Source organism: Streptomyces sp. NPDC043867 (genome assembly GCF_056435845.1).
The window spans coordinates 165,499-222,888 of record NZ_JBWKDS010000001.1; the positions used below are offsets into that span (position 1 = coordinate 165,499).

38 protein-coding genes, 1 pseudogene and 1 riboswitch are annotated in these 57,390 nt (G+C 73.3%); of the genes and pseudogenes, 15 read left to right on the top strand and 24 right to left on the bottom strand.

Annotated features, from left to right (window positions below):
* Positions 1 to 116 precede the first annotated feature (116 nt).
* From sucD to AC069T_RS00920, 6 genes are all read right to left on the bottom strand, one after another.
* Positions 117 to 1,001 (bottom strand): succinate--CoA ligase subunit alpha, encoded by an 885-nt coding sequence (gene sucD, locus AC069T_RS00895; RefSeq protein WP_355794457.1) that lies wholly within the window; start codon positions 999 to 1,001, stop codon positions 117 to 119.
* Between the two features lie 21 nt (positions 1,002 to 1,022).
* Positions 1,023 to 2,201: an ADP-forming succinate--CoA ligase subunit beta gene (gene sucC, locus AC069T_RS00900; RefSeq protein WP_121405576.1), complete on the bottom strand. Its 1,179-nt coding sequence runs from the start codon at positions 2,199 to 2,201 to the stop codon at positions 1,023 to 1,025.
* Between the two features lie 719 nt (positions 2,202 to 2,920).
* Positions 2,921 to 4,285 carry a DNA polymerase III subunit gamma/tau domain-containing protein gene (locus AC069T_RS00905; protein ID WP_478780681.1) on the bottom strand — a complete coding sequence of 455 codons (1,365 nt, stop codon included), beginning with the start codon at positions 4,283 to 4,285 and terminating at the stop codon, positions 2,921 to 2,923.
* A 170-nt stretch (positions 4,286 to 4,455) separates the two neighbouring features.
* Positions 4,456 to 5,661: a VWA domain-containing protein gene (locus AC069T_RS00910; RefSeq protein ID WP_478780682.1), complete on the bottom strand. Its 1,206-nt coding sequence runs from the start codon at positions 5,659 to 5,661 to the stop codon at positions 4,456 to 4,458.
* Positions 5,661 to 8,213 (bottom strand): DUF5682 family protein, encoded by a 2,553-nt coding sequence (locus AC069T_RS00915; RefSeq protein WP_478780835.1) that lies wholly within the window; start codon positions 8,211 to 8,213, stop codon positions 5,661 to 5,663. The genes AC069T_RS00910 and AC069T_RS00915 overlap by 1 nt, the downstream gene beginning before the upstream one ends.
* A 92-nt stretch (positions 8,214 to 8,305) precedes the next feature.
* Complete coding sequence (locus AC069T_RS00920; protein ID WP_478780683.1) at positions 8,306 to 9,460, bottom strand: ATP-binding protein; 1,155 nt, start codon at positions 9,458 to 9,460, stop codon at positions 8,306 to 8,308.
* A 132-nt stretch (positions 9,461 to 9,592) separates the two neighbouring features.
* Between AC069T_RS00920 and AC069T_RS00925 the strand changes: the two genes are divergently transcribed.
* A complete protein-coding gene (locus AC069T_RS00925) occupies positions 9,593 to 10,945 on the top strand; it encodes an SWIM zinc finger family protein (protein ID WP_478780684.1) in 1,353 nt (450 codons plus the stop codon).
* Between the two features lie 49 nt (positions 10,946 to 10,994).
* Complete coding sequence (locus tag AC069T_RS00930; RefSeq protein WP_478780685.1) at positions 10,995 to 12,623, top strand: DUF5691 domain-containing protein; 1,629 nt, start codon at positions 10,995 to 10,997, stop codon at positions 12,621 to 12,623.
* A 169-nt stretch (positions 12,624 to 12,792) separates the two neighbouring features.
* On the opposite strand, the gene AC069T_RS00935 is transcribed toward AC069T_RS00930, so the two are convergent.
* On the bottom strand, positions 12,793 to 13,209 hold the full coding sequence (locus AC069T_RS00935; protein WP_478780686.1) for a cobalamin B12-binding domain-containing protein: 417 nt from the start codon (positions 13,207 to 13,209) through the stop codon (positions 12,793 to 12,795).
* A 377-nt stretch (positions 13,210 to 13,586) separates the two neighbouring features.
* Here AC069T_RS00935 and AC069T_RS00940 point away from each other — a divergent pair, with 377 nt between their 5' ends.
* Together AC069T_RS00940 and AC069T_RS00945 are read left to right on the top strand one after the other, a co-directional pair.
* On the top strand, positions 13,587 to 14,447 hold the full coding sequence (locus tag AC069T_RS00940) for an esterase/lipase family protein (protein WP_478780687.1): 861 nt from the start codon (positions 13,587 to 13,589) through the stop codon (positions 14,445 to 14,447).
* Positions 14,448 to 14,509: 62 nt separating this feature from the next.
* Positions 14,510 to 16,204 carry a M23 family metallopeptidase gene (locus AC069T_RS00945; RefSeq protein WP_478780688.1) on the top strand — a complete coding sequence of 565 codons (1,695 nt, stop codon included), beginning with the start codon at positions 14,510 to 14,512 and terminating at the stop codon, positions 16,202 to 16,204.
* Between the two features lie 168 nt (positions 16,205 to 16,372).
* Here AC069T_RS00945 and pcrA read toward each other — a convergent pair whose 3' ends face one another.
* Positions 16,373 to 18,883: a DNA helicase PcrA gene (pcrA, locus tag AC069T_RS00950; protein WP_478780689.1), complete on the bottom strand. Its 2,511-nt coding sequence runs from the start codon at positions 18,881 to 18,883 to the stop codon at positions 16,373 to 16,375.
* Between the two features lie 399 nt (positions 18,884 to 19,282).
* A riboswitch (cyclic di-AMP (ydaO/yuaA leader) is annotated at positions 19,283 to 19,454 on the top strand.
* Positions 19,455 to 19,462: 8 nt separating this feature from the next.
* On the opposite strand from pcrA, the gene AC069T_RS00955 reads away from it, so the two are divergent.
* Complete coding sequence (locus tag AC069T_RS00955; RefSeq protein WP_478780690.1) at positions 19,463 to 20,635, top strand: C40 family peptidase; 1,173 nt, start codon at positions 19,463 to 19,465, stop codon at positions 20,633 to 20,635.
* Between the two features lie 93 nt (positions 20,636 to 20,728).
* Here the strand turns inward: AC069T_RS00955 and AC069T_RS00960 are convergent, their stop codons facing one another.
* Positions 20,729 to 21,082 (bottom strand): hypothetical protein, encoded by a 354-nt coding sequence (locus tag AC069T_RS00960; RefSeq protein WP_478780691.1) that lies wholly within the window; start codon positions 21,080 to 21,082, stop codon positions 20,729 to 20,731.
* 514 nt (positions 21,083 to 21,596) lie between these two features.
* Here AC069T_RS00960 and AC069T_RS00965 point away from each other — a divergent pair.
* A complete protein-coding gene (locus AC069T_RS00965) occupies positions 21,597 to 22,673 on the top strand; it encodes a C40 family peptidase (RefSeq protein WP_478780692.1) in 1,077 nt (358 codons plus the stop codon).
* A gap of 151 nt (positions 22,674 to 22,824) precedes the next feature.
* Entirely contained in the window at positions 22,825 to 23,451 is a 627-nt protein-coding gene (locus AC069T_RS00970; RefSeq protein ID WP_478780693.1) for a hypothetical protein, read from the top strand.
* Between the two features lie 10 nt (positions 23,452 to 23,461).
* Here the strand turns inward: AC069T_RS00970 and AC069T_RS00975 are convergent, their stop codons facing one another.
* Together AC069T_RS00975 and AC069T_RS00980 are read right to left on the bottom strand one after the other, a co-directional pair.
* Complete coding sequence (locus tag AC069T_RS00975) at positions 23,462 to 24,235, bottom strand: LuxR C-terminal-related transcriptional regulator (protein ID WP_478780836.1); 774 nt, start codon at positions 24,233 to 24,235, stop codon at positions 23,462 to 23,464.
* Positions 24,236 to 24,240: 5 nt separating this feature from the next.
* Positions 24,241 to 25,566: an ATP-binding protein gene (locus AC069T_RS00980; protein ID WP_478780694.1), complete on the bottom strand. Its 1,326-nt coding sequence runs from the start codon at positions 25,564 to 25,566 to the stop codon at positions 24,241 to 24,243.
* Positions 25,567 to 25,708: 142 nt separating this feature from the next.
* Between AC069T_RS00980 and AC069T_RS00985 the strand changes: the two genes are divergently transcribed.
* Together AC069T_RS00985 and AC069T_RS00990 are read left to right on the top strand one after the other, a co-directional pair.
* On the top strand, positions 25,709 to 27,124 hold the full coding sequence (locus AC069T_RS00985; RefSeq protein WP_478780695.1) for a PspC domain-containing protein: 1,416 nt from the start codon (positions 25,709 to 25,711) through the stop codon (positions 27,122 to 27,124).
* A complete protein-coding gene (locus AC069T_RS00990) occupies positions 27,111 to 27,350 on the top strand; it encodes a hypothetical protein (RefSeq protein WP_478780696.1) in 240 nt (79 codons plus the stop codon). Before AC069T_RS00985 ends, AC069T_RS00990 begins: the two co-directional genes overlap by 14 nt.
* A 7-nt stretch (positions 27,351 to 27,357) precedes the next feature.
* On the opposite strand, the gene AC069T_RS00995 is transcribed toward AC069T_RS00990, so the two are convergent.
* The 3 genes and pseudogenes from AC069T_RS00995 to AC069T_RS01005 all read right to left on the bottom strand — a co-directional run bounded on the left by AC069T_RS00995 (position 27,358) and on the right by AC069T_RS01005 (position 31,021).
* Positions 27,358 to 27,879, bottom strand: coding sequence for a DoxX family membrane protein (locus AC069T_RS00995; RefSeq protein ID WP_478780697.1), 522 nt, complete (start codon positions 27,877 to 27,879; stop codon positions 27,358 to 27,360).
* A 543-nt stretch (positions 27,880 to 28,422) separates the two neighbouring features.
* A pseudogene (locus AC069T_RS01000) lies at positions 28,423 to 29,664 on the bottom strand (hypothetical protein); the annotation flags it as partial.
* A 562-nt stretch (positions 29,665 to 30,226) separates the two neighbouring features.
* Positions 30,227 to 31,021 carry a class II aldolase/adducin family protein gene (locus tag AC069T_RS01005; RefSeq protein WP_478780698.1) on the bottom strand — a complete coding sequence of 265 codons (795 nt, stop codon included), beginning with the start codon at positions 31,019 to 31,021 and terminating at the stop codon, positions 30,227 to 30,229.
* Between the two features lie 183 nt (positions 31,022 to 31,204).
* Here AC069T_RS01005 and AC069T_RS01010 point away from each other — a divergent pair, with 183 nt between their 5' ends.
* Positions 31,205 to 31,693: a pyridoxamine 5'-phosphate oxidase family protein gene (locus AC069T_RS01010; RefSeq protein ID WP_478780699.1), complete on the top strand. Its 489-nt coding sequence runs from the start codon at positions 31,205 to 31,207 to the stop codon at positions 31,691 to 31,693.
* A gap of 176 nt (positions 31,694 to 31,869) precedes the next feature.
* On the opposite strand, the gene guaA is transcribed toward AC069T_RS01010, so the two are convergent.
* Positions 31,870 to 33,456 carry a glutamine-hydrolyzing GMP synthase gene (gene guaA, locus AC069T_RS01015; protein WP_478780700.1) on the bottom strand — a complete coding sequence of 529 codons (1,587 nt, stop codon included), beginning with the start codon at positions 33,454 to 33,456 and terminating at the stop codon, positions 31,870 to 31,872.
* 479 nt (positions 33,457 to 33,935) lie between these two features.
* Here guaA and AC069T_RS01020 point away from each other — a divergent pair, with 479 nt between their 5' ends.
* A complete protein-coding gene (locus AC069T_RS01020; protein WP_476753412.1) occupies positions 33,936 to 34,220 on the top strand; it encodes a chorismate mutase in 285 nt (94 codons plus the stop codon).
* A 532-nt stretch (positions 34,221 to 34,752) separates the two neighbouring features.
* Here the strand turns inward: AC069T_RS01020 and AC069T_RS01025 are convergent.
* Entirely contained in the window at positions 34,753 to 35,547 is a 795-nt protein-coding gene (locus AC069T_RS01025) for a hypothetical protein (RefSeq protein WP_478780701.1), read from the bottom strand.
* A gap of 315 nt (positions 35,548 to 35,862) precedes the next feature.
* On the opposite strand from AC069T_RS01025, the gene AC069T_RS01030 reads away from it, so the two are divergent.
* Entirely contained in the window at positions 35,863 to 36,864 is a 1,002-nt protein-coding gene (locus AC069T_RS01030; RefSeq protein WP_478780702.1) for an LAETG motif-containing sortase-dependent surface protein, read from the top strand.
* A gap of 98 nt (positions 36,865 to 36,962) precedes the next feature.
* Here AC069T_RS01030 and AC069T_RS01035 read toward each other — a convergent pair whose 3' ends face one another.
* The 7 genes from AC069T_RS01035 to AC069T_RS01065 form a co-directional block, all read right to left on the bottom strand.
* Positions 36,963 to 38,828, bottom strand: a complete 1,866-nt coding sequence (locus AC069T_RS01035; RefSeq protein ID WP_478780703.1) for a GMC family oxidoreductase N-terminal domain-containing protein — start codon at positions 38,826 to 38,828, stop codon at positions 36,963 to 36,965.
* Positions 38,829 to 38,875: 47 nt separating this feature from the next.
* Positions 38,876 to 40,537 carry a succinic semialdehyde dehydrogenase gene (locus AC069T_RS01040; protein WP_478780704.1) on the bottom strand — a complete coding sequence of 554 codons (1,662 nt, stop codon included), beginning with the start codon at positions 40,535 to 40,537 and terminating at the stop codon, positions 38,876 to 38,878.
* A gap of 152 nt (positions 40,538 to 40,689) precedes the next feature.
* Positions 40,690 to 42,408: a serine/threonine-protein kinase gene (locus AC069T_RS01045; RefSeq protein WP_478780705.1), complete on the bottom strand. Its 1,719-nt coding sequence runs from the start codon at positions 42,406 to 42,408 to the stop codon at positions 40,690 to 40,692.
* Positions 42,409 to 42,575: 167 nt separating this feature from the next.
* Positions 42,576 to 44,240, bottom strand: coding sequence for a serine/threonine-protein kinase (locus AC069T_RS01050; RefSeq protein ID WP_478780706.1), 1,665 nt, complete (start codon positions 44,238 to 44,240; stop codon positions 42,576 to 42,578).
* A gap of 177 nt (positions 44,241 to 44,417) precedes the next feature.
* Positions 44,418 to 46,109, bottom strand: coding sequence for a serine/threonine-protein kinase (locus AC069T_RS01055; protein WP_478780837.1), 1,692 nt, complete (start codon positions 46,107 to 46,109; stop codon positions 44,418 to 44,420).
* A 243-nt stretch (positions 46,110 to 46,352) separates the two neighbouring features.
* On the bottom strand, positions 46,353 to 49,430 hold the full coding sequence (locus tag AC069T_RS01060) for a protein kinase (RefSeq protein ID WP_478780707.1): 3,078 nt from the start codon (positions 49,428 to 49,430) through the stop codon (positions 46,353 to 46,355).
* A 206-nt stretch (positions 49,431 to 49,636) separates the two neighbouring features.
* The gene (locus AC069T_RS01065) at positions 49,637 to 51,847 is read right to left on the bottom strand and encodes a serine/threonine-protein kinase (RefSeq protein WP_478780708.1); all 2,211 of its coding nucleotides are present in this window, start codon (positions 51,845 to 51,847) and stop codon (positions 49,637 to 49,639) included.
* Between the two features lie 182 nt (positions 51,848 to 52,029).
* Here AC069T_RS01065 and AC069T_RS01070 point away from each other — a divergent pair, with 182 nt between their 5' ends.
* Complete coding sequence (locus AC069T_RS01070; RefSeq protein ID WP_478780709.1) at positions 52,030 to 53,241, top strand: serine hydrolase domain-containing protein; 1,212 nt, start codon at positions 52,030 to 52,032, stop codon at positions 53,239 to 53,241.
* 126 nt (positions 53,242 to 53,367) lie between these two features.
* On the opposite strand, the gene AC069T_RS01075 is transcribed toward AC069T_RS01070, so the two are convergent.
* On the bottom strand, positions 53,368 to 55,074 hold the full coding sequence (locus AC069T_RS01075) for a glycerol-3-phosphate dehydrogenase/oxidase (protein ID WP_478780710.1): 1,707 nt from the start codon (positions 55,072 to 55,074) through the stop codon (positions 53,368 to 53,370).
* A 270-nt stretch (positions 55,075 to 55,344) separates the two neighbouring features.
* On the opposite strand from AC069T_RS01075, the gene AC069T_RS01080 reads away from it, so the two are divergent.
* Both AC069T_RS01080 and AC069T_RS01085 read left to right on the top strand, forming a co-directional pair.
* A complete protein-coding gene (locus AC069T_RS01080; protein WP_478780711.1) occupies positions 55,345 to 56,553 on the top strand; it encodes a nucleotide sugar dehydrogenase in 1,209 nt (402 codons plus the stop codon).
* 120 nt (positions 56,554 to 56,673) lie between these two features.
* Positions 56,674 to 57,279, top strand: coding sequence for a hypothetical protein (locus tag AC069T_RS01085; protein WP_478780712.1), 606 nt, complete (start codon positions 56,674 to 56,676; stop codon positions 57,277 to 57,279).
* Positions 57,280 to 57,390: the final 111 nt, after the last annotated feature.

A 57,390-nucleotide genomic window follows, 5' to 3' on the forward strand; every position in this document is an offset into this window, starting at 1 on the left:
GGGGGGGAGGGGTGGCAGGGGGGGAGGGGGACGAACCCCCCGGGTGCGTCCGGGGACAACGGGGGCCCCCCCCCCCCGTGTGGGGCAGCTTCCCCCCTCGGTGCCGAGCCGGGACGTCAGCCCGCGAGGATCTCGCGCGCCAGCTTCGCCGTCTCGGTCGGCGTCTTGCCGACCTTGACGCCGGCGGCCTCGAGGGCCTCCTTCTTCGCGGCGGCCGTGCCGGAGGAACCGGAGACGATGGCGCCGGCGTGGCCCATCGTCTTGCCCTCGGGCGCGGTGAAGCCCGCGACGTAGCCGACGACCGGCTTCGAGACGTTGGCCTTGATGAAGTCGGCCGCACGCTCCTCGGCGTCGCCGCCGATCTCACCGATCATCACGATCAGGTCGGTGTCGGGGTCTGCCTCGAACGCGGCGAGCGCGTCGATGTGCGTCGTGCCGATGACCGGGTCGCCACCGATGCCGACGGCGGACGAGAAGCCGATGTCACGCAGCTCGTACATCATCTGGTACGTCAGCGTGCCGGACTTCGAGACCAGACCGATGCGGCCCGGCTTCGTGATGTCGCCCGGGATGATGCCGGCGTTGGACTGGCCCGGCGTGATGAGTCCGGGGCAGTTCGGGCCGATGATGCGGGTCTTGTTGCCCTTGGCCTTCGCGTACGCCCAGAAGGCGGCGGAGTCGTGGACCGCGATGCCCTCGGTGATGACGACCGCGAGGGGGATCTCCGCGTCGATCGCCTCGACGACGGCGGCCTTGGCGAAGGCCGGCGGCACGAAGAGGACGGACACGTTGGCGCCGGTCTTCTCCATCGCCTCGGCGACCGTGCCGAAGACCGGGATCTCGGTGCCGTCGATGTCGACGGACGTGCCGGCCTTGCGCGGGTTCACGCCGCCGACGATGTTCGTGCCGTCGGCCAGCATGAGCTTGGTGTGCTTCATGCCCGTGGCACCGGTCATGCCCTGGACGATGACCTTGCTGTCCTTGTTGAGGAAGATAGCCATGGTGGTCTGGTCCTCTATCCCTTACTTCGCGGCCGCGAGCTCGGCGGCCTTGTCGGCCGCGCCGTCCATGGTGTCCACGCGCTGGACCAGCGGGTGGTTGGCGTCCGACAGGATCTTGCGACCCAGCTCCGCGTTGTTGCCGTCGAGACGGACGACCAGCGGCTTGGTGACTTCCTCGCCCTTGTCGGCGAGCAGCTGCAGCGCCTGGACGATGCCGTTGGCGACCTCGTCGCACGCGGTGATGCCGCCGAAGACGTTGACGAACACGGACTTGACGTCCGGGTCGCCGAGGATGATCTCCAGGCCGTTCGCCATGACCTGCGCGGAGGCGCCGCCGCCGATGTCGAGGAAGTTGGCGGGCTTCACGCCGCCGTGGGCCTCACCGGCGTACGCGACGACGTCGAGGGTCGACATGACCAGACCCGCGCCGTTGCCGATGATGCCGACCTCGCCGTCGAGCTTGACGTAGTTGAGGTTCTTGGCCTTGGCCGCGGCCTCGAGCGGGTCGGCCGCGTCCTTGTCCTCGAGCGCCTCGTGCTCCGGCTGGCGGAACTCGGCGTTGGCGTCCAGGGACACCTTGCCGTCGAGGGCCAGGATGTCGCCGGAGGCGACCTTGGCCAGCGGGTTCACCTCGACGAGGAGGGCGTCCTCGGCGACGAAGGTGTCCCAGAGGGTCACGAGGACCTCGGCGACCTTCTCGGCGACCTCGGCCGGGAACTTGGCCTGGGCGACGATCTCGCGGGCCTTCTCGATCGAGACGCCCTCGTTGGAGTCGACCGGGACCTTCGCGAGGGCCTCGGGGGTCTTCTCCGCGACCTCCTCGATGTCCATGCCGCCCTGCACCGAGGCCATGGCCAGGAAGGTGCGGTTGGTGCGGTCGAGGAGGTACGAGACGTAGTACTCCTCGAGGATCTCGGGGGCCGTCTCGGCGATCATCACCTTGTGGACCGTGTGGCCCTTGATGTCCATCCCGAGGATGTCCGTCGCCCGGGCGACGGCCTCGTCCGGGGTGGCGGCCAGCTTCACGCCACCGGCCTTGCCGCGGCCTCCCACCTTCACCTGGGCCTTGACGACGGACTTGCCGCCAAGACGCTCGGTCGCCTCGCGGGCTGCCTCAGGCGTGTCAATGACTTCACCGGCCAGCACCGGTACACCGTGCTTGGCGAAGAGGTCCCTCGCCTGGTACTCGAACAGGTCCACGCGCGTCCGTCCCTATCAGTGATCTCGCGGTTCGTTGTCTGCGTGGGCGTGCCGCGAAGGGCAACGTGACGTCCGCTGTCACAAGGGTGGCGCACACGGTGTCCGAGCGCGCGGCATGTCCGTCCCGCAGGTTATCGCCGCACGCCGTGGGTCCCTAAATCGCAGATCACACCTGAGCGGTGATACCTGTCACAGATCCCCTAGAAAGCGGGACCTCACCGGGCTGGGGTTGGCCCGGTGAGGTCCCTGGGAGGGCCTCCACCGGATGTGGAGGCCCCGGCCTCTCGACGGTGCCGAGAGGCCCGGCTCGCAGGTCCCCACCCCAATGGGGACCGTGCGGGCCTGGCCGCGGGGGTCTCGGTGGACGGACCGACGGTTTTCGGCCGTCCGGGGCTTACGCCCCCGCGGAGTCGGTGGAACGCCTGACGACTGCCTGACTGCCCTGCCCCGGCGTTCTGCCACGGGGCGGGCGTCGCTGTCGGACGTGGCGCTTCGGCTTCGGTTCGGATCGGCCCGGCCCGGCCTCTTACGGGACCGGCGTGCCGAGGCATCCGAATGAGTCCTGGGCGCCTTGGGCGTCTTGGGGGTGTCCCGCGGAGGGTTCGGCGCGGGGCTCAAGGCCTCGTGCGGGTACGGGTACGGGTACGGAGGGACGCCCGGAGGGCGGGCAGGCCCGTTCCGTCCCCGCGCGGTCGGCCGCCGCGGAGAGAAGTGCCGCCCTAGCCGGGGAACTCGCGGATGTCCCGGTGCCTGTCCCGGGTTCCGGCCGCCGTGACGGTCGCGGCGGCGCCGGGCACGAGCCGCAGCGGTGCCCGGTGGTCCGGGGTGACGGCGGCGTGCGGGTCGCCGTGGCGCGGCGCGCCGCTGTCGGCCGCCGACCGGTCGGCCAGCGCGTCGGCCGGGTCGCCGCCGGGCGCCTGATGCGAAGGCCGCGTCTGCGCGGTCCGCACGCCGACGGCGTGCGGACGCTGCCGGTGCTGCCCGTGCGCGCCCTCGGCCGCCGCCCCGGTCCACGCGGGCCTCGGCCCGTACGCGAGAGCCGGCCCGGCGTTCGTAGCGCCGGCTCGGTGCCCCGCCGTGTCCGGCCGGGGCGTGGCGGTGGTGTCCGGCTCCTGCGGGGAGGCGGGGGCCGGCAGGACCTGGCCCGCGCTCGGCAGCCCGGGCGACTCCGGCGACTCCGGTGACTCGGGGACCCCGGGGACCGACGGCAGAGAGGGCGCGGACGGGACCGACGGGAGAGAGGGGAGAGACGGAAGGGAGGGAACGGACGGGAGGGAGGGGAGCGGCGGCTGCGCGGGCCACTGCGGGAGCTGCACCGGGGCCTCGCCCAGCCCCTCGACGACCGCCCCGACCACGGTCCCCACGAGGTCACCCAAGGGCCGCACTGTCTGCGCGACCGGCCGCACAGCGGTGTGGGTGACGGGGCGCAGGACGTGGTCCGTGACGGGGCGTACGAGTACGTCGGTCGCCGGGCGTACGCGTGCGTCGGTCGCGGGGCGTACGCGTGCGTCGGTCGCCGGGTGCGCGAGCGGGTCGGTCACGGGGCGGAGGCCCCTGCCCGTGACCGTGGGTCCGGGCCGGCCGATGGGTGCCGAGGGCACAGGCCGCCCGGCGGTCGCGTAGGGCAACGTCCTTGGCTCGATGCGTGCGGCGTCGGGCTGCCGGGTGCCGGTCCAGGGGCCGGCGCCCGTGACGGCCGAGGCCGACGGGCCGGCGCCCGGGACTCCCGTGACCGGGAGGGCGGTGGCCTCACCGGAGTGCGCGCCCTGGTCCGAACGCCCGGCCGCCTCCCTCAGGGAGCTCCTGACGGCGTGTTCGACCCGGCTCCCGGCCGAGTCGGCGCCCTCACGCAGGGACTCGACCGTTGCGTGGACCGGCCGCATGACACCCACGGGGGCCGGCCGTACGACACCCACGGGGGCCGGCGAGGCCGCGTCCGCCGCCTGCGCCTGCTGCCCGCCGAGCGCCCCCAGCGCGAACAACCCGCTCACCAGCAGGCCCAGTTGCAACGCACGCCGCCCGGCCGCCGTGCGCATCACGCGCAGAGCGGCACCGGGGAAGGGCGGTGCGACTGACAGGGCCAAGACGGCGAGCGCTCCCGTGCGGCGGAACTGGGCAGAATCCGGCGGCACTGTGCAGGACATGAAGCACACACCACTGAATTCGAAGAAGGTGCCGATACTCGCACGGGACCGCGGAGGTTGCGCAAGCCCCCTGTTACCGATGGGTATACATGACCGGTATCAGGCTCTCCTCACGTGTTGTCCGGTATCGGCAACGGCCGTTTCTCGATCGCCGCCGCCATCACGTCGGGGAACAGGTCGGGCGTGCAGGCGAACGCCGGTGCTCCGAGGGCCGCGAGCGCGGCCGCGTGCTCCCGGTCGTACGCGGGCGCCCCCTCGTCGGACAGCGCCAGCAGCGTCACGAACTGCACGCCCGACGCCTTCATCGCGGCGACCCGCTTCAGCATCTCGTCCCGTATGCCTCCCTCGTACAGGTCGCTGATCAGCACGACCACCGTGTCCGCCGGCCGGGTGATCTGCGACTGGCAGTACGCCAGCGCCCTGTTGATGTCCGTACCGCCGCCGAGCTGGGTGCCGAAGAGGACGTCCACCGGGTCGTCCAACTGGTCGGTGAGGTCGACGACGGCCGTGTCGAACACGACGAGCCGGGTGGCGATGGACCGCATGGACGCGAGAACGGCCCCGAACACGGACGCGTAGACGACGGACGCCGCCATCGACCCCGACTGGTCGATGCAGAGGACGACCTCCTTCTTCACGGACTGGGACGCCCGCCCGTAGCCGATCAGCCGCTCGGGCACGATCGTGCGGTACTCGGGCAGGTAGTGCTTGAGATTGGCCGCGATGGTGCGGTTCCAGTCGATGTCGTGGTGGCGGGGCCTGCTGATCCGGGCGCTGCGGTCGAGCGCGCCGCTGAGCGTGGCCCGGGTGCGGGTGGCGAGCCGCTTCTCCAGATCCTCGACGACCTTGCGTACGACGGCCCTCGCCGTCTCCTTCGTCGTCTCGGGCATGGCCTTGTTCAGCGAGAGCAGGGTGCCCACGAGGTGGACGTCGGCCTCCACCGCCTCCAGCATCTCCGGTTCGAGGAGCAGCGTGGCCAGCCCGAGCCGGTCGATGGCGTCCCGCTGCATGACCTGGACGACGGAGGAGGGGAAGTACGTCCGGATGTCCCCGAGCCACCGCGCGACGGACGGCGCCGACGCTCCGAGCCCCGCCCCGCGCTCCCGCCCCGACCGCGCGCTGTCCCCTTTCCCGTACAGCGCGGCGAGCGCTCCGTCCATCGCCGCGTCCTGACCGGTGAGCGTGCAGCCGGTGCCGTCCGCGGCTTCCCCTCCCAGGACGAGCCGCCACCGCCGCAGCCGTTCGTCGGCGCCGGTCCCCGCGCCGGCCCCGGAACGGCCGCCCGCGTCCGCGCCGTTCGTCACTCCCGCGGCCATCAGGCCACCCCCCTGAGGTCGTCGTCATCGCCGCCGGAGCCACCGGCGGAGCCGGCGCCCTCGCATGAGGTACCGGCGTCGATCGAACCGCCGGTGCCCGGCGGACCGTCGGCTTCCCCGAAGCCCAGCAGCAGGCGCAGCACCGGCAGTACGGCGTCCGCGCGCTCCGCGTCGAGGCCGGCCGCGAACCCGGGTACCGCCGAGGCGGTCGCGGAGACCCGCGCCCCCGGTCCTGGCCCGCGCCGCACCAGTTCGCCGAGCGTCCGGCGCACGCCCGTCTCGTACGCCGAGAACGTGCGCCGCAGCAGCGGCAGTACGTCCGTGAACGCGTCGGCCGGTACCCCCGTCAGCCACGCGTCCACCAGCCCCAGGAGCCGTTCGTCGTGCACGAGCAGCATTCCGCCGCCCGAGCCGCCGCCGACGAACCCCTCGATCCACGCCGCCGCGTCGCCCGGCGGCGTCCCCGGGGACAGCACCAGCCCCATGAGCCGGGCGGCCTCGTCCTGCTCCAGTTCCCCGCCGTCCAGCAGCAGCCGGACGGCGCGGCCCCGGATCACCCCCGGCACGGTGTCCCGCCCCGAGAGCACCCGCAGCACCGAGTGCCAGCGGTCCCGGACGCGGCCCTGGTCCCGTGTCCCTCCCGGTTCCGCCGCCTCGCGCGCCGCGGCCTGTGCCTCCGCCAGCAGACCCACGGCTCCGTGGACCGCGTCCACATGGCGCCGCATCTCCTCGGCGGCGTCGGTGTCGAGTGCCGCGCAGGCAGGGGGCAGCCCGACGAAGATGCGCTCGGCGAGCCCCGCCGCGACGTCGGTGAGGGCCTGGGTGCCCGTGCCGCGCACATCGCCGTAGCGCAGGGAACGGACCAGGGCGGGGAGTGCCTGGGCCAGATGACCGACGTCCGCGTCGAGGGCGGCACGGTCGGCGAGGACGCGCATCACCGCGGGCAGCGCGTCCGGCAGCTCGGCGAGCAGGCAACGTTCGGCGAGTGCCGTGACGTCGGCCAGGGAACCCGCGGCGACGGCGTCCGATGCGGCCCTGGCGGTCGCCGCGGACAGGACGGTCGTGCCCCACCCCCCGGCCTCGGCCACCCGCACGGACAGCTCCGGCTCCCACCGCAGCCGCCAGGTCTCCCGGAAGGTGCCCGTACTCCCCCGCGACACGGCGGGCTCGCCCCAGCCGACGCCGAGGAGCCGCAGCCGGTGCAGCAGCCGGCTGCGCGCGGCGTCGGTCTCCTTGCGCAGGTCGAGCTCCAGCTCCCGCTCCAGCGGCTCCGGCTTGATCCGCAGCCGCCGCTGGAGCCGGGTGAGGTCGCGCTGCAGCGGCACCGCGGGCGCGGACTCCGGCACCTCCCCGAGGACGTCCCCGACGACCAGGCGGTCGTGCACGAGCGCGAGCGGCACGTCCGAGCCCTCGCACATCACGGCGCGCACGGCGTCGGTGGTCTCGGTCAGCCCCGGCAGCGGTCGGCCACGCATCGCGGCGAGCGTGTCCGCCAGTCGCACGGCCTCGATGACGTGCGCGGAGGACACCATGCGGTCCTCGTCGCGCAGCAGGCCGGCCACCTTCGTCATCCAGCGCTCGACCGGGCGGTCCCGGACGCGGAAGAGGTGCCCGTACCAGCCGGGCGAGTTGATGCCCGCTCCGTACCCGCCGGCCCGGGACAGCCGGCGGTGCGTCCACGGCACCCACGTCATGTCGGCCTTGACCTTGGGCAGCCCCTTCAGCAGGGCGCGGTCGGCGGTGACGGTGTGCTTCTCACGCAGGGCCGGCACGTGCCACGCCCCGCACACCACGGCCACGTCGTCCCCGAACTCCCGCTGTGCGGACCGCAGCTGGAGCCGCATGTGCGCCTCCCGCACCGGGTCCCGGTCGTGACCGCCGATCCCGTACGCCTCGCGCAGTGCGGTCATGGCCTCGGCCAGCACGGCGAAGGGCGCGTACACGTCGGTTCCGGCTCCGCCCCGGTGCTCCACCACGTCCTCCCACCAACGCTCGGGGTCGTCGTAGCCGGCGGTCTCCGCGAGCACGGCCAGGGGGTCGACGCGCAGGGCGTCGGTGCCGGACCCGGCCTCGGCCTCAGCCTCGGCAGCCGCGTCGTCCGGCTCCCTGTCCTGCCTCCCCCACGCCAGCGTGTGTGCCGCCGGGAGGTCGATGAAACGGGCCGGGACCCCGTGCTCCACGGCCCAGCGGATCGCCACCCACTCCGGTGAGAACTCGGCGAGCGGCCAGAACGCCGACCGTCCGGGCTCGTCCACGGCGTGGGCGAGGAGCGCGACGGGCGGTCGCAGGTCCGCGTCGGCGGCGAACGGGATCAGCGCGTCGGCCTCCGGCGGCCCCTCGATCAGCACCGTCCGGGGCCGGGCCTCGTCCAGCACGGCCCGCACCGCCCGCGCCGACCCCGGCCCGTGATGCCGCACCCCCAGCAGCAGCGGCCCCCGCCCCCGGCCCGAGAGCCCACCACCTCGCCCACCCGCCGGCCCACCACCCCGCGATCCCGCCGGCCCGCCTCCCCCTCCTGCGGAGGCACCTGTCTCCGGGATCACGGAGGCCATGCCGTCCGGCGCCACGGAGGCGCCCGCTCCGGCCGAGGCACCCGCGTCCGGCTCGTCCTCCCCGGCCCCCCTCGGCGGCCCGCCCGGCACGCTCACGCGCTCACCTCCCGGCACGCCCGGTAGAAGTCCTTCCAGCCGTCCCGCTCACGGACGACCGCTTCGAGGTACTCCTGCCAGATGACCCGGTCGGCGGCCGGATCGCGGACGACGGCGCCGAGGATGCCGGCGGCCACGTCGCTCGGGCGCAGGACGCCGTCGCCGAAGTGGGCCGCGAGGGCCAGACCGTTGGTGACGACGGAGATCGCCTCGGCGGTGGACAGCGTGCCGCTCGGGGACTTCAGCTTCGTCCGCCCGTCCGCCGTGACGCCGTCGCGCAGCTCACGGAAGACCGTGACGACGCGGCGGATCTCGTCGATGCCCTCGGGCGCGGCCGGCAGGTCGAGGGAGCGGCCGATCTGGTCGACGCGCCGCGACACGATGTCGACCTCGGCGTCGGCGCTCTCCGGCAGCGGCAGCACCACCGTGTTGAAACGGCGGCGCAGGGCACTGGACAGCTCGTTCACCCCGCGGTCCCGGTCGTTGGCCGTGGCGATCAGGTTGAAGCCGCGGACGGCCTGCACCTCCTGCCCCAGCTCCGGTATCGGCAGGATCTTCTCCGACAGGATCGTGATCAGCGTGTCCTGGACGTCGGCCGGGATCCGGGTCAGCTCCTCGACACGGGCCGTCATGCCCTCGGCCATGGCCCGCATCACGGGGCTCGGCACCAGTGCGTCGCGGCTGGGGCCGTGCGCGAGCAGCTGCGCGTAGTTCCAGCCGTAGCGGATGGCTTCTTCCGGGGTCCCCGCCGTGCCCTGGACGAGCAGCGTCGAGTCGCCGCTGACGGCCGCGGCGAGGTGCTCGGACACCCACGTCTTGGCGGTGCCCGGCACGCCGAGCAGGAGCAGGGCCCGGTCGGTGGCGAGCGTGGTGACGGCGACCTCGACGATGCGGCGCGGGCCCACGTACTTGGGTGTGACGACCGTGCCGTCCGGCAGGGTGCCGCCCAGCAGATACGTCGCGACGGCCCACGGTGACATCCGCCAGCGGGCGGGCCGCGGCCGGTCGTCCTGCGCGGCCAGCGCGGCGAGTTCGGCGGCGAAGGCGGTCTCGGCATGCGGCCGCAGCACCTCGCCCGCCTCCTCCGCGGGCCGCCCCGCGAGCTTCCCCGCGGGCGGATTGATGGACGACGGGTCAACGGACACGGACATGGCTCGGTCCCCCTCCAGCTCGGCCGGTTCGATCTGGTTCCACCGTGCACCACGCCACTGACAATGCGCTCTGACCTGCGCGGATACCGTCGGCAGGATCGATTGTCAGTGGCGGGATCTACCGTCGTTGTCATGACTCAGCAGGGGGTGCGCTGGACGGCGGATCAGGTGCTGGCACTGGCACCTGACCTCGCGTCACGCAAGGCGGGGAGCAGGCTCGGGACGGCCGGACCGTGGTCGGAGGCGGGCAGGTCGGGCGAGGGGGCGGTGTGGGGACTGTGCAAGGGCAGTGGCAGCAGGCCGTATCAGACGGTCGTCGACCTCGCGGGCTCCATCGGGCCCGCGTACAGATGCAGTTGCCCGAGCCGGAAGTTCCCGTGCAAGCACGCGCTGGGGCTGCTGCTGCTCTGGGCCGCCGAGGACGGCGCGGTGCCGCCGGGGCAGGCACCGGACTGGGCGGAGCAGTGGCTGGAGGGGAGGAGAAGGCGCGCGGACGAGAAGCGGGCGGAGGGGACGTCCGGTTCCCCGGCCGCGGGGGATCCGGAGGCGGCGCGGCGCCGCGCGGAGCGCCGGGCAGAGCGGATCACCGCGGGGGCGGCGGAGCTGGAGCAGCGGCTGACCGATCTGCTGCGCGGCGGCCTGGCCCGGGCCGAGCAGGCGGGGTACGGGATGTGGGAGGAGACGGCGGCCCGCATGGTCGACGCGCAGGCGCCCGGGCTGGCGGCGCGGGTGCGGGAGTTGGGGGCGATCCCGGCGTCCGGCCCGGGGTGGCCGGTGCGGCTGCTGGAGGAGTGCGCGCTGCTCCATCTGCTGGACCAGGGGTGGCTGCGCCGCGAGCGGCTGCCGGACGGGCTTGCGGCCACGGTCCGTTTTCGGGTGGGGCTGCCGGGCTCCGCCGACGGTCCGCCGGTGCGGGACCACTGGCTGGTCCTCGCCCAGTACGACACGGCTGACAGCACCCTCACCACCCGCCGCATCTGGCTGCACGGCGCCGGGTCCGGCCGCACCGCGCTGCTCCTCTCCTACGGGCCGGCGGGCCGCGCACCCGAGCTGGCGCTGCCGGTGGGGCTGGCCTTCGAGGCGGAGCTCTCGGCGTACACGGGTGACGGCCGGCTGCGGGCGGCGCTGGGTGAGCGGTTCACGGCCCCCGCGCCCACGGACATACGCCCGTCGGGCATGACCACGCCCGAGGCCACCGCCCGTTACGGCGAGGCCCTGCGGTCCGACCCCTGGCTGGACTCCTACCCGGTGACGCTGGGCCGGGTCGTACCGACCCCGGCCGGTGATTCCTGGCAACTGGCCGACGCCGAGGGCGATCTGGCGCTGCCGGTGGCGCCGTCCGCCGTTTCCCGCCCGGGGCTGTGGCGCCTGGCCGCGCTCTCCGGCGGCGCACCGGTCACCGTCTTCGGCGAGTGCGGCCACCGCGGCTTCACGCCCCTGACGGCCTGGCCTCAGGGCCGGGGAGAGGCGGTGCCCCTGTGCTGACGACATATCTCTCCCCGCCCGCGACGGACCGGCCACCGAAAGGACGCTCATGAACAGCACGGCCGCTTCTTCCGGCGCGCCCGCCGGTGACGCCTGGGAGGAGCTCGTCACCTCGGCGCTGCTCGGGACCGACCGGCGTATGCCCCCGGGGTGGGCGCCGGGACGGGAGGCACCGGCGGCCCTGCTGGACGCGGCGGCCGTGGAGACCGTGCGGCGCCGGGCCGGGCTGCGCCCCGCGCGAGCTGCCGCCCGGCCCGAACCGGCGGCGCGGGACCCCCGTCCGCCCCTGCCGCCCGCCGCGGCGCGACGGCTCGCGATGCTGCTGGCGGACCGGTCCGGTGCGGGGTCGGGCGGTCGCCGTGGTTCGGCGCCCGACCTGATGGAGCTGCTGCCGCAGTGGCTGGCTCTGGCGAACGCACGCGGTTTCGCCCCGCCGCCGCAGGCGCTGCCCGCGCTGCTGGACGCCGCCCGGGGCCGTACCGACCTGCGGCCCGCCGCGCTGGCCTTCGCGGGTCCGCGCGCGCTGTGGCTGGCGCGGCTCAACCCGGACTGGCGGTTCGCGCTGCGCGCCGCGCCCGGCGGCGGTGCGTCACTGCCGGGGCCCGGGGAGCCGGAGCGGATACGGGAGTTGTGGGAGGAGGGGCTGTTCGCCGAGCGGGTCGCGCTCCTGTCGGCGATCCGGGCGCAGGACGCGGCGACGGCCCGCGAGTTGCTGGCGACGACGTGGGCGACGGAGCGGGCGGAGGACCGTCTGATGTTCCTCGACTCGCTGCGGACGGGCCTGGGCGCCGCGGACGAGCCGTTCCTGGAGCGGGCGCTGGCCGACCGGAGCCGCAACGTGCGGGCCACGGCGGCGGAGCTGCTGTCCGCGCTGCCCGCGTCGGCGCTCGCCGCGCGGATGGCGGACCGCGCCGGTTCCTGCGTCGCGCTGGACCGTACGCGGAGTGTGCCGGCGATCGTGGTGGAGGCACCCCACCAGTGCGACGCGGGCATGGAGCGCGACGGAGTGGTGCCCAAACCGCCGGCGGGCCGGGGGGAACGGTCCTGGTGGTTCGGCCAGTTGGTGGAGGCCGCGCCGCTCGGGACGTGGCCCCGCCGCCTCGGGGGGCGTACGCCGGAGGAGATCGTGGCGCTGCCGGTGACGGACGACTGGCAGGCGGAGCTGCACGGGGCGTGGTGCCGGGCGGCCGTGCGGCAGCGGGACCCCGACTGGTCGCGGGCGCTTCTCGGCGCGCCGTCCGCCCCGGAGGCCGGCGGTCCGGGCGCGGTGTCGCTGGCGGAGCGGGCGAAACTGCTCGCGACGCTGGGCGCCGCCGAGCGGGCCGGGTGGGTGGCGCGGTTCATCGCCACCCACGGGCTGTCCGAGGCGTTTCAGCTGCTCGGTGTGTGCGCGGTGCCGTGGAGCGAGCCGCTCGGACGGGCCGTCGTGGACGCGCTGAACATCGCGCGGGACGCGGGCAGCTATCCGTGGAGTTTCAGCGGGGTGATGGGGCTGGCCGAGCGGTGCCTGGATCCGGGGGAGGCGGGGCGTCTGGAGGGCCTCACCGCGATCCCGGACGAGCCGGAGGACGCCTCCCCGGGGGCAGGTGGTTACTGGGCCGAGGCCTTCCAGCGCCTCACCACCACCCTGCGGCTGCGAGCCACCCTGGCGGCCGAGCTCACGGAGCCGCTCCCCTGACCGGGCACCCCGCGGCCGGCTCCGGGCACCCGCACCCGGCACCGGCGCCCGGCGCACCCCAGCGGAGCCCGCGCCCGGCGCCAGGGACGCGACGGTGCGTCCAGGGCTCGCGCAGGTTGTCGAAGACGGCACTCCGCACCCGGGCATCCGCCATCCCGCCCGGGAAGCGCTACGCCCCCGCGGGCTGCCGCACGTTGGCCCGTACCCAGTTCACGATCGACGCCGTCGTCGCGCCCGGCGTGAAGATCTCCGCGACACCCTTCTCCTTGAGGGGCGCGATGTCCGCCTCGGGGATGATGCCGCCGCCGAAGACCTTGATGTCCTCGGCCTCACGCTCCTTGAGCAGGGAGATCACGGCCGCGAAGAGCGTGTTGTGGGCGCCGGACAGGATGGAGAGACCGATCGCGTCGGCATCCTCCTGGATCGCCGTGTCCACGATCTGCTCCGGGGTCTGGTGCAGTCCCGTGTAGATGACCTCCATACCGGCGTCGCGCAGCGCACGCGCGATCACCTTGGCCCCGCGATCGTGGCCGTCGAGCCCCGGCTTGGCCACCACCACGCGGATCGGACCGGCTGCCACACCCATCACTGCCTCCATGAACCGACTACACAACCCGGTGCCCCGCGCCGCACGGACCGGGGAAGTGAACGAACGTTATCGCCAGCATCCCGCACCCGGCAGTTTCACGGTGGAGACCGAGGGGGAAATCACACGTGGGACACGTTCGCCGCGCTCGTCTCGGATTTCCGCGGCACACGCGCCGCGGGGACCTCCGGGGACCTGCGGCACACGCCGCGGAGGGGTGCGCGCGACAGGAGAGCCGGCTCGAGTCGCCGCACCACGGCGCCGCGAGCGGGGCGCGGCGGGGGCCACAGGCCACCACCGGCTCACCGCACCACGGCTTTCCACGAGGGCACACGGGGGACAGAGGCGTCCTCCGGCGTGCCGACGGGAGGTCGGCCATGAAGGCCACCTGGGCAGTGCAACCCCTTCTTCCTCTCTGCCGGCGCATCCTCCCCGGCAGGCTGGCCGGACTCTCGACGGCTCTCCTCAAGGCGACGGCCCTGGAGATCACGATCCTCGCCGGACATCTGCTCCTCTATCCGTCCGGCATCGCCCAGGAGCGCCGGGCCGCCCCGCCGCTCCCGCCGCCGGACACCGCCACGCTGCCGGGCGACACCAAGCCCCCGGTGGTGCTGCTGCACGGGTTCATCGACAACCGCTCGGTCTTCGTGCTGCTGCGGCGCAGCCTCGCCCAGCACGGCAGGCAGCGTGTCGAGTCGCTCAACTACTCCCCGCTCACGTGTGACATCCGCACCGCCGCCGAGCTGCTGGGGCGGCACGTGGAGGAGATCTGCGAGCGCACGGGCCACGCGCGGGTGGACATCGTCGGGCACAGCCTCGGCGGCCTGATCGCGCGCTACTACGTGCAGCGCCTCGGCGGGGACCACCGTGTGCGCACACTCGTCACGCTCGGCACGCCGCATTCGGGCACCCGGGTCGCTCCGCTGATGAACGCCCACCCGATCGTCCGCCAGATGCGCCCCGACTCGCCCGTGATCGGCGAACTGCGGCTGCCCGCGCCGGGCTGCCGTACGCGTTTCGTGGGCTTCTGGAGCGATCTCGACCAGCTGATGGACCCGCTGGAGACGGCCTGCGTCGACCATCCGGACCTGCTCGGGCAGAACGTGCGGGTGAGCGGCGTCGGACATCTCGCACTTCCCGTCCACCCCGCGGTCGCGGCCGGGATACGCCAGGCGCTCGACATCGAGGAGACGGAAGCTCCCGCGGCGGGCCGGGCCGAGGGCCTGACAGTCGCCTGATATCGAACGTTCATCGAACGCCAGGCCAAGCTCGTGCCCGCAGTCCCCCGAAACACGGCCGAATGCCCGTTTCCCGCCAGCACGAAACCTGCCGAAGATTGTCGCGCCCGCGTACCGCCGGGTACAGTCGCCGCACTGCTCTGCCAGCCCCTGTTGTCGAGGCGAAAGAGAAGTTGGTGAACGACCGTCACCCGTCGGGGACCGTTAACCCCCCGGCTCCGGCTCCCGATGCCGCCGAGGCGCACCATGCGCCGTACGGCCACCAGGACGCCCCGTACGGCGACTTCACCATGTACGACGGGTACCCCGCCACCGGATTTCAATCAGGGGGCGGCAGTTACGAGACCGCGAGTTTCGCGACCGACCCGCTCTTCGGTGACATGCCGGGCTCCGACCCGGGCGCGTCCACCGGTTCGTACGACACCACGCAGTGGTCCGCCGAGGGCGATTCCTCCCCCCTCACGGGCGCACACCAGGCGACACCGGGCCTCGACCCGTACGCGGCGCAGCACCAGGCCACGTACGACACCGGCGGTTACGACACCACCGACTGGGCCGGCGGCTACCAGCAACTCGGCGGTATTCCCGCGCAGTCGCAGGGTCAGGACGCCACCGGCCGGTGGGACGCGGCCGCCTGGAACCAGGCCGAGCCCGCCCACCCCCTCGACCAGGGTGACCACACCCAGCAGTGGGGCACGCAGCCGCTCGACACGGGTGCGTACGACGCCACCCAATGGAACAGTGACGGCGGCCAGGACGCGTACGAGACGTACGACCGGGCCGCTTCGTCCTCGCAGGCGTACGACCAGCCGCAGGCCGTGCCCTTCGACCAGCAGGCGACCGCCACCTTCGAGCAGGTGCCGTACGACCAAGCAGGCCGCCCTGCCGACGAGTTCGACGCGGGCGACGGCGAGGACGGCCAGGAACCGCAGTCGCTGCTTCTCGACGGTGTCGAGGAGACCGCCCAGGAAGCGGCCGGGCCCGTTCCCGGTTCGCGTTCGGCATCACGCGCCGGGAGCCGTTCGCGGCGCCGCGCACCGGCCAGGCGTTCCGCCCTGCTGACGGTGGCCGTGCCCTCGGCGTGCGTGATGGGCGTCGCGGGGATCGCCGCCGCCTCCGTCGTGAGCGTGAGCGCGGACGACAACACCGAGACGACGGCCGCCGCTCCGGAGAAGACGTCCGTGAAGCCGTCCGCCGCGAACAACCAGCTGGACACCCAGCTCGCGAACCTCTCCGCCGACGCCGACGACTTCGCCGACCGGGCGAGCCGGACGCAGGAACGTATCGACCTGAAGGCCGAGCAGGAGGCGAAGAGGAAGAAGGCGGCGGAGGACGCGGCCCGCAAGGAGCGGCTGCGCCCCAAGTTCTCGCTGCCGGTCGCACAGAAGGGGCTCAGCGCCTACTACGGGCAGTCGGGCATCAACTGGATGTCCGTGCACACGGGCATCGACTTCCCGGTCTCCTACGGCACGACGGTGATGGCCGCGACCGACGGCACCGTACGGACGCAGTGGAACAGCGCGTACGGGAACATGGCGATCGTGACCGCCAAGGACGGTACGGAGACCTGGTACTGCCACCTCTCCACGTACAAGGTCCCGTCGGGGACCGTCGTGAAGGCCGGTGACCCGATCGCGTTCTCCGGGAACTCCGGCAACTCGACCGGGCCGCACCTGCACTTCGAGGTCCGTCCGGCGGGCGGCTCGGCGATCGACCCGCTGTCGTGGCTGCGCAGCCACAGCATCGACCCCACCTGAGCCCCGCCCGCTCCGCGTCCCCCGAGCCCCAACCTCCCGCGTCCGCTGAAGCGCACCCTTCGGGCACCCCTCTGCGCCGCACCGATCCCGCGCGGCCGCCCCCCGTCCGGCGGGCCCGGGCGGTGAGGCCCGGGCCGGACCCGTGGACGCCGGGCGCGCCAGGTTTCCCTACAGCTTCTCGACAGGCGCGTACCGCAGCAGCAGCCGCTTCGGCTTCGGTTCGCCGAAGTCGACCGTGGCCTCGGCGTTGGCGCCGGTGCCCTTCACGCCGACGACCGTGCCGAGGCCGAACTGGTCGTGGGTGACCCGGTCGCCGACGGCCAGGGAGACCACCGGCTTCTCGGCGACACCGCGGCGCGTCGCGAAGCCGGACGCGCCTGAGGCCGCGGACCGCGAACGCGACGAGGAGAGCGAGGCCGCCACACCCGAGACGGGACCCGCGGCCACCGGGCCCATGCCTCCCGTGCGCTTCCAGTCCAGATGCGCGTCCGGGATCTCCTCCAGGAAGCGGGACGGCGGGTTGTACGAAGGCTGGCCCCAGGCGCTGCGCATGGAGGAACGCGTCAGGTACAGCCGCTCCCGCGCGCGCGTGATGCCGACGTACGCGAGGCGCCGCTCCTCCTCCAGCTCCTTGGTCTCGCCGAGCGCGCGCATGTGCGGGAAGACGCCGTCCTCCATGCCGGTGAGGAAGACGACCGGGAACTCCAGGCCCTTGGCGGTGTGCAGGGTCATCAGGGTGATGACGCCGTTGCCGTCCTCCTCGTCGGGGATCTGGTCGGAGTCGGCGACGAGGGCGACACGCTCCAGGAACTCGGCGAGGGTGCCGGCGGTCTCGACCTCACCGGCCTCCTGCTCGAACTCCAGTGCCACGGCGGCGAGTTCCTGGAGGTTCTCGATCCGGGTCTCGTCCTGCGGGTCCGTCGAGGCCTGCAACTCGGCGAGATAGCCGGTGCGTTCGAGGACGGCCTCCAGGACCGTCGCCGGGCCGGCGCCGGACTCGACGACCGTCCGCAGGTCCTCCATCAGCGTGTTGAACCGCTTGACGGCGTTCGTCGAGCGGGCCGCCATGCCGTATGCCTCGTCGACACGGCGCAGTGCCTGCGGGAAGCTGATCTTCTCCCGCTGGGCGAGGGCGTCGATCATGGCTTCCGCCCGGTCCCCGATGCCGCGCTTGGGCACGTTCATGATGCGGCGCAGCGGGACCGAGTCCTCCGGGTTCGACAGCACGCGCAGGTACGCGAGGACGTCGCGGACCTCCTTGCGCTCGTAGAAGCGGACGCCGCCGACGACCTTGTACGGCAGGCCGACGCGGATGAAGACCTCTTCGAACACACGGGACTGGGCGTTCGTACGGTAGAAGACGGCCATGTCTCCCGCCTTGGCCTCGCCCGCGTCCGTGAGGCGGTCTATCTCGTCGGCGACGAACTGGGCCTCGTCGTGCTCGGTGTCGGCGACGTAGCCGGTGATCCGCGCGCCCGCGCCCGCGTTGGTCCACAGGTTCTTGGGGCGGCGGGACTCGTTGCGCTCGATGACCGCGTTCGCGGCGCTCAGGATCGTCTGGGTGGAGCGGTAGTTCTGCTCCAGCAGGATCGTCGTCGCGTCCGGGTAGTCCTCCTCGAACTGGAGGATGTTGCGGATCGTCGCGCCTCGGAAGGCGTAGATCGACTGGTCGGCGTCACCCACGACGCACAGCTCGGCCGGCGGCAGGTCGTCCTCGCCCGGCGGCACGTCCACCGGGTGCTCGCCGGTGCCGACGAGCTCGCGGACGAGGGCGTACTGCGCGTGGTTGGTGTCCTGGTACTCGTCGACGAGGACATGCCGGAAGCGGCGGCGGTAGTGCTCGGCCACGTCCGGGAAGGCGCGCAGCAGATTGACCGTCGTCATGATCAGGTCGTCGAAGTCGAGCGCGTTGGCCTCGCGCAGCCGCGACTGGTAGAGCGCGTAGGCCTGAGCGAGGGTCTCCTCGAAACCTCCCCCCGACTCCGTCCGGGAGGTGCCTCCGGCGGCCTGGGCGGCGAAGTCCTCCTCGTCGATCAGCTCGTTCTTCAGGTTCGAGACCTTGGCGCTGAACGACTTGGGCGGGTAGCGCTTCGGGTCGAGGTCCAGGTCGCGGCAGACCAGGGCCATGAGGCGCTTGGAGTCTGCGGCGTCGTAGATCGAGAACGAGGACGTGAAGCCGAGCCGCTTCGACTCGCGGCGCAGGATGCGGACGCACGCACTGTGGAAGGTCATCACCCACATCGCGTTCGCGCGCGGGCCGACCAGCTGCTCGACGCGTTCCTTCATCTCGCCCGCGGCCTTGTTCGTGAAGGTGATCGCGAGGATCTGGCCGGGGTGCACGTGCCGCTCGCCCAGCAGATACGCGATGCGGTGCGTGAGCACGCGGGTCTTGCCCGACCCGGCGCCGGCCACGATGAGCAGCGGGGAACCGGCGTGCGCCACGGCCGCGCGCTGGTTCTCGTTCAGCCCGTCCAGCAGCGCCGCCGGGTCCACGGCGGGGCGCGCCGCACCGTCGCGGTAGTACGCGTCCCGGCTCGGGGGCACGTCGAAACGGCCGCCGAACAGGTCGTCCGGAAGCTGCTCCGGCGTCCCGTCCTCGGGCGGCGGCGGGGGCTCTTCCCCGTGGGCCCCGGAGGGCTTGAGGTCCGCCAGGAAGCTGTCGTCAAAGAGGCTGCTCATCGCCTTCCGAGTCTAGGCCGCCCCACTGACAGCCCGTGGCCACGTCGGGAACTCCACCGGTCCCCCGGAAGCGGACGGACCGCCTCCGGTGCCGTGCCGGAGGCCGCCCGCCGGACGCGTTCCCCCTGCCTGGAGCCCGCCGCCCGGCCCCGCCTCGCCCTCCGGATCCGTGCCGTCACCTCGGGTGACCGGCGCGGACGAGACGCACGCCACGTCACGCGGACCGCGGACCGCGGAGACCGTCCGGACACCGAGTCGGCCGGTGGCGCGGAGCGGCCCCCGAAAAGAAGGTCACGAAAACGTATCGGGCATATCGGCCATCAACCTTCACAGAAGCCACACGAGTTGGCTAACGTGCCGGTCAGGCCGCCCGACCCAACCGGCGAACGACGCCGGGCCGCGCGGCCTCCGCCGAATCCGGCGCGCCCGCACGGCGGCCGGAACCGGGGACCCACCGATCTTCGGGGTGAATCGGTCCGACCGCCTGTCCGGGCGAGGACCGTAGGGCAACCCTTCCGAACCACCCGCCCGAACCCGACAGCTAACCCGGTAGGCGGATCATGGAAGGAGTCGCCTCTCTTGGCGTCGCAACGCACAACGCGTCCCGCAGTGACGCGCGTAGCGGGCGCACGGGTCCCGGGTCTCGCCACGGCGGCCCTCACCTCCGTGGCCCTGCTCTCGCAGACCGCGAACGCCGCGCCCTCGGCCGATTCGAAGCCGAGCCGCGAGGAAGTCCAGAAGAAGGTGGACGACCTCTATCACCAGGCCGGGACGGCCACCCAGCGGTACAACGCGGCCAGGGAGAAGAGCTCCAAGCAGCGCACACGGGACGACGCCCCCCGCGACGGCGTGGCCGGCCGCACCGAGAGGCCCGACACCGCGCGTACGGAACCGGTTCCGTACGCCGTCACCCTGTCCCGCACCGGAGCCGCCGTCTCCGGCACCGCGCCCCTCCCGCCGGCCGGCCACACCGCCGAGCAGGCGGCGACGGTGCTGAAGGGGACCGAGGCCGCCGGGGGGCTGGCGAAACCGGCCGTCCCGCAGCGGACGCTGAAGTCGGCCAAGGCGCAGGTGCAGCGGAAACTCGCCGTCGCCCGCGGACTGCTCGCGCAGTTCACCGCCGCGGAGCAAGCGCGGCTCACGGCGGTCGAGGAGCGGCAGCGGGAGGCCGCGGAGCGCAGGACCGAGGAGCCGGCCCGGCAGCAGACCGCACAGGAGAAGCAGCGCCCGGAGGTGCCCGCCCGGCAGGACCCGGGCTCCCCGGCCGACGGCCCGGGCGGCACGGCGGACGCCCCCTCGTACGCCACCGCGGCCGGCACGGTGCTCGCCACGGACGACCCCTCGTACGCCACCACGGCCGGCACGGTGCTCGCCACGGACGACCCGTCCTGCGTCACCACGGCCGGCAAGGTGCTCGCCTACGCCCGGGCGCAGATCGGCAAGCCGTACGTCTGGGGCGCCATGGGCCCGGACTCGTACGACTGCTCGGGTCTCACGCGGGCCGCGTGGATGGCCGCCGGCGTCTTTCTGCCCCGCACCACCCGGGACCAGGCCGGCGCGGGCACCAGTGTCCCGCTCTCCGAGATCGCCCCCGGTGACCTGGTGTTCCTCGACGACGGCAGCAGCCACGTCGGGCTCTACGCCGGCCACGGGATGATGATCCACGCCCCGAGGCCGGGCGCCTACGTCCGCGAGGAGCCGCTCCACCACGGCGGCGAGTCGCCGATCCACAGCGTGGTGCGCCCGGCGTGAGGGCGGGACCGCGTCAGGCGTGACGCGGTGTCCGGCGTGATCCCCCGGTCACGCCGGGCACCGGCCGACGGCGGTCCGAGAAGGCTCACGGCCTCAGGTCCAGAGCACCGCGATGAAGATGTTCGCCATGGTCAGCAGGCCGACCGCGGCGAAGGCGCCCTTCTCGACCTTCTCCTCGTCGCGCTTCACGTAGACGAGACCGAGGATCACGATCAGCAGGGCCAGCTTCACGCCGAGCTTGATGTTGTCGAGCGCGTTGTCGTCGGCCTGGTTGAGGCCGACCAGTACGACGCCGGTGACCAGCATGGTGAGCGCGCCGTGCAGCATCGCGGGGACGAACCGGGCGGTGCCCCGGCCCATCGCCTTCAGCTGGGTGAGGAAGCCGCCGAGCAGAGCGGCGATCCCGATGATGTGCAGGCCGACGAAGAGATGGATGAGTACGTCCATGGGGCCGGAGCCTAATCGGGCGCCCCGGCGTCCCCCCGCACCGGCCTCCCCCGACCGGCCTGCCCCGGCCCCGGCCCCCTGCCCACCCGGGCCCAGCCTGCCCATCCGGGGCGCCTGGGGCATCCGGGGCCACCGGAGCCACCGGAGCCACCGGAGCCACCGGGTGGGCTCATAGCACCCGGGCCTCCCCCGCCACCCGGACAACCGCCGCATCGGTCAGTACTCGGCGTCGAGCCGACGCCCGCGGCCCGAAATCGCGGTCGCATACGGTCACCCGGCGGTCCACTCCCGCCACTTCCGCACATGCCGTCACGGCCCCCGCCCGCCCGCGTTTAGCGTCCTCCCCCAGGTGACCGGCTCTCCACCGCCGCCCGGGCCAGGGGCGGCACCGGCCACTTCCGCCGAAAGGTCCGGCGGCGGCCCGATCCCCGGTGCGGGCCGCCGCCGGACGCGTCACCGCCTCCCGCTCGGGCGGTCGTGCGGCCCGAGTCTTCGCGAAAGGACGTGTGCCCTCGTGGCATCGCACCGCAAGCCCGGACACCGTTCGTTCGGCGGCCGGACGGCCCGCACCGCCGCCACCATCGCCCTCGCGGGCGCGGCGACGGCCACGGCGTTCGAGGGCACGGGGTACGCCGAACCGCAGCTCACCCCGGCGCAGGTCAAGGCCAAGGTCGACAAGCTGTACCAGGAGGCGGAGGCGGCCACCGAGAAGTACAACGGGGCGAAGGAGAAGGCCGACAGGGGGCAGCAGCGGCTGGAGATGCTGCAGGACGAGGCGGCACGCCGGACGGACCGCCTCAACTCGGCCCGCGACACGCTCGGTTCCATCGCCACCGCGCAGTACCGCAGCGGTGGCCTCGACCCCGCGCTGCAACTCGCGCTCTCCGACGACCCCGACCGGTATCTGGACGGGGCCGCGCTCGCCGAACGCGCCGGGAGCCGGCAGGCCTCGGCGGTGGAAGACGTACGCAAGCAGCTGCGGGAGATCAGGCAGCTGCGCGGCGCCGCCCACGTCCAGCTCGCCTCCCTCACGTCACGGCAGGCGGAGCTGAAACGCCAGAAGAAGAAGATCAACGAGAAGCTGGCGAAGGCACGGGAACTGCTGTCCCGGCTCACGGACGAGCAGCGGGCGCGGCTCGGGGCGGCCGGCGGCACCGGACACGCGTCCCGCTCGTCCACGCGGGCCCCGGACGTCCTTCCGTCCGGCGGCGGTACGGAGGCCGCCCCGGCCACGGCGCCCGACTCCCGCGCGGGGGCCGCGGTCGCGTACGCCTACCAGAAGATCGGCCGCCCCTATGTGTGGGGCGCAACCGGCCCCGACGCCTTCGACTGCTCGGGGCTCACGCAGGCCGCGTACCGCGCCGCGGGCGTCGCACTGCCGCGTACGACCTACGCGCAGATCGGCACGGGACGACGGGTCTCCCGCGCCGAACTCCGCCCGGGCGACCTGGTCTTCTTCTACTCCGGAATCAGCCATGTGGGCATCTACGTGGGGCAGGGCAGGATGATCCACGCCCCCAACCCGTCGGCGCCGGTGCGGCTGGCCCCGATCGACCAGATGCCGTTCGCGGGGGCTACGCGGGTGGTGTGAGGACCCCGTACGGCAAGTGAAGGATTCCGGCCGGACGCGGGTACGCGCTGATGGCATGGGCACGTTCGCGCGGTAGCGTCGACCACAGTCGTGTACCGCCGCCCGTCGTCGCCCCGCATCATCGACGCCCGTCGCCGCTCGAGAGGTCCCGATGCCGCACTCCCTGCTGCCACCGCTTCCGCCGCCGTGGCACCCGCGGACCTGGCCGGACCGGTCGGCGCTGCTTGCCGACCGGGGGCGGGCCCTGGAGGAGCTGCGCGCGCGGAGCCTCGGGGTGCACCGGGTGCTGCTGCTCTGGCTGCTGTCGCTCGCGGCGATCATCGGATGGGCGCTGCTGGTGCTCCCGCTCCAGCAGTTCGAGCAGGGCGATCCCACCGGCTTCGTCCTCGGGCCGATCTTCGCGATCCTCGGCCTGGCCTCGCTCGCCCCGCCCGTCGTCGCGATCGCCGTCGGCGTGCGCCGCGACCGCCAGATCCAGCAACTCCTGGACGCCTGGCTGGTGCTGGACAGCCACCCGCCGACGGACGCCCGTCTGCGCTCACCCGGTCTCAGCCTCTTCTGGCTGCTCTCCTCGGCCGGCATGTGCGCGATCGGCCTGTGGGCGTCCCTCGCGGCGGTCGCGGGGGCCGAACCGAACGCGCACAGCGACGTCGCCCTCGGGACGGGCACCGGTCTGATCCTGTGGCTGACCGGCCTGATCGGGATCGCGAAGGCCGTACGTCACTACCGGTGGGCGCTGCGCATGCTCGGACCGGCGGCGGCCGGAACACCCCGCTGAGCACGGCCGCTCACACCAGCCGGCGCGCCGTCGCCCAGCGGGTCAGCTCGTGGCGGTTCGACAGCTGGAGCTTTCTCAGCACCGCCGAGACGTGGGACTCGACCGTCTTGACGGAGATGAACAGCTGCTTGGCGATCTCCTTGTACGCATAGCCGCGGGCGATGAGGCGCAGAACCTCGCGCTCCCGCTGGGTGAGCCGGTCGAGGTCCTCGTCGACGGGCGGGGCGTCGGTCGAGGCGAAGGCGTCGAGGACGAACCCGGCCAGGCGGGGCGAGAAGACCGCGTCGCCGTCCTGGACCCGGAAGATGGAGTTGACGAGGTCACTGCCGGTGATCGTCTTGGTGACATAGCCACGGGCGCCGCCGCGGATGACACCGATCACGTCCTCGGCCGCGTCCGAGACGGACAGCGCGAGGAAACGCACCGGCTGCTCGGGGTCGGCCATCAACGGAGCGCAGCGGCGCAGCACTTCGACGCCGCCCCCGCCCGGCAGGTGGACGTCGAGGAGCACCACCTCGGGTCGGGTCGCCGTGATCACCGTGACCGCCTGGTCGACGTCGGCGGCCTCACCGACCACCTCCACGCCGGTCCGCTCGGTCTCCCCGATCTCGGCCTGCACCCCCGTACGGAACATGCGGTGGTCGTCGACGAGGACGACCCGCGCCCGGCGCCCGTCCGTGGCGGCCGCTCCGGCCGCCCCCGTGGACTCGCCGGCCGCCGAGGCGCCCGCTCCGGCTGAACTTCCGGGCCCTGCGGACCCCTTGGCCTCGTCCGGCCCGCTCACGTCGCTCATGACGTACTCTCCGCCCTCTCCATCTCCAGCTCGACCTCCGTGCCGCCGTCCGGCACCGCGCGCAACCGCGCCGTGCCGCCGTTGCGCTCCATGCGGCCGATGATCGATTCTCTGACGCCCATGCGGTCGGCGGGTATCGCGTCGAGGTCGAAGCCGGGACCGCGGTCCCGGACGGACACGAAGACCGTCCTGCCCTCGACTTCGGCGAAGACCTGCACCGCGCCGCCCTCGCCACCGTACTTGGCGGCGTTCACCATGGCTTCCCGCGCGGCCTGCATCTGTGCGCCGAGCCCGTCGTCGAGCGGGCAGTCCCCGACGACGACCACCTCTATGGGGACGCCGTGCTTGTCCTCGACCTCCGCGGCATTGCGCCGGACCGCCTCGGCGAGGGTGTCCGGCTCCTCCGCCTCGTCCTTGCCGGTGCCCTCCGGTTTGTAGAGCCAGGCGCGCAGGTCGCGCTCCTGGGCGCGGGCCAGGCGCCGCACCTCGCCCGCGCTCTCCGCGTTGCGCTGGATCAGGGTCAGGGTGTGCAGCACCGAGTCGTGGACGTGGGCGGCGACCTCCGCCCGCTCCTGGGCGCGGATGCGCATCAGCCGCTCCTCGGAGAGGTCCTGGGTCATGCGGACCAGGTAGGGGCCGGCGAGGAGCGCTATGCCGACCAGGACCGCGAGCGCCGCCTGGAGGACCGAGCCGAGATGAGCCGCGGAGCCCTGGAGCACGAAGATGCCCGACACGCCCGCGGTGACCAGCAGGACGCCGGCGGCGGAGCGCAGCAGGGTGAGCGTGCGTCTGCGGCGGCCCACCTCCATCCAGCGGGCCCGCCGCGCGTTGTCCGCCTGGCGCCAGACCAGGGCGACGCCCGCGCCGACGAGCACGGTCGGCCACAGATAGGCCTTGGCTCCCCCGCCGAGATTCACATTGCCCACGAAGACCATGGCCACGACGACCATGAGCAGCAGCGCGACGATCTGGCCCCGGTCGGGCTTGCGGGCCACGAGTCTGCGCCGGCCGTCGGGCGCGGACTCGGTGGTCACGGACGGCGGCCGCCCGGCATCGACGCCGCCGACTCCCAGCGGCACGAAGAACCAGAACGCCGCATACAGCAGCGCGCCCAGCCCGTCCGCCATGAACAGGCCGACGAACACCAGCCGCACCCACACGACGGGCAGCCCGAGGTGCCCGGCGAGCCCCCGCGCCACGCCCCCGAGCCAGCGGCCGTCGCTGCTGCGGTAGAGCTTGCGCGGGGGCCACGGAACGTCGAGGGGCAGTGCTGCGGCTTCCGGCATGCCATCGATGTTCACACGAGCGGCGGGCCGGAGCATCAGGGTCGGCCCCCGAGACTCCCCTGATCTTCGGGAGCCCGGCGTCCGAACGGTTCCCCCCGGCCTCGTCAGGGACGATCTCAGGGTCGGGCCAGGGTCATCCCGGCTCCCCTCACGGCCCCTCGCCCGTCACCATGGACCCATGACAGATCAGCAGCACGCGGCAGCGGAGCAGGAGCCCGGCCCGGGCGCCCGGCCGGCCGGCCCCGGCCCGCGGGCCGCCGCGGCGGGCCCGGCGGCCGGTGACGAGCCGCGCGCGCACGGAGTGGACGGGGGCGCGGCCGAGCCCGCCGCCTCCGGAGCTCCGCACAAGTTCCGGCGCGACCCGCGGCACAAGATGCTGGGCGGGGTCTGTGCCGGGCTGGGCCGGCAGTGCGAGATGGACCCGGTGATCTTCCGGATCGTGCTGGCGGTGCTTGCCGCGACCGGCGGCCTCGGCCTCATCTTCTACGGCTTCGTCTGGCTGTTCGTCCCACCCGACGACGACGAGGAGAACGAGGTACGCAAGCTGCTGACGGGCCGCGTCGACGGCCAGGCGCTGGCGGCGGTCCTCTTCGCCCTGGTCGGCTGCGGGGTCTTCCTCTCCATGCTGAACAACGGCGGAGTGCTCGCCTTCGCCGTCATACTCGCCATCCTCCTGGCGGGCGCCGGGTACTGGTCGCAGCAGCGCGGCGCCCCCGACCCCGACCCGCTCGCCGCGCAGGCCGCGGCCGACGCCCCTCCCGAGGCCAAGGCGCCGCCCGTGCCCTACTCCTCCCCGTCCTGGTGGCGCGACCCGATAGTCAAGGACGGCACGCACGTCGGCGGCACGGGCTATCTCTGGGGTCCCCCGACGCCCCGGGACCGGGATGTCGCGGCAGCAAAGAACATCGCCCGCGGCACGGCACGCAGCCACCTGCGCGCCACCAGCGAGCCCCAGCCCCGCGGCCCTCGCTGGATAGGCGGCTGGGTCTTCCTGACCGCCCTGCTCGCGGGCGCCCTGGGCACGGGCCTGACCTGGGACGACCACGCGTTCGGCACCAGCGTGCAGACCGGGCTCGCGTGCGCGCTCGTCGTCTTCGGAACCGGCATCGCGATCAGCTCCTTCCTCGGGCGTACGGGCGCGGGCACGGTCCTGCTGGCGGTCCTCACCGCCGGGCTGCTCGCCTGCGCCGCGGCCCTGCCCGGCGACATCAGCACCCACTGGGTCCGCACCGAATGGACCCCCGCGGCCGTCTCCGACGTGGAGCGGACCTACGACCTCGGTACCGGCGTCGGCACCCTGGACCTGAGCCGCCTCGACCTCGCGAAGGGGCAGACGGTGAGCACGCACGCGGAGGTCGGTGCGGGCCGGCTCAGGGTGGTGGTCCCCGAGGACGTGACCGTGCGGCTCGACGTCGAAGTGGGCGTCGGGGACATCCAGTTGCCGGGCGACGACAGCAAGGACGTGGACGTGCAGCCGGGAAGGACCAAGCATCTGACGCTTCCGCCGACAACCGGCGGCAGGAGCGGGGGCACGCTCGACCTCCAGCTGGAAGTCGGCGTCGGACAGGCGGAGGTGGCTCGTGCCACGTCATGAGTTCCAGCCGGGGAAGCTGGTCGCGGGCTGTTTCCTCATCCTCGCGGGCATCGTGTACGCGGGTGACGCGGGCGGCCTCTGGGAGACCCCGTGGTTCGCGGTGATCCCGATCGTCGCGGGCGGCCTGTGCCTGGCGGGGGCGGTGGCGTCGGTCTCCCATGCGATACGCCGGCGCCGGTCGGCCCGGGCGGACCGGACGTCCGGGGACGGGATGGTGTCCCGCTAGCGAAGGTTCAGCGACGACCGCCCGCGCGTCGGATGCGCCGCGCGCGCAGGGCTGCGTCCACGGACAGGACCGAGGCACCGGCGAGGACGAGAGGCAGCCAGGCCATCAGGTACGCGAGATCGTTTCCGTAGTAGTAGGGATCGGAGGCCCAGCTCACTGTCAGCCACAGACTGAGGGAGATCAGTGCGCCACCGAGGGCGGCCAGGCGGGCCAGCAGCCCGAGGAGGGTGCCGATGCCGACGGCCAGCTCGCCGAGGGCGATGGCGTAGCCGAAGCCGACGGGGTTCCTGAGGGCCAGGTCGACGAGGGCCGGGATCGCCGAGCTGCCGCGAGCGGAGTTCATCAGGTCGCCGATGGAGCCCGCTCCGGCGTCCTTCATGAAGGCGCTGTCGGTGAGTTTGTCCAGGCCGGCGTAGATGAAGGTGACGCCCAGGAAGAGGCGCAGGGGGAGCAGGGCGTACCGGGTGGCGGTGTCCCGCCAGCCCCGGTCTCCTTCGAAGTACGTGTCCGGACGCATGCCGTGAGTCATCGTGCCGCCGCCTCTCGCCCCGCCGAGCCGTTGCCCCCACCAGACCATACGTACGCCGTCCCCCCGACGCTCACGCTTCCCCCGCACGCTCAACGCGACGCTGCGAACCCGGGGGGGTGGGTCCCCCCTTCCCGCCGACACCCGGTGCCGCAGCTGAGACCGGACGCGACGGCGAACCCAGCGCCGACAGACTCGACTCCGCTCGACCGGGGGGACCCCCATCGCCCCCGAACGGCACGCGTGCCCGCAGCTGGTGGCAACAGGCCCGCACCCGCGCTCCCACCGAAGGGGCCGTGCCGGTACATCAGATGCCCGTTGCAGGTCGGGCAGAAGGCTCCGGTCCACTCCCGTGTCCAAGGTGCACGTCCGACATGCAACGGGCGGATGTACCGGCGACCGCAGCGTGGGCGACCCACCCACCAACCCGTGGGCGACCCACCCGCCGGCCCGAAGACACCCCGCGCGCCCAGGCAGCCGGAGCCCAGGCACGCACCCGGGCACAAGCCGGCCAGCCGCTCAGTCCGTCAGTAGTCCGTCAGTCCGTCAGTCCGTCACGTCGATCGTGCACCGGTTCGTCTCCACGCCTGCCGCGGTGACCACCTGCACCTCCACCCGCCCCGGCTCCACATCCACCGGAACCGGCACGGTCAGCACCGCATCCGTGGGGTTGCTGAACCCCCCGGGTACCGGCACGAGCGGCACGTGCACGTGGACCGGCCCGATCCGGACGACCATCCGGGACAACCGGTCCGCCGTCCCCGCCCCCGGCGGCACGAACCCGGCCCCCCGGATCTCGATGTCGTCCCCCGTACGGATCGGCGCGTCGAGGTCACCCGCCTCCCGCGCCCGGACGACGGACAGAATCACCGGACGCCCGCCCTCCGCGTACTTCCCGGCGACATAGGTCGCCGCGGAGACGAGCACCAGCACCGCAAGCCCCCACGGCAGATCGGGCAGCTGCTCCGGCCGCCGGGCCAGCCGCACCACCGCGAAGAGCAGCGCGACGGCGCCGACCACCACGTACTGGATGTCGGCGAAGCTGCCCCGGCCCGAGTCGTCGGTCAGCAGATCGGCGGCCCGGGGCCGGTCCGCCCGCACCTTCTGCAGGCGCTGCCCGAGCACCCGCAGCCCCACCACCCGTCGCACCAGCACCGCGATCCCGCACACCACGGCGACGACGGTGACCGTGCCGGCGCCGCTGGCGAGTTCGAGTCCGGCGATGAGCCGGTCCCGCTCACCGTGCCCGGACGCCACGGCCAGCTGTCCCACGAGCACGAGCACGGCGTACACCACGAGGACGACCCAACTCGCGGCCACCGCACGGGAGGTGGAGAGCCGGTTGTCCTCGCCGACGACGGGGGCGAGGACCCCGCCGCGCGCCCGGTGGACGTACCCCGCACCCGTGAGCAGCGCGCCCACGAGCAGCGCGGCCACCAGCCCCGCGGTCCGCGCGTCCGTCCACCCCGCCCCGATCGCGGTGAGGGCCTGTACCAGGAGCAGTACTCCCACGACCGCCCAGACCGCGACCGCGGTGCGGCGCCACAGCCGTCCCAGCCAGGCCTCGCCCTCGACGCGCCCGCGCTCGGCGACGAGGTCCGCGGCCTGGGTGAGCTCGTCCGAGACCCACTGCCGGGACGCGGAGACGGAGTGCGCGACCGCGGCGGGCAGTCCCTGCCCGGAGGCGAACTCGTCGCGTCTGGCGAGGAATGCGGCGACCGCGCGCCGGTGCCCCTCGCGGGCTCCGTGCGGACAGTCCCCGCACGTACACCCGCCCCCGTGCGGCCCCTGCCCGGACCCGCGCCCCGAACCCGACCCGGCTCCGGCCCCGTACCCGGTCCCGTACTCGGACCCGTACCCAGCCCGATACCCGGACCCGGACCCATACCCGGACCCGGACCCATACCCGGCCCCGGCACCCGCACCCCCACCGGCACCCGCACCCCCACCGGCACCAGCACCAGCACCAGCATCGCGCCCCGTGCGGGCCCCGGCGGCCCCGGCCCCGGCTCCAGCTCCCGCGCCGGACGCCCCCGCACGGGTCCCGGAGCCACTCCCGGAGCCGCCCCCCGCACCGCGCTCCCCGCCGTGTCTCCCCTCCTGCACCGCCACGCCCGTGCCGCCTTCCCCACAACGAAGAGTTCCCGCAGGTTTCCTGCGAGCTCGGGAATCCCGGGGATCCCGCGTCACATGCTCCCGTGCCACCGGGTCTCCCGTACGCCTGACCGCCTCACAACTGCGTGACAACCGCCCCGCGACGACAGCGCATTGTGCCGTACGGAACACACTCCGCGTTCGCCGGGTGTGGTCAGCGAGGGGGAAGGACCGGATCTCGTGTTGACCGGCCTCGCTAGCTCAGCAGATCGGGCTCGCTGCGGCTGATGTCCTGCCACAGGGGCTGGTAGTTGATCCACGCCACCAGGTCGCCGCCGAGCTGCTCGCGGGTCGCGACCGCCTGTCTGTGGTCGATGACGACCGGGCGCCCGGCCGCCCGCGCGGTGAGCTGGACCTGGCACGAGCGTTCCATCGAGAGGAACCACCAGGCCGCCGCGTCCACCGAGTCGCCGACGGTCAGCAGCCCGTGGTTGCGCAGTACGAGTGCCTTGCGGCTGGCGAGCGCGGAGGCGATCCGGCGGCCTTCCTCGGCGTCGACGGCGACGCCGCTGTAGCTGTCGTACAGAGCGTGGTCCTCGTAGAAGGCGCAGGACTCCTGGGTGATCGGGTCGAGCAGCTCGCCGAGGGCGGCGAGGGCGCGCCCGTGCACGGAGTGGCAGTGGGCGACGGCCACCACGTCCGGGCGGGCGGCGTGCACCTGGGCGTGCACGGTGAAGGCGGCCTGGTTCACGTGGTAGCGGCCCTCGATCACCTGCCCGTCCTGGTTGGCGAGGACCAGGTCGCCCACCGTGACGTGCTTGAACGGCATGCCGAAGGGGTTGACCCAGAAGCAGTCGCTGTACTCCGGGTCGCGCGCGGTGATGTGGCCGGAGACCCCGTCCTCGAAGCCGGACCGCCCGAAGATCCGCAGCGCGCCCGCCAGCCGCTCCTTGCGGTGGCGCCGCTCGTCGTCCAGCGACTCGTGCATCGGCGGCATGGCGAACCGCAGCCGGTCGGTGGGTACGGGCAGGGGCGGCTTGGGCCCGTGCATATGTCCTCCAGCACTGGCGTGTCGGTACGGAGCGGAAGTTACCCGGGGTCAGCGCAGGAGAACAGGGCCGCTCCGGGAAGTGAGTGCACAACCGTTACGCGAGGTTCCTGGTCGTCGGGTACCCGCGCGAGGTCGCCCGGATACCCGACAGAAGATGTCCGGTATCCGGGCGAGACTCCTCGTATGACCGGTACGACGACGAACTGGGCGGCCTTCGCCGCCGCCGAACCCGAGCTGGCCCGGACGGCGGAGAACCGCTTCGGAGCCTTCACCCATCACGTCCTGGCGACCCTGCGCAGGGACGGTGCTCCCCGCACGACCGGGATCGAGGTGCGCTTCCTGCACGGCGAGCTGTGGCTCGGCATGATGCCGGGCTCGCTGAAGGCGCTGGACCTGCGCCGGGACTCCCGCTTCGCGCTCCAGGCGAATCCGGGGCCGGGGACGGACACGGGCGGAGGTGACGTGCGTGTCGCCGGGCGGGCCGTCGAGGTGCGCGACCCCGAGGTGGTACGGCGCTACGCGGACGCCGTGAACCCGCCGGACCCGGCCGCCTTCCACCTCTTCCGCACGGAGCTGACCGAGGTCGTGCGGACGTGTGTGGAGGACGACACGTATCTGGTGGTGCAGGTCTGGCAGCCGGGGGCGCCGGTGCGCACCGTCAAACGCACCTGAGCACACGGACGCCCCCGGCACGGACGGAGCGCCTGAGCACACGTGAAGGGGTGCCGCCCGGTACCGACCACGGGTCTGAGCACACGTGAAGGGGCGCCGCCCGGTACGGACGGCGCCCCTGTCAACGGTCCTCGTCACCCTTCACGTGCCGCGGCGCGTGAGGGGAAGGGGAGGGCCTACTCCCACTCGATGGTGCCCGGGGGCTTGGAGGTCACGTCGAGCACGACGCGGTTGACGTCCGCGACCTCGTTCGTGATCCGGGTCGAGATCTTCGCCAGGACGTCGTACGGCAGGCGCGACCAGTCCGCCGTCATGGCGTCCTCGGAGGAGACGGGGCGCAGCACGATCGGGTGGCCGTACGTGCGGCCGTCGCCCTGGACGCCGACCGAGCGCACGTCCGCGAGCAGGACCACCGGGCACTGCCAGATGTCGCGGTCGAGGCCGGCCTTCGTCAGCTCCTCGCGGGCGATGGCGTCGGCGTGCCGGAGCAGGTCGAGCCGCTCCTTGTTCACCTCGCCGACGATACGGATACCGAGGCCCGGGCCCGGGAAGGGCTGGCGCTGGACGATCTCCTCCGGCAGGCCGAGCTCCTGGCCGACCATCCGGACCTCGTCCTTGAACAGCTTGCGCAGCGGCTCGACGAGCTGGAACTCGATGTCCTCGGGGAGTCCGCCCACGTTGTGGTGGGACTTGATGTTCGCCGTGCCGGTGCCGCCGCCGGACTCGACGACGTCCGGGTAGAGCGTGCCCTGCACCAGGAAGGCGACGTCCTCGCCCTCCGCTGCCTCGGCGATGATCTCGGCCTGGGCCTGCTCGAAGACCCGGATGAACTCGCGGCCGATGATCTTCCGCTTCTCCTCGGGGTCCGAGACTCCCTTGAGGGCGGTGAGGAAGCGGTCCTCGGCGTCGACGACCTTCAGCTGGACGCCGGTGGCCGCGACGAAGTCCTTCTCGACCTGCTCGGTCTCGCCCTGGCGCATCAGACCGTGGTCGACGTACACACAGGTCAGCTGGGAGCCGATGGCCTTCTGCACGAGGGCAGCGGCGACCGCGGAGTCCACGCCGCCGGACAGGCCGCAGATGGCGCGCTTGGTGCCGACCTGCTCGCGGATGAGGGCGACCTGCTCGTCGATGACGTTGCCGGTGGTCCAGTCCGGCCTGAGGCCCGCGCCGCGGTACAGGAAGTGCTCGAGCACCTGCTGGCCGTGCGTGGAGTGCATCACCTCGGGGTGGTACTGGACCCCGTACAGCTTCTTCTCGTCGTTCTCGAAGGCCGCGACCGGGACGACGTCCGTGGAGCCCGTGACCGTGAAGCCCTCGGGGGCGGCGGAGCAGGCGTCGCCGTGCGACATCCAGACCGACTGCTCGTCCGGGGTGCCCTCGAAGAGGGTGGAGCCGGGCTTCGAGACGTGCAGCGGCGTCCGGCCGTACTCGCGGGCGCCGGTGTTGTCGACCGTGCCGCCGAGGGCCGTGGCCATCAGCTGGAAGCCGTAGCACATGCCGAAGACGGGGACGCCGGCCTCGAAGATCGCGCGGTCGAGGCGGGGGGCGCCCTCCGCGTACACCGACGAGGGGCCGCCGGAGAGGATGATCGCCGCCGGGTTCTTGGCGAGGATCTCCTCGACCGGCATGGTGCTCGGCACGATCTCGCTGTAGACCCGGGCCTCGCGGACGCGGCGGGCGATGAGCTGGGCGTACTGCGCGCCGAAGTCGACGACCAGGACGGTGTCGGGGGTGGCGGCAGCGGAGGGTGCTGATGGCACGGTTTGCCTTCCGGCGGGCTGCAGAGTCTGTACGTCCGATTCTAACGGGGTACGCGGAGAACCAGTTTCCGTCCCCGTGGCCCCGCTCCCGGACCCCGTTTTGCCGGGCCTGCGCCCTCTTCCCGGGCCCCTTGTCGCGCCTGCGCCCCCGTCCCGGACCCCCTGCCCCGCCTGCGCGCCCCGTCCCCCACCCTTGCCGCGCCTGCGCCCGCGTCCTCGAGCTCCGGACGGGCGGCACACCTCCGCCGGTGCCGGGCGAAGGGTTTCCGCCGGACGGTCGCGCCGTGCATACTGCTCGCATGCTCTCGCACCAGACGTTCGTCTTTACCTATGGCAACCGGCCCACCGGCTGCCATGGTCGTGCTGCTTGAGCAACTGACAAGCGACTTCCCAGGCGCCCCGGGCCGACAAGGCCCGGGGCGCCTGGCGTTTCCCGGGTCCTGCCGCTCCGGGGCACCCTTCCGCAAAGGAGCCCCACCATGGCCGACGTACTCGACAGGACCGGCGCGCGCACCGACGAGGCCGCCGACGTGATCACCGGCGCCCGTGAGCGCATCGACGCCCTGGACGACCGGATCATCGGTCTCGTCCAGGAACGGATGGCCGTCTCCGCGGTGATCCAGGAGGCGCGGATCACCTCGGGCGGGCGCCGGGTGAACCTCTCGCGCGAGATGGAGATCCTCGGCCACTACCGGGACGCGCTGGGCAGGCCCGGCACCTCCCTGGCGATGACGCTCCTCGAACTGTGCCGGGGCCGCGTCTGAGACCGTCCGGGTCGCGGCCGTCACGGGGCCCGGTGCACCCGCGTCCGTATGTCCTCTCACCCGTACGGCGCGTGACCGGACGGCGCGGGCTTCGTTGTCCGTGGTGTCCGTGCCAGCCAGGGGCGGGCCCGAAAGAACCACGCGTGGCTCCGCTGGGGCGATGAGACGTACGGATCGTGCCGTGCGTCGTGGGACCTCGCCCCAGGATCGTGACCGGACGGCAGGGGACAGCGGCCCGGTCATTCAAGAGAACGGCCGGCTCCGGGGACGCCCGGGGCCGGCCGCCGGAATCGTCCCCGGGGTGGTCGTCACGGTTGCGGAGGCCGCGGCCCGCCCAGCACGAAGCGGGACGACCCCACGTCCCCCAGCAGACAACAGCATCCATGTCGTCCGAGCGGCGCAACCCCCCGGCGCCGCGCCCCGGGCACCGGCGCCGCCCTGACGCCGGTGCTGACGGGGAAGGGCCCCGCGGATCCGTCCCGCGGGGCCCTTCCCCGTGTCCGCCGCCTCAGCCGCGGTTTCCGCCTCGGCCTCAGCCGGTGGCCTTCTCCACCTTGGCCAGCTGCTTCTCGATGATCTCGGACGGCACCTTCACCTTGTCCGGGTCCAGCATGTTCATCGAGGTGAAGGCCACGACGACGGTCCCGACCCGCACGACGGTGAAGGCCGAGGGCACCTCCGCGCCCTCGATGGAACCCCGGAGCCGGTAGGCGACGGACTCGTCGCCGAGGCCCGGGTCCTTGAGCGCCTTCACGTCGCTGTAGCGGTAGCCGGTGTGCTTGTACGCCGTGCACCTGCCCGCCGCCGCGCGCAGTCCCGCGAGGACCTTGTCGGCCTCGCCCGACCTGTACGAGAGGAGCGCGAGGGAGGTGACCGAGGCGTCGAGGTCGTCCTTCGCGGTGAAGCCGCGGCCGACGCCGGCCCGCGCCGTGGGGTCGGTGGTGAACAGGTACATGTCGGCGATCGGCTGGCACGTGTCCGGGGTGGCCGGTACGGAGTCGAGCGAGATGTCCGAGGCGGCCGTCTTCTCCACCCCGTAGCCCTTGACCTCGCCGTCCGCGAGGGCGGCCTTGTCCAGCCGGGCCCGGGTGAGCGCGGCGGGCGCGTCGGCGGTCGCGCTCTCCTTCGCCTTGCCGGCGTCCGTCGGCCCGTCGGTGCTCTCCGGCTCGTCGGCGTTCTTCTCCGCGCCGGAGGCACCGGCGGTCGCCGTGGCGGTCTTCGCCGGCTTCGAGCCCTGGCCGTCGCCGCCCCCGCCGCACGCCGCACTGCACCCCAGCGCCGCCACGACCGCGAGCGCCGCCGTGGCTCGCGACACCTTTGACTTCACGTTCCCCACCTTCACGTTCTTCCTCACGGGGGCCGCGTCGAGACCGACGGGCCCGGCGCGCCACGATGACACAGGCTCCGCGCACGGGGCACGGGGCACGGGGCTCGCGGCCCCGCGGCCCCGCGGCCCCGCCGCACGGGGCGATCGCCGTGTGACCCAGCCCACATAAAGATCCTGTGAGCGAGGGGGCAACCATTCCCCGCCGGCACAGGTCACACCTGCTGAACCAACGGCCACACCCGCGCCCCACCGCGGAGGCCTCCCGAACTTTTCGCGTGCCGCGTCACCGCGGCACGCCGGACTTACGAGGTCTTCATGAAGCTTCGCCGTGCCATGGCCGTCACGGCCGCGGTGGCCGCCATAGCCCCGCTGGCACTGCTGTCGGCGCCGACCGCGTTCGCGGAGGAGCCGGGTCCGACCCCGACGCCGACGCCGAGCGCCACCGTCACCGAGACGGTGCCCGCGCCCAGCACCCCCGAGGCCACACCTGCGTCCAGCACGCCCGCCGGTACGCCCAGCACCGCGGCGCCGTCGACGTCGGCGCCCGTGGCCTCCACCACTCCCTCGGGCACGCCGTCGGCGACGCAGAGCGACGAGCCGACCGACCCCGAGGTCCCGTACTGCGAGGACGTCGACGAGGAGTACGGCGACGCCAAGGTGTCCGCCGACATCAAGGGCCTCCCGGGCAAGATCGTCGCGGGCAGCGGTTACCACGCGTTCGAGCTGACCGTCACGAACGACTCGACGATCGACATCGAGGGCGTCGCCTTCTACGCCGAGATCGAGAACTACGAGCTCGACGAGTCGAAGTACCTGAGCAAGTACGTGGACCTGGAGTTCAAGAACCCCGAGTCCGGCAAGTGGACCCGCATCGGCGACGACTCGTGGGCCGGCGACTACTTCTTCTACGCCGAGACGCTGAAGTCGAAGCAGACCGAGTCGGTCGACCTGCGCGTCAGCATCGACAAGAACGCCCCCGCGGGCGACGCCTACTCCTTCGGCTCCGGCGCCTACCTCGACAACGTCGACGGCCAGGACTGCGTCGCCGAGGGCTGGGCCCAGTACGACTTCGTGGTCCTTGAGCCGGGCTCCGAGAACTCGAACCCGGGCGAGGCCGAGCCGGGCGACGACGACGAGAAGAACCCGGTCAAGAAGCCGCAGGGCGACGTCTCCGAGCTGCCGACCGGCAACCTCGCCGAGACCGGCTCCAGCTCCGCACTGCCGGTGATCAGTCTCGTCGGCGGTGTCGCCGTCGTCGCCGGTGCCGGAGCGGTGTTCGTGGTGCGTCGCCGCAAGTCCGGTGACGCCGCCGCGTAGGGCGGACCACCCGGGGCTCGCGCCTCACACCTGAAGAAGGACCTGTGCTCGGAGGGGGGCACAGGTCCTTCTTCAGGTGTGCGGGGAGGCCGCGGAGGTCAGCCCTTGGGCGGCACCGCCGGCATCCCGAGGAACGGCAGCCGCAGCGCGCCGAACGCGTCCGCGGGGACGGCGGGCGACCGCGGCTCGACCGCCTTGAGCCGCTCGTACGCCGCTCCCTGGGCCGGACGCGGGTCGGTCTCGCCCTTGTTGGGCCAGTACGACATCGCGCGCTCGGCCTGGGCGGTGATCGTGAGGGACGGGTTGACGCCGAGGTTCGCGGAGACGGCGGCACCGTCTACGACGGAGATGCCCGGATGCCCGTAGAGCCGGTGGTACGGGTCGATCACGCCCGTCTCCCGGGAGTCGCCGATCGGGCAGCCGCCGAGGAAGTGGGCGGTGAGCGGCGTCCCCATCAGCTCACCGACGTTGCTGCCGGCGAACCCGTTGATCTCGGCGGCGATCGCGGTGGCCGCCTCCGAAGCCGCCCTGATCTGCTTGGGGTTGGGCGCCCCGTGCCCCTGACGTGTCGTCAGCAGCCCCTTGCCGGGGCCCGTCGGCTTCAGATACGTCGTCAGCGAGTTGTCCAGGGACTGCATCACCAGGCCGATGATGGTGCGCTCGGACCAGCGCCGGTTGGAGAACGAACGCACCATCTGCACCGGGTGCCTGACCACGTTGAGCAGCCAGCCGAGAGCGCGCGAGGAGTTCTCCGCGTACGGGACCTGGAGGATGGACAGGCTGCCCATCGCGTTCGAGCCCCTGCCGTAGCGGACCGGCTCGATGTGGGTGCTGTCGTCCGGGTGGATCGACGAGGTGATCGCGACCCCGCGGGTGAAGTCGGCCTTCGGCTCGCCGTGCGCCTTGCGGTAGCGGCGGTTGTCGGTCTGGGCACCCACCAGCGCCTCGGAGTTGGTGCGGGTCAGCTCACCCAGCCGGCTGGAGAGGTACGGCAGCTGGCCGCCCGCCTTCATCCGGTGCAGCAGGGTCTGCGTGCCGTAGGTGCCGGCGGCTATGACGACGCGGCGCGCGGTGAACGTACGGCCCTGTCCCTTGCGGCGGTCGTCGGTGGGCAGGGTCCTGACGGCGTATCCGCCCCGCGAGTCGTCGGTGACGGACACGACGGTCGTCATGGGGTGGATGACGGCACCCGCCTTCTCGGCGAGGTGGAGGTAGTTCTCGTTGAGGGTGTTCTTCGCGCCGTGGCGGCAGCCGGTCATGCACTCGCCGCACTCCAGGCACGCCTTGCGGTCCGGTCCCGCGCCGCCGAAGTAGGGGTCCGCGACCCGCTCCCCCGGCTCGGCCCGCGCGTCGCCCTCGGCGTCCTGCCCGTCCCCGAAGAAGACGGCCACCGGCGCCAGGTGGAAGGTGTCGCCCACCCCCATGCGTTCGGCGGCCGCCTTGAGGTGGACGTCGGACGGGGTCATCGTCGGGTTGAGCCGCACGCCCAGCATGCGCCGGGCCTGGTCGTAGTACGGCTTCAGCTCCTCCTCCCAGTCCGTGATGTCCTTCCACTGCGGGTCCTCGAAGAAGGGCTTCGGCGGTACGTAGAGGGTGTTGGCGTAGTTGAGGGAGCCGCCGCCGACACCGGCGCCCGCCAGCACCATGACGTTGCCCAGCAGATGGATGCGCTGGATGCCGTACATGCCGAGCTTCGGGGCCCACAGATAGTTCTTGACGTCCCAGGAGCTCTTGGGCAGCGATGCGCGGGTGAAGCGGCGGCCCGCCTCCAGCACTCCGACCCGGTAGCCCTTCTCGGTCAGGCGCAGGGCGGTGACGGACCCGCCGAAGCCGGAGCCGACCACGACGACGTCGTAGTCGTAGGCCTCCTCGGGGCTCTTCTCAGGGGGGCCGGCTGCGGTCTCGGCGAGGGCGTCCGCGGGGGCGTCCGCATCCGGCTTCCGGACAGAGTTCTCCTGTGACACGTGCTCTCCTCGTTGAAAGCGGGGGCTGTCTGGGCTGCCGGAATTTCCTAGCGGAGGCGCAGGGCCTTCATGGCCCGCAGGCTCCGGCTCATGAACGCGGCGTACTTCTCGTCGTCCATGCCGAGCGACGGCGCCATCGGCAGGAGCCGCTGGTGGGCGACGGTCTGCGCCTCGGTGTACTTGAGGATGCCCTCGGAGCCGTGGCGGCGGCCGAGGCCGGAGTCCTTCATGCCGCCCATCGGCGACTGGACGCTGCCGTACGCGGACGCGTAGCCCTCATTGACGTTGACGGTGCCGCTGCGGAGCCGGGCCGCGACGGCGCGTCCGCGCCGCCCGTCCTTCGTCCAGACCGAGGCGTTCAGGCCGTACGGCGTGTCGTTGGCCCGTTCCACCGCCTCGTCCTCGGTCCGGAAGCGGTAGACGGACACGACGGGACCGAAGGTCTCCTCGGCGCAGACGGCCATGGGCGACTCGACCCCGTCGAGGATGGTCGGCTCGAAGAAGTACGGGCCGATGTCCGGGCGGGCCACACCGCCGGCCACGACCCTGGCACCCTTGGCGACCGCCTCGGCCACATGCCGGGTGACGGTCTCCAGCTGCCGCTCGCCGACCAGCGAACCCATGTCGGCGCCGTACGCGAGGGACGTGCCGAGGCGCATCGCCCTGGTGCGGGCGGCGAACCGCTCGAGGAACGCGTCCGCGACGGACTCGTGGACGTACAGCCGCTCGATGGAGATGCAGAGCTGGCCGGCGGAGGAGAAGCAGGCGCGGACGGCACCCGCGGCGGCCTTGTCGAGGTCGGCGTCGGCGAGCACCAGCATGGCGTTCTTGCCGCCGAGTTCGAGGGAGACGCCGACCAGGCGGGCAGCGGCGCCCTGCGCGACCTCGCGGCCGGTGCGCGTGGAACCGGTGAAGGAGACGTAGTCGGCGTGCCGGACGATCTCGGGGCCGACGACCGGACCGTCGCCGATCACCACCTGGAAGACCTCGGCGGGCAGCCCGGCCTCGATGAGCAGGTCACGCGCCCACAGCGCCGTCAGGCAGGTCTCCGTGTCGGGCTTCATCACGACGGCGTTGCCCGCGACGAAGGCGGGGAGCGCGTCGCCGACGGACAGCTCCAGAGGGTAGTTCCAGGGTGCGATCTGGCCGACGACACCGCGCGGGTGACGCAGTTCGGTGACCTTGGTGAGCGTCGGGACGGCGCCGGTGTGCCGCTTGGGCCTGAGGTACGAGGGGGCCTTGCGGCCGTAGTGCCGGGCGGCGACGGCGACCGCCTGCACCTCCTCGTGGGCGTGCAGCCTGGCCTTGCCGGTCTCCAGCTGGATCAGGTCGAGGACCTCGGCCTGCCGGGCGAGCACCAGGTCGTGGAAGCGGAGCAGCACGGCGGCGCGCTCGCGGACCGGGACCGCGGCCCAGACGGCCTGCGCCTCGCGGGCCCGCTCGAAGGCCGTACGGACGTCGTCGGGCGTGGACTCGGGCAGCTCCGCCAGCTTCGCGCCGGTGAGCGGCGTGTGGTTGGCGGTACGGCCGGAGCCGGCCACGCCCTTGGTGAGCTGGGCGACCAGCTCGGGCGTGACGACGTCGGCGGCGGTGCGGGCGCCCTCGGGGGCGGGCGCGAGGGGGTTGGTGCCGTGGGCACCGGTGCCGGTGGTGCCCGTCCCGGCCGTGTCGTCGGTGCCGGTCTTCTCCGGGGCCTGCGAGTCCGTCATGAGCCGCAGCGTATGCCCGCCCGTACGCTTTGGGTACCCGTCGGTAACGGGGTTTCACGGAGTACACACACGGTGCCAGTGATCGCTGGCAACGAATGCGCTGATCAGCGCGTTGTGGCTCCGGCGATCACGGAATGGTCAATCCTGCGGGTTCAGAGCCTGTTGATGTCCAGGTTCGCGATCGCCGTCTCCGCGACCTTTCGGCCGCGCTCCGTGAAGTCGCCCTTGCCGGGGTAGCCGACCGTGAGCTTGTACATGTCCCCGGTCTTCTTCGACTTGTAGTAGAAGATCTTCAGCTGCCGGGGGCGCGGGTTCTCGGTGTCGGAGGTGTTGTACTTCACCGTGTTCACCGCGGACTTCCCGCCCTGGTGCGTGGACTCCTGCGGATCCGTCCTCGGTCCCGCGGGCATGTCCAGCCGGTACTCGCCGCTCTGCTTGAACTCCGCGTTGTCGGCCCACATCTGGTCCCGCGCGGAGTCCTTGATCTCGTTGCCCGCGTCCTCGGTCCTGCGCGCCAGGCTCAGGCTGATCCAGACGCTGCCGCTCCAGTCGCTGTAAGTCACCCAGTTCTTGTCCGGGTCGTCCTTGTCGGGCCTGCCCACCTGGTAGTCCGCGGGGACGGCCAGCGTCGCGCCGAACGCCTTCTCCTCCTTCTTCGTCCAGCCGTCCGGCAGCGGGCCCGCGAACGGGTCCGCGATCACCAGGTACGCCGCGAGCGCGAGAGCGACGAGGGCCGCCCCCACGCCCAGCCACGCCTTGCGGCCGAGCCTGACGCCCCTGCCGCCGGGGACGGAGATCTGCACGACCTGGGTCTCCTGCGGGGGCTTCGCGGCCTCCTCCAGGAGCCGGCGGACCCGGGCGGCGCCGGGACGCCGGGCCGGGTCCTTGTCCAGCAGGCCGTTGATCACCTCGGCGAGCGGCCCCTTCGCGGCGGACGGCGCCGCGGGCGCCGCGTTGAGGACGGACTGGAGGGTCGCGGGGGTGTTGCTGCGGCGGAAGGGGGAGACGCCCTCCGTGGCCGCGTACAGCACCACGCCCAGGGACCAGAGGTCGGAGGCGGGGCCGGGCCGCTGGCCCAGCACCCGTTCCGGGGCGATGTACTCGGGCGAGCCGACGAAGCCGCCGGTGTCCGTCAGGTTCGTCTCGCCCTCGATCTGGGCGATGCCGAAGTCGGTGAGGACGACGCGGTCGTGGCTGCCGAGCAGGACGTTGTCGGGCTTGACGTCGCGGTGCAGGATGCCCGCCGCGTGCGCGGCCTCCAGGGCGCCGAGGACCTCCAGGCCGACCGTGGCCGCCTCGCGGACGCCGAGGGTGCCCTCCTGGAGCGCGGCGCCCAGCGAGCGGCCCCGCACCAGCTCCATCACGATCCACGGCTGCCCGTCGACGACCGCCACGTCGTGGACGTTCACGACCGCCGGATGGTCGAGCCGGGCCGCGGCACGTGCCTCACGGCGCATCCGCTCGAAGACGTTGGCACGTTCCCGCTCGGGAAGGTGGTCGGGTACGCGGGGCTCCTTGACGGCGACCTCGCGGTCCACCGTCTCGTCCTTGGCCCGCCACACGGTGCCCATGCCGCCGTGTCCGAGCTTGGACAGGAGCCGGTAGCGGCCGGCGATCAGCCGGCCCGCGCCCGGCTCCTGCGGGGCCTGCCGCGGCTGCGCCCGCTGGTCCGGGACGAGCTGCGTCGGCTGCGCCTGCCCGTCCGGGACGGCCTGCGCCGGCGCCGCGTACGGATTGCCCGGGTAGGGCACCGCGGACTGCGGTTGTCCGGGGGCGGGCACCTGGTGGCCGGGCACGGCCGGCCGCGGCGGTTGCAGCCCGAAACTGGTTGGCTCGTCGGACCCGTGAGGTGCTCCCCCGTTGCTGCTCATGAACCCATGCATATCGCGGCGGAAGCCGTGGGAGCCACCCCGGCCGCCCGCCGGTCACAGACCCGTGACGCACTCCATCCCTTATCTCCCTTTTGGGGCGGTACGAGGGGTCGGGGCACCGCTGCGAACGGCTGCCCGGGTCCGGGCACGAGGGGAAGCGGCTCGTCTCAGGACGGTACGAAGGTGTCCACCGCGACGTCGAAGTACTCCTTCGCCTCGGCGACCCTGCCGACCGGCGCCGACACCCACACGTCGTACATCCGCCCGTCCTGCTCCCAGCACAGGTCGTACGTGTGCCGCGCCCCCTCCGCCCGGGTGAAGCCGTCCCAGCTGAACTCCCAGAGCGCGGCGGGACGCGCGCCGTGCCGGGTCGCGGTGACCCGGCCGTCGCGGTAGCCCGGGTTCGTGGAGGGCCCCCGGGCGGCGGCGCGGCGCATCACGCCGAGGGGCCCGCCCGTCCCGGGTCCGGCGACCTTGATACCGATCCGGAAGGCCGTCCCTCGCGACAGATAGAAGACCCGTTCGCCCTGCGGCTCGCGCGTGAAGTCCTCCGGCACCGCGAGCGTGAACCCGGCGGGGTCGCGGGCGAGGCGGTACCCCTCGGGCGCCTTCCGCGAGGCGGGCGAGGCGGGCGAGGCGGGCGAGGCGGCCGCCGAACGCGTCACGGTCACCGTGGGCCCGGGAGCCACCGGTGCGGACGTCGTCGGCGTGGCGCTGTTCTTCGTCGTACGGGCCGAGCCGTGCGTCGCCGAACTCCTGGGCACGTCGGCGCCGTCACCGCCGCCGCGCATCAGCAGCGCGGCGGCGGAGAGCCCGGCCCCGGCCATCGCGGCGACCAGCGCGGCGGCGACCAGCACGCTCCGCGCCGACGGTCTCGCCGGGAGGCCGGCCGCGGGGTTCGGCGGAACGTACGGACCGGGCGGGAAAAGGGGCGGCGTCTGTCCGCTCAGCGGCACGTCCCGCCGGGTCGGCGTGTACCCGGTCGCCACCCGCGGCGTACGCCCCGTCTCCCGGAACGCCCGCAGCATCCCCTCCGCCCGCGCCGCGTCGAGCCGCCGGTCCGGATCACGCTCCAGCAGCCCTCGTACGACGGGAAGCAGCGGCTCGGCCTGGGCGGGCGGACGCACCTCGTCGAAGACCACCGCGTGCAGGATGCCGCCCAACGAGTCGCGCCGGAACGGGGATTCACCGCTCAGCGCCGTGCACAGCAGGGCGCCGAGCGACCACAGGTCGGACTCGGGGCCCGTCCTGGCGCCGGACATCCGCTCGGGCGCGGTGTATTCGGGCGAGCCGACGAACGCCCCGTTCTCGGTGAGCGTCGTCGCGCCCGCGACCTGGGCGATCCCGAAGTCGGTGAGGACGACGCGGCCGGTGCCCGCTTCCATCAGGACGTTGGCGGGCTTGAGGTCGCGGTGCAGGACACCGGCGTCGTGCGCGCGCCGCAGCGCGCCGAGGAGGTCGATGCCGATCCGCGCGGCCTCGGCCGGGTCCACGGGACCGGACCCGGCGATGCGGTCGGCGAGCGAGCCCCCGACGATCAACTCCATGACGATGTAAGGACGCTCGTCGTCCTCGACCACGTCGTGCACGACGATGATGTGCGGGTGTCTCAGCTGGGCGACGGCGCGGGCCTCGCGCAGGGAGCGCTCGCGCTGCATCCTCGCCTCGTCCGCCGAGAGCGCGTCGTCGAGGCACAGCTCCTTGACCGCGACCTGCCGGCCGAGCAGCTGGTCGGTCGCACGCCAGACGACACCCATCCCGCCCCGGCCGATCCTGGCATCGAGCCGATAACGGCCCGCGATGACACGGGCGTTGGCCCCCTCGGTCCCCATGGGCCCATCATGCCGCACCGGGCCGGTGCTTTCCGGGACGCCGGCGCGAGGTGGCCGGCATGCGACGCGGGGCGGGGACGGGGCGGTGATCCGCGCGGGTGCGGCCCGTCCGCGACGAGGGCGCAGGTGCCGTCGCCCGCGTGCAGTGCCGCTGCCGCGGCCGGGGCGGCGTCCCCCTCACTCCTGCCCGTTCGGCCGCCAGGCCCGCAGGACCGCGTCGAACTGTTCCCGCGTGGTGTCCCAGTCCGGCGTCGGCGACGACATGTAGATCGTGTACTCCACGCCGTCACGGCCGAGATACGTCTGCTCGATGGCCCGGCGCGGTCCGGGGAACGAGGTGTTCCTGGCGAGCGCGGTCCAGGTGAAGTCCCACAGGGCGCCGTGGCAGTCGCGGTAGGTGTTCGACTGCAGACTCACCCGCCGGTAGTCCCGCAACTTGCTCACCTGCTGTTCCAGGTCCAGTTGGTGGGCGTACGGGTTGTCGAAGTCCGGCGAGTCGTCGACGGCGATCCGCACGAAGTGCTTGCCGCCGTCGGGCGTGTAGTCGATCTGGTTGCCGTTGACCTGGCGCTTCCAGCCTTTGGGCAGGGCGAGGCTGAAGCCCTCGACGTCGTGGACGGGTTCCCAGTCCTCGGGGACGGCGCCGTTCTTCTGCTGCCCCGTCCCGCCGGAACCGGCCTGATCGTCCGTACCGCCGGTGTAGTGCAGGGCCAGGGCGCCGCCGCCTCCGACGAGCACGGCCAGCAGGGACAGGAGGACGAGCGTGCGGCCCAGCCGGTGCCTCTTCGGGGCGCCCGGGGCGCCGTCGCCGGCCGGGTACGCGGACGGGGGCCCGTACAGGGTCGCGCCAGGGCCGCCCGGTACCTGGTGGCCCGGCACATGGGTCGTCGCGCCATGGTCCTCCGCGCCGTGTGCGCCGTGTGCGCGGGAGACATGGGTGCCGGAGACATGGCTGCCGGCCCCGTACCCGGCCGCGCCGACCGATCCGTGGGCCGCGGCCGCCCGGCCCGGCTCCAGGTGCCGCGTCGGCACATGGGCCTCGGCCGCGCGCGGCCGCCGTCCCTCCGCGGCCTCGGCCAGCATCTGCTCCGCGTCCTGCGAACCGGGGCGGGCGGCGGGATCCTTCCGCAGCAGCGCCTCGATCACCGGCCCCAGCGGACCCGCGCGGTGCGGCGCGGCCGGCTCCTCGTCCACCACGGCCTGCATCGTCGTGAGCGGGGAGGTGCGCCGGAACGGCGACGTTCCCTCCACGGCCGTGTACAGCGTCGCCCCGAGCGCCCACAGGTCGGAGGCGGGCCCGGGGTCGTGCCCGCGCACCCGCTCGGGTGCCAGGTAGTCGACCGAGCCGACGATCTCACCGGTGCGGGTGATGGTCGAGTCGCCCTCGACCTGCGCGATGCCGAAGTCCGTGAGCAGCACCCGCCGGTCGGCGGCGAGCAGCACGTTGCCCGGCTTCACATCGCGGTGCAGCACCCCGGCGGTGTGCGCGGCCCGGAGCCCGCGCAGCACCCACAGACCGATGCGCGCCGCCTCGGCCGGCTCGACGCGTCCCCGCTCCTTGACCTCGTCGGCCAGCGAGTTGCCCTCGACCAGCTCCATGACGATCCACGGCCGGCTGTCGTGCTCGAGGACGTCGTGCACCGTGACGACGGCCGAATGATTGATCCGGGCGGCGGCCCGGGCCTCGGCATGGGTCCGGGCCAGGAGGACCGCGCGGTCGCTCTCCGCGACGTAGAGCGCCGCCGTCAGTTCCTTGACCGCGACGGCGCGGTGCAGCACCTCGTCGTGCGCGCGCCACACGCGGCCCATGCCGCCGCTGCCGATGGATTCGACGAGGCGGTAGCGGCCCGCGAGGAGCAGGCCCTGCATCTGATTCACGTTTCCCCGCAATGGTCTTGACGGGGTCACACTAAGGACCCCGCCGTCCCGCAGGGAACCGGCGCGGTCGTACGGAGACAGCACTGTGACGGTTCTCGCTTCCGCGCAGCCGAGGCAACCGGCCGGCCGGCCGGGCATCACGGGACCCACGCAGGTCCCGGGCGGGCGGGACGCGGGTGCCGTGGACGGTGACGGCAGGTGCCCTGTCCGGGCGGCCGACGGGGCGGAGCCCGCTCAGCCGGTGACCCGGTACGTCGACGACGCCTGCTCGTACAGCCGCGTCACCTCGTCCCGTTCGGCCTCCGGGCCGCGTACCTGCACCACGTGGTAGCGCCCCCCGACGATCATCGCGAGATTGCGCACGAACAGCTCGCGCCCCTCGCCGTCGGTCCACGTGAACTGCCCCTCGGCCATGGTCCGGCCGCCCACGTCGATCGTCCGCATCCCGCTGGACGTCGCCCAGGTCGAGTCGCGGAACGGCTGCAGTTCGCGCTCCTTCTCCCGCTGATACGTCATCGGGTCGCTGCCGTAGGCGTCCGTACCGTCCCGTCCCGGTACGACGATGAGCTGGAAGTCCCCGTGCGCGTAGACGACTTGGCCGCGCCCGTTCTTGGCGGACCGGTCCCAGCCGCGGGCCACGGCGACCCGGAAGCCCTCCGCGTCCTTGCGCACGGTGAAGCCCTGGGCGACGTCCGGGTCGGAGGACGTCTGCTCGCGCGTCCGGCCGGGCGACTTGGAGGGCTGCTTGCCGCTCCCGGGCGAGGTCTGGTCGGGGCGCGGCTCGCTGCTCGCCCTGCCGTCGGTGCCGGGGTCCGGCGTGGTTCCGGCGCTCTCGGCGGCCCCGGTCCGCTCGCCGTCCGTGCCGGCGGTCGTGTCCGCCCCCGGCATGAAGTACACCGCGTACGCGACCGCCGCGGCCAGCAGGAGCAGCACCAGCACGACCAGGTTCCGTCCCAGCTTCCGCGGCTGGGCCGACCGCTCCTGCCTCGCGCGTTTGTGGCGGGCGTGCGGGCTGGTCGCGGGCAGCCCCGCGCGACGCCTGCGGACGAGCTCACCCCGGCGCCGTACGATCGGCAGCCGCCGCGGGTCGACGGGGGGCGCGGCGATGACGTGCGCGCCCGCCTCCGGCTCCGGAGCCGACCGGACCAGGGAGCGCAGCCAGCCGCGCAGGTCCTCGAAGTCCAGCCGCTCCGTCGGGTCCTGACGCAGCAGCGACTCCACGACCGGCCGCAGCGGTCCGCACTCCTCCGCGTACGCCGGGGGCTCCGCGCACACCAGCTGGACCAGCTCGGCCGTGTTCTCCTCCGGGTAGGGCGCGTGTCCCTGCACGGCACGGAAGAGCAGCGCGCCGAGCGCCCACAGGTCGGTGGCGGGACCGATCGGCGCGGCGAGCTGCCAGTTCTCGTGCACGGGGCCGGCCTGCTCGGGGGCCCAGCGCTCGGTCACCGGTCCGACCACGGTCATCCGCGCCTGCCGTGCCCGCTCGGCGGCGAGCGCGGTGGCGGGCCCGCGACGGGGCGCGGTGGCGGCGGCCAGGTGGTCCCAACGGGTGGCGTCCTGGGCGTCCTGGGCCAACCGCGGGTCCTGCGCGGTCTGCCTGCGGGCCTGCTGCGGAACGCCCTGTGGAACGCCCTTGGCGGGGACCGGAGTCGCGGCGCCCGCGCCGTGGGCGCCGAACTCATGGACGGCCCCCTGCGCCGGGCCGGGCGCAGGGGCGCCGTCGCCGGTGTCGTAGAACGCCGTCTGGTCGCCGCCCCCGGGGAGAGCGGCCCGCCCCTGCCCCGGGGCCCCGCTCCGCGGAGCGGCCCCGTGCCAGGGGTTGCCCCGCCCGACTCCGTACGGGTCCGCTATCTGGCCGGGGGGCGGCGTACCCGGGACCCGCTCGACCCCCTGCCCGGAACTCCGACGCGCTTCCCCTCCCCGCCCGTACACCTCCGGCGAACCGTCCCCGTACCCCGGAACCTGCCCGCCCTCAGCACCGTGCCCGGCGGCCTGACCGGGGTCGACGCCGTACCCGGAACCGCGCCCGGGGGTGCCGTACCCGGAACCCAACTCGGGGGAGCTGTACCCCGAACCCCGCCCGGCCTCGCTCCCGTAACCGGAATCCCGCCCAGGGTCGGCACCGTACCCGGAATCCCGCCCGGAGTCGGCGCTGTACCCGGAACCCCGCGCGGACCCGGCACCGTACCCCGGGGCCTGACCCGGGTCGGTGCCATAACCCGGGGTCGGCCGGGACTCCGTGCCGTGGCCGGGCGGGCGGGCGGCTTCGGTTCCCGGTGTGGGCCGGGGGGCGGGCAGAGCCGCCCGGCTGTCGCGTTCCTCGTCCTGGACGCGGGCCGCGGCCCGGGCGCCCGCCCGGTACGCGGCGATCGCCCCGGCCCGTGCCGCCCGGACGTCGTCGTCCTCGGCCGCCGGGCCGCCCAGCGCGGGCACACCACCGCGTGTCCCGCCCGCGGCCGGGACGCGACCCGCGGCCCGCGCCTCCGCACCGGCCGCCCGCGCCTCCATGCCCTTCTCACGCGCCTCGATCGCGGCCCGCCGAGCGGCCTCGGGGTCCCTGCTGAGCGGACCGCCGGCACCGGCGCCCGCTCCGAGGGAGTGGCCCGCCACTCCTCCGGCCACCGGCCCGCCGGGCCCCGGGCCCGGCCCCGCGGCGTGCGGGCCCCCGCCCGGCTCCACTTCCCCGGGCGGCACGGGGTCGTACCCGCACAGGGCCTCCTCGGCGGCCCCGACCGCCAGACCGCTGAGCATCACCCGGCCGTCGTCGCAGACGAGCACGGTGCGTGCGGTGATGTTCCGGTGCACCCAGCCGTGCGCGTGCAGCACCCGCAGGGCCATGAGGACGTCCGAGGCGACCTCGGCGGCCCGGTACGGCGTCAACGGCTTCTCGGCGAGCAGCGCCGACAGCGGCCGGGCGGCCACGAGTTCGCTGACGACCCAGAGCGAACCGCCCTCGGCGAACACGTCGAAGACCTGGTCGAGCCGGGGATGGTCGGGTATCTGAGCGGCGGCCTGCGCGGCCTCGATGGCGCGGCGCACGGCCGGTTCGGCGGAGCGCCGGGTCGTCCGAGCGGCAGCGCCGGCCCGGCCGGACCTCCCCTGGACGCCGTCCCGCGCCACGAACCCCTCCGGCAGGCCGTCCGCGTCGAGCACCTCCGCCTCGACGACCTCGGGCAACGGCACCTGCCTGACCAGGACTTCCTGGCCGCTGTAGGTGTCGAAGGCCCGGGTCTCGGCGAGTTCGTACTCGTCGGACGGGGGCAGGGGCAGGCGGTAGCGGTCGGCGAGTACCCGTCCCGCGTAGTCGTCCACGACGCCTCCCCCGGCCGCCCGGTGGTCAATTCCGTTCGGGTTGCGCTCCGTTGTCGTTCCGTACGGTTCGCAACCACTCACGATACGTGCCGGAGGCAACCCGCAATGAGCTGATGCGAGATCTCAGGACCGCGAACTCGCCCCCGGCCGCGCCCGGGTGGACAACCGGCACCGGTCTGTCCACCCGAGGCGCCCCCGCCGCGGCGTCACACCTTCGGCTTGAACGTCGTCGTCAGCGTCCGCCAGGTGCTCTTGCGCAGGGCGCTGTCCCACTTGGCGTCCTTCGCGGTGTACATGAGCCCGTATCCCTGATGAGAGTTGACGACGAAACCGCGGTCTATGGACCGGTACTTCGTCCCGCCCTCCACGTAGGTGAACTCCCAGTCGGCCGTGTTCCAGCCGCGGTAGTCCACCTTCTCTATGCGGATGCGCTTGTACTGCGAGCGGACCATGTACCGCTCCTGGTTCTTCCAGTCCGCGACCGGGTCGTTCTTGGGCGTGGATGTCCAGCCGACCAGGAGTTTCTGCCCGTCGGGGCCGCTGAAGCGGGACCCCGCCGCGCCCGTGGACTGGTACTTCCATCCCTTCGGCAGACCTATGGAGAACCCTTGCCCCGCCCTGTACGTCTGTACGGCGGTGCTGTCGTCCGACTTCGTGTCGTCCTCGCCGCCCTTGTCGTCCGACGCGTCCCCGCTCGGCGTGCTGTCGGCGCTCCCGCCCGTGCCCGGCTTCTGGGAGGCCGTGGCCGACGGGGACTTGTCGTCGCCGCCGGCGCCGGCGCCGGACCCCTTGTCCTTGTCGGCACTGCCCGCGTCCGTCCCGCCGGACGAGGTCTTGGTGCCGCCGCTCCTGCTGTCATCGGCATCGCCGTCGCCGCCCCCGAGGGTCAGGGCGAGCACGGTACCGATGATGGCGAGGACCACGACCACCGCCGTGAGCACCAGCGTCCGCCGCGGCACCACGTCGGTCAGCGGGGCCGCCTTGGGCGCGGGCCGCGCAGGCGCGGGGGGCACCTCGGGCCAGCCCGACGTCCGTCCCGCGTTCTCCTTGTCCGGCCCCTGCGCGCCGTCCCGCGTACCGGACTTGCCGCTTTCGGACGCGAAGGCCGAAGCCGTCACGGCGCCCGCGGAACCGCCCGCACCGGCGTCACCGGACCGGCCCGCGACGGAGCCCGCCGCCCGCGCCGTACCCGAGCCGGACGTCGCACCCGAGCCGGCCTGGCCGGAGCCGGCCGCACCGGGCCCGGACTCACCGGACTTGCCAGGGGCAGGCGTGTCCGCCCCGGCCGACGCCGCACCTCCCGCACCCGCGGCCCCGTCGGCCCCCTTGGCCCCGGGAACCGCCGCGGAACCGGACGTGCCCGTGGATCCGGACTTGGCGCGTGCGGTGACCGCGGCCGCTCCCGCCACCTTCCCCAGGGAACGCAATGCCCCGCGCAGCCGTTCGCCCGCGTCCTCGCCGCGCCTGCCGCCCGAACCGCCCCGGTCCGAGTCCTCCGGGACCGGGGGCAGCGCCACGACCTTCGTCGCGTCCACCGGCTCGGACCCGGCCTCCCGGGATGCCGGCTTCTGCCGCAGCACCTCGGTGAGCATCGCCCGCGCGCCCGCGTCGTCGAGCCGCTGCTCGGGATCCTTGGCCAGCAGACCGTAGATCACCTTCTCCAGCGGCCCCGCGTGCTTGGGCTGCTCCACCGGCTCGGTCATCACCGCGGTGAGCGTCGCGATCGCGGAACCCCTGTCGTACGGCGGCACGCCCTCCACCGCCGCGTACAGCAGTCCGCCGAGCGACCAGAGGTCGGCCGCGGGGCCGGGCTTGTGGCCGCGCGCCCGCTCGGGCGAGATGTACGAGGGCGCGCCGACGAGCATGCCGGTCGAGGTGATGGACGGGTCGCCCTCCACCTGCGCGATACCGAAGTCGGTCAGTACGACCCGGCCGTCCTCGGACATCAGCACGTTCGACGGCTTCACGTCCCGGTGCAGAATGCCCTCACGGTGCGCCGCCCGCAGCACGTCGAGGATCGCCAGACCGACCTCCGCCGCCCGCCTCGGCGTCAGCAGCCCGTCCTCGCGGATGACCTCGGCGAGGGACTTGCCCTCGATGAGCTCCATCACGATCCAGGGCCGGTCGTCCTCGTCGACCACGTCGTACACGGTGACCGCGCCGTGGTTCCGGATCCGGGCGATCGCCTTCGCCTCGCGCAGCGTCCGTGTGATCAGCCGCCGCTTCTCGTCCTCGTCGATGCTCGACGGGAACCGCAGCTCCTTGACGGCCACCGTGCGGCTCAGGGTTTCGTCCTGGGCGCGCCACACCGTGCCCATGCCGCCGCGGCCGAGTACGTCTCCCAGCCGGTACCGCCCGGCGAGGAGACGCCCGCTCTTGTCCTGACGGGATGCTCCCGCCCGCTCCGCCTCCGACATGCGTCCCCTCATGCAACCCGCCCCGACAGAGCCTTCATTGTCCCTCACGCATGGACCACCCGACGCCCAGGGTGCCCTGGGACCGGGGCAGGACCCGGCTTCGGTGCGGCCGACCCGGGAGACCGCCTGCCGCACGGCTCCGTTCGTCCCGCATGATGGGCCCCCGATAAGGGAGGACCGCGATGCCGCTGCTCCGGACACGCCGGACACTCGTGACCATTCCGGTGACCGCCGTTCTGCTCGGCCTCACGCCGGCCGGTTCCCCCGCCGACGCGAGCGCCGCCGCGGACACCGCCCTGACTTTGCTCGTCTCCCGGGGAAGGGCCCCGGCCGCGGCCCTCCTCATCCGCGAGGAGACGGGTACCCGCTACGCCCACGCCGAAGCCGCCACCGGCACCACCCCTTCCTTCCCCTGGACCGCACCCGGATCGGACACCACCTCAGTCCGGGGCGTCCCTCTGGAACCTGACGTCACGTCCGTACCGCAGAGCCCGCCCGAGACCGGCGCCGTGTCCGCACCGGCCGCCGGCTCCCGGGCCGGTGCCGCCATCCGCAGCGGCGACCGCTTCCGCGCGGGCAGCATCACCAAGACGTTCCTGGCGACCGTCGTGCTGCAACTGGCCGCCGAGCACCGGCTGTCCCTGTCGGACTCCGTGGCGGAACACCTGCCGGGACTGGTGCACGGAGCGGGCAACGACGGTCGCGCGCTGACCTTGCGTGCCCTGCTCACCCACACCAGCGGCCTGTACGACTTCACGGCGGAGACCAGGGGGGCCGTTCCCGTCACCCCGCTTCAGGCTCTGCGCATCGCCTTCACCCACCCCCCGGCCCGCCTCGGCCGCTTCGCCTACTCCAACACCAATTACGTCCTGCTCGGACTGGTCGTCCGTCAGGTCACCGGCCACTCGTACGCCGTCGAGGTCCGGCGGCGCGTCCTCACCCCCCTCCGTCTGACGGGCACTTCCTTCCCCGGCGCCCGCGCCTCCCTCCCCTCCCCGCACGGCCGCGCCTACGCCGCCGACGGGTCCGACGTCACCGAGCTCGACCCGCGCGTGGCCGGCGCGTCGGGCGAGCTGGTCAGCACGCTTGCCGATCTGAACCGCTTCTACGCGGCCCTGCTGGGCGGTGAGCTGCTCCCGCCCGCCCTGCTGCGCGAGATGCTCGACACCCGTACCGCACAGGGCAGGTACGGCATGGGTCTCTATCCGGTGAAGCTGCCGTGCGGCACCACGGTGTGGGGACACAACGGCCGAATATCCGGCAGCTACGTGCGCACCGCAGCGACCGCCGACGGCCGTCGTGTCCTCACCTTCCGGGTGAACACGGACGGGATCGCAGACCCGGACCTCGAACCGGCCCTGCTCGCCGCCGAGTTCTGCCCCCGCACCTCGTAGAACGGTTCGCCCCCGAGCAGATATCCCAGCTCAGGACACCCGTTCGAGTGAACCCACGCCGGGCACGGCCGAGGCCGCCGGGCGCCGGGCGCCGGGGCGCCGGAACACGCCCCGCCGCCACACCCCCTACCGCGCCACGATGTCCGGCGCTCCCAGCCGTGCCGCGTCCGCCGTCAGGTCGTCGGGCTGGCGCTGCGACTCCCGTTCCGCCTCGACCCGCTTCTCGTAGTGCTCGATCTCGCGCTCGGTCTGGTCCTTGTCCCAGCCGAGGACCGGCGCCATCAGCTCGGCGGCCTCACGGGCGCAGCGCGTGCCCCGGTCGAAGGTCTCGATCGAGATGCGTGTCCGCCGGGTCAGCACGTCGTCGAGGTGGCGCGCCCCCTCGTGCGAGGCGGCGTAGACGACCTCGGCGCGCAGATAGTCGTCGGCGCCCTGGAGGGGCGCACCCAGCGAGGAGTCGGCGGCGATGAGGTCGAGCAGTTCGTCGGCGAGCGACCCGTAACGGTTCAGCAGGTGCTCCACCCGCACGACGTGGATGCCGGTGTCGGCGGCGATGCGCGCTCGGGCGTTCCACCTGGCCCGGTAGCCCTCGGCGCCGATGAGGGGGATGTCCTCGGTGACGCACTCGGCGACACGCTGGTCGAGGCCGTGCACCGCCTCGTCCACCGCGTCCTTGGCCATGACGCGGTACGTCGTGTACTTGCCGCCCGCGACGACCACGAGACCCGGCACCGGATGCGCCACGGTGTGCTCGCGCGAGAGCTTGCTGGTGGCGTCCGACTCGCCGGCGAGCAGCGGGCGCAGTCCCGCGTAGACACCCTCGACGTCGTCGCGGGTGAGGGGCAGGGCGAGGACCGAGTTGACGTGCTCCAGCAGGTAGTCGATGTCGGCGCTGGAGGCCGCCGGGTGCGCCTTGTCGAGGTCCCAGTCGGTGTCGGTGGTCCCGACGATCCAGTGCCGCCCCCACGGGATGACGAAGAGCACGGACTTCTCGGTGCGCAGGATCAGGCCGGTCGTCGAGTTGATGCGGTCCTTCGGTACGACCAGATGGATGCCCTTGGACGCCCGTACGTGGAACTGCCCGCGCTCCCCGACCATCGCCTGGGTGTCGTCGGTCCACACACCCGTCGCGTTCACCACCTGCTTGGCGTGGATCTCGTACTCCCCGCCGGTTTCGAGGTCGTGCACCCGGGCGCCGACGACGCGTTCGCCCTCGCGCAGGAAGCCGGTCACCTTCGCGCGGTTGGCGACCTTCGCGCCGTAGGCGGCCGCCGTGCGCACCAGCGTGGCGACATAGCGGGCGTCGTCCATCTGCGCGTCGTAGTACTGCAGGGCGCCCACCAGCGCGTCCTTCTTCAGGGCGGGAGCGACGCGCAGTGCGTGGCGACGGGTCAGGTGGCGGTGGCCGGGAAGACCGCGGCCGTGTCCGCGGGCCATCGACATCGCGTCGTACAGGGCGACGCCCGAGCCGGCGTACAACCGCTCCCAGCCCTTGTGCTGCAACGGGTAGAGGAACGGCACCGGCTTCACGAGGTGCGGCGCGAGCCGTTCCAGAAGCAGTCCGCGCTCCTTGAGGGCCTCGCGCACCAGTGTGAAGTCGAGCATCTCCAGATACCGCAGGCCGCCATGGATCAGCTTGCTGGACCTGCTGGAGGTGCCGGACGCCCAGTCGCGCGCCTCGACCAACCCTGTCGACAGGCCGCGTGTCACGGCGTCGAGCGCGGTGCCCGCACCGACCACGCCCGCGCCCACGACCAGGATGTCCAGTTCACGCTCGGCCAATCCCGCAAGTGACTCGGCGCGCTCCGCCGGCCCCAGTGTCGCTGTCCTCACCGCTGCCTCCCGCTATCCGTTGCGCTGGCCGCACCCGTCCGGCGAAGCCCGGCTCTCACCCCATGCCCAAATTCTGACCTTGTTGCCCACCTTCGGCCACCGCCGGCCCGGCCGCCTGTGGACATCGATCGGGGACTCACGAGAAAACACAACCAAAGAATCCCGCATATCGGTCATATTTACTCCTAGTCTGACATTGCGCTCGCCCGTTCTGTCCACAGGGCTTGCACACCTGTCCCACTACGGCTACTGGGAAGGACGGCCCACGCCATGCCCGCAGATCTCGCCGTCATCGGACTCGGTCATCTCGGCCTGCCCCTGGCCCAGGCCGCCGTCGCCGCCGGCATCCCCACCCTCGGCTACAAAACCGGACCGGAGGGCGGCTCCCTCACCGCCGCCGAACTGCGCCGGATGCACTCGGGAGGCTTCCGGCCGACCACCAACCCGGCCGAACTCGGCCGGGTGCGCACGGCGGTCATCTGCGCGCCCACGCCCCGGGGCGCGGACGGAGCGCCGGACCTGGGCCAGGTGGCCGCCGCCGCCCGCACCCTGGCCGCCCGGCTGCGCCCGCACACCACGGTGATCCTGGAGTCCGCCGTGCACCCCGGGACCACGGAGGACTTCCTGCGGCCCCTGCTGGAGGAGGGCTCCGGGCTGCGCGCCGGCCGCGACTTCCACCTCGCGTACTCCCCCAGCCGGGTCGACCCCGGCAACCGCGACTTCCACCCGGCCAGCACCCCGAAGGTCATCGGCGGCCTGACCCCCGCCTGCACCGAGTCGGCCGCCGCCTTCTACGGACGCCTCACCGACAAGGTCGTACGGGCGCGTGGACCACGCGAGGCGGAGACCGTACAGCTGCTCGAGACCAACTTCCGGCACGTCAACATCGCCCTGGTCAACGAGATGGCCGTGCTCTGCCACGACCTGGGCGTCGATCTCTGGGACGTCATCCGGTGCGCCGAGACCAAGCCGTTCGGCTTCCAGGCCTTCCGGCCGGGACCGGGCGTCGGCGGTCACGGCGTCGCCCAGGACCTGCGGGGCCGCTCCGGCCGCACCCTGCGCATGGTCGAACTGGCCCAGCAGGTCAACGACCACATGCCGCAGTACGTCATCCAGCGCGCCGCGACCCTCCTCAACGAGCACGGGAAGTCGGCCCGCGGCGCGCGCGTGCTGCTCCTCGGCGTCACCTACAAGCAGGACCTCGCCGACCAGCAGGGCTCCCCCGCCCACGAGATCGCCCTGCGCCTCATGGAACTCGGCGCGTCCGTCAGCTATCACGACCCGCTGATCCCCGCCTGGAGCGTCCTGGACCGCCCCATCCCCCGCGCCGACTCGCTGTACGAGGCCGCGGCCGACGCCGATCTGACGATCCTGCTCCAGCAGCACCGCACGTACGACCTCCAGGGCCTGTCCGTGAAGGCCCAGCTCCTCCTGGACACCCGCGGAGCCACGCCGACCGGGGCGGCGCACCGGCTCTGACCACCGGGAAATCCCCGTACGGAGTGCGGACCGGGCCTGCTAGTGTGCGGCAGCTCGCACGCACGTGCGCTCGCGTTTCCGGCGCACCCGCTGTGCGCTGCTGTCCCTGGGGGGATCCACATGAGCACGCCGTCCACGCCGCCGTCCGTTCCACCGGCCGAGCAGTCCGGGAACCCGTACGCGGGCGTCCCCGGAACCGGGAACCCGTACGCGGCCGGGCCGGGCCCCGCGGACGCCCCGCAAGGAGCGCCCGTCCCCGGCTTCCCGCAGCAGCAGGGCGCGCCGGGCTTCCCGATGGCCCCGATGGCCCCGTCCGCTCCGGCCCGGGCCAACCTCGGCCTCGGACTCGCCGCCGCCGTCGGCGCCGCCCTGGTCGCGGCAGTCGCGTACGGCGTGGTCATCGGCCTCACGAAGCACGAGATCGGCTGGGCGGCGGTCGGCGTCGGCTTCCTGACCGGCCTCGCCGCGGGCCGCGTCGGCGGACGCAACCCGGTCCTGCCGGCGGTCAGCGTCGTGCTGTCCGCGGGCGCGGTCTACCTCGGCCAGCTGATCGGCGAGGCCATGATCGGCGCGAAGGACCTGGGCGTGGACTTCAGCGAGCTCTTCTTCGACCACTTCGACGCGGTCCAGGAGGCGTGGAAGGCCGACTCGGATCCGCTGACGTTCGTCTTCTTCGCCATCGCCGCGTACGTGGCCTTCTCCAGCGCCAAGAAGGCCGGTCGGTAACCGCCGCCTCGGCGTACGGAAGGGGGGGGGGGGGGGGGGGGGGGGGGGGGGGGGTGTGGGGGGGGGGGGGGGGGGGGGGGGGGGGGGGAGGGGGGGGGGGGGGGGGGGGGG

Coding starts and splice junctions, on each gene's coding strand:
- AC069T_RS00920 (WP_478780683.1), bottom strand. CDS start 9,460: ATGTCCGTGTCCGTTGACCCGTCGTCCATCAATCCGCCCGCGGGGAAG.
- AC069T_RS01005 (WP_478780698.1), bottom strand. CDS start 31,021: ATGCACGGGCCCAAGCCGCCCCTGCCCGTACCCACCGACCGGCTGCGG.
- AC069T_RS01010 (WP_478780699.1), top strand. CDS start 31,205: ATGACCGGTACGACGACGAACTGGGCGGCCTTCGCCGCCGCCGAACCC.
- sucD (WP_355794457.1), bottom strand. CDS start 1,001: ATGGCTATCTTCCTCAACAAGGACAGCAAGGTCATCGTCCAGGGCATG.
- AC069T_RS00935 (WP_478780686.1), bottom strand. CDS start 13,209: ATGGGTGTGGCAGCCGGTCCGATCCGCGTGGTGGTGGCCAAGCCGGGG.
- AC069T_RS00945 (WP_478780688.1), top strand. CDS start 14,510: ATGCCCGTTTCCCGCCAGCACGAAACCTGCCGAAGATTGTCGCGCCCG.
- AC069T_RS00940 (WP_478780687.1), top strand. CDS start 13,587: ATGAAGGCCACCTGGGCAGTGCAACCCCTTCTTCCTCTCTGCCGGCGC.
- AC069T_RS00970 (WP_478780693.1), top strand. CDS start 22,825: ATGCCGCACTCCCTGCTGCCACCGCTTCCGCCGCCGTGGCACCCGCGG.
- AC069T_RS01065 (WP_478780708.1), bottom strand. CDS start 51,847: ATGTCGGAGGCGGAGCGGGCGGGAGCATCCCGTCAGGACAAGAGCGGG.
- AC069T_RS00985 (WP_478780695.1), top strand. CDS start 25,709: ATGACAGATCAGCAGCACGCGGCAGCGGAGCAGGAGCCCGGCCCGGGC.
- AC069T_RS00910 (WP_478780682.1), bottom strand. CDS start 5,661: ATGGCCGCGGGAGTGACGAACGGCGCGGACGCGGGCGGCCGTTCCGGG.
- AC069T_RS01080 (WP_478780711.1), top strand. CDS start 55,345: ATGCCCGCAGATCTCGCCGTCATCGGACTCGGTCATCTCGGCCTGCCC.
- AC069T_RS01055 (WP_478780837.1), bottom strand. CDS start 46,109: ATGCAGGGCCTGCTCCTCGCGGGCCGCTACCGCCTCGTCGAATCCATC.
- AC069T_RS01045 (WP_478780705.1), bottom strand. CDS start 42,408: ATGAGCAGCAACGGGGGAGCACCTCACGGGTCCGACGAGCCAACCAGT.
- AC069T_RS00930 (WP_478780685.1), top strand. CDS start 10,995: ATGAACAGCACGGCCGCTTCTTCCGGCGCGCCCGCCGGTGACGCCTGG.
- AC069T_RS01050 (WP_478780706.1), bottom strand. CDS start 44,240: ATGGGGACCGAGGGGGCCAACGCCCGTGTCATCGCGGGCCGTTATCGG.
- AC069T_RS00925 (WP_478780684.1), top strand. CDS start 9,593: ATGACTCAGCAGGGGGTGCGCTGGACGGCGGATCAGGTGCTGGCACTG.
- AC069T_RS00915 (WP_478780835.1), bottom strand. CDS start 8,213: ATGGCCTCCGTGATCCCGGAGACAGGTGCCTCCGCAGGAGGGGGAGGC.
- AC069T_RS01085 (WP_478780712.1), top strand. CDS start 56,674: ATGAGCACGCCGTCCACGCCGCCGTCCGTTCCACCGGCCGAGCAGTCC.
- AC069T_RS00995 (WP_478780697.1), bottom strand. CDS start 27,879: ATGACTCACGGCATGCGTCCGGACACGTACTTCGAAGGAGACCGGGGC.
- pcrA (WP_478780689.1), bottom strand. CDS start 18,883: ATGAGCAGCCTCTTTGACGACAGCTTCCTGGCGGACCTCAAGCCCTCC.
- AC069T_RS01020 (WP_476753412.1), top strand. CDS start 33,936: ATGGCCGACGTACTCGACAGGACCGGCGCGCGCACCGACGAGGCCGCC.
- AC069T_RS01040 (WP_478780704.1), bottom strand. CDS start 40,537: ATGACGGACTCGCAGGCCCCGGAGAAGACCGGCACCGACGACACGGCC.
- AC069T_RS00960 (WP_478780691.1), bottom strand. CDS start 21,082: ATGGACGTACTCATCCATCTCTTCGTCGGCCTGCACATCATCGGGATC.
- AC069T_RS01030 (WP_478780702.1), top strand. CDS start 35,863: ATGAAGCTTCGCCGTGCCATGGCCGTCACGGCCGCGGTGGCCGCCATA.
- AC069T_RS00980 (WP_478780694.1), bottom strand. CDS start 25,566: ATGCTCCGGCCCGCCGCTCGTGTGAACATCGATGGCATGCCGGAAGCC.
- AC069T_RS01070 (WP_478780709.1), top strand. CDS start 52,030: ATGCCGCTGCTCCGGACACGCCGGACACTCGTGACCATTCCGGTGACC.